Source organism: Leptospira borgpetersenii serovar Javanica (genome assembly GCF_003046425.1).
Taxonomy (GTDB): domain Bacteria; phylum Spirochaetota; class Leptospiria; order Leptospirales; family Leptospiraceae; genus Leptospira; species Leptospira borgpetersenii.
Window position 1 is genome coordinate 175,001 of the sequence record NZ_QAJG01000004.1, and the last position, 45,121, is coordinate 220,121.

General features: G+C 37.8%; 31 protein-coding genes and 1 pseudogene (1 of these 32 only partly in view). 11 read left to right on the forward strand and 21 right to left on the reverse strand.

What is annotated here, in order from left to right; genetic code table 11:
- The 3 genes from CLV95_RS04750 to CLV95_RS04765 all read right to left on the reverse strand — a co-directional run.
- Window positions 1-1,030 carry the 5' portion of an HD-GYP domain-containing protein gene (locus tag CLV95_RS04750; RefSeq protein ID WP_002732554.1) on the reverse strand. The gene continues 464 nt to the left of window position 1, outside the view, so the window shows 1,030 of its 1,494 coding nt (coding positions 1-1,030); the start codon lies at window positions 1,028-1,030; its stop codon lies off the left edge, out of view.
- A gap of 1,222 nt (window positions 1,031-2,252) precedes the next feature.
- The gene (locus tag CLV95_RS04760; protein ID WP_002724492.1) at window positions 2,253-3,722 is read right to left on the reverse strand and encodes an HD-GYP domain-containing protein; all 1,470 of its coding nucleotides are present in this window, start codon (window positions 3,720-3,722) and stop codon (window positions 2,253-2,255) included.
- Window positions 3,723-3,885: 163 nt separating this feature from the next.
- A complete protein-coding gene (locus CLV95_RS04765; RefSeq protein WP_002724498.1) occupies window positions 3,886-4,503 on the reverse strand; it encodes an ACT domain-containing protein in 618 nt (205 codons plus the stop codon).
- A 181-nt stretch (window positions 4,504-4,684) separates the two neighbouring features.
- On the opposite strand from CLV95_RS04765, the gene CLV95_RS04770 reads away from it, so the two are divergent.
- Entirely contained in the window at window positions 4,685-6,526 is a 1,842-nt protein-coding gene (locus CLV95_RS04770) for an ABC transporter ATP-binding protein (protein ID WP_107694874.1), read from the forward strand.
- A gap of 54 nt (window positions 6,527-6,580) precedes the next feature.
- A complete protein-coding gene (locus CLV95_RS04775) occupies window positions 6,581-6,979 on the forward strand; it encodes an SET domain-containing protein (protein ID WP_002724463.1) in 399 nt (132 codons plus the stop codon).
- Here the strand turns inward: CLV95_RS04775 and CLV95_RS04780 are convergent.
- Window positions 6,968-8,194: a DUF3095 domain-containing protein gene (locus CLV95_RS04780; protein ID WP_002732431.1), complete on the reverse strand. Its 1,227-nt coding sequence runs from the start codon at window positions 8,192-8,194 to the stop codon at window positions 6,968-6,970. The genes CLV95_RS04775 and CLV95_RS04780 overlap by 12 nt on opposite strands.
- 867 nt (window positions 8,195-9,061) lie before the next feature.
- Window positions 9,062-11,104 carry a sigma-54-dependent Fis family transcriptional regulator gene (locus CLV95_RS04785; protein ID WP_002732254.1) on the reverse strand — a complete coding sequence of 681 codons (2,043 nt, stop codon included), beginning with the start codon at window positions 11,102-11,104 and terminating at the stop codon, window positions 9,062-9,064.
- A gap of 737 nt (window positions 11,105-11,841) precedes the next feature.
- Between CLV95_RS04785 and tilS the strand changes: the two are divergent.
- Together tilS and yihA are read left to right on the forward strand one after the other, a co-directional pair.
- A pseudogene (tilS, locus tag CLV95_RS04790) lies at window positions 11,842-13,141 on the forward strand (tRNA lysidine(34) synthetase TilS).
- On the forward strand, window positions 13,138-13,803 hold the full coding sequence (gene yihA / locus CLV95_RS04795; RefSeq protein ID WP_002726696.1) for a ribosome biogenesis GTP-binding protein YihA/YsxC: 666 nt from the start codon (window positions 13,138-13,140) through the stop codon (window positions 13,801-13,803). The pseudogene tilS and the gene yihA overlap by 4 nt, the downstream one beginning before the upstream one ends.
- A 4-nt stretch (window positions 13,804-13,807) precedes the next feature.
- Here the strand turns inward: yihA and CLV95_RS04800 are convergent, their stop codons facing one another.
- The 3 genes from CLV95_RS04800 to CLV95_RS04810 form a co-directional block, all read right to left on the reverse strand.
- On the reverse strand, window positions 13,808-14,479 hold the full coding sequence (locus tag CLV95_RS04800; protein WP_002732620.1) for a hypothetical protein: 672 nt from the start codon (window positions 14,477-14,479) through the stop codon (window positions 13,808-13,810).
- Window positions 14,480-14,680: 201 nt separating this feature from the next.
- Window positions 14,681-15,031: a PilZ domain-containing protein gene (locus tag CLV95_RS04805; RefSeq protein ID WP_002732733.1), complete on the reverse strand. Its 351-nt coding sequence runs from the start codon at window positions 15,029-15,031 to the stop codon at window positions 14,681-14,683.
- A 293-nt stretch (window positions 15,032-15,324) separates the two neighbouring features.
- A complete protein-coding gene (locus CLV95_RS04810) occupies window positions 15,325-16,263 on the reverse strand; it encodes an MBL fold metallo-hydrolase (protein WP_002739129.1) in 939 nt (312 codons plus the stop codon).
- A 48-nt stretch (window positions 16,264-16,311) separates the two neighbouring features.
- Here CLV95_RS04810 and trmB point away from each other — a divergent pair, with 48 nt between their 5' ends.
- The gene (gene trmB / locus CLV95_RS04815) at window positions 16,312-16,965 is read left to right on the forward strand and encodes a tRNA (guanine(46)-N(7))-methyltransferase TrmB (protein WP_002732455.1); all 654 of its coding nucleotides are present in this window, start codon (window positions 16,312-16,314) and stop codon (window positions 16,963-16,965) included.
- A gap of 310 nt (window positions 16,966-17,275) precedes the next feature.
- On the opposite strand, the gene CLV95_RS04820 is transcribed toward trmB, so the two are convergent.
- The 5 genes from CLV95_RS04820 to rsgA all read right to left on the reverse strand — a co-directional run bounded on the left by CLV95_RS04820 (window position 17,276) and on the right by rsgA (window position 25,973).
- The gene (locus CLV95_RS04820) at window positions 17,276-20,869 is read right to left on the reverse strand and encodes a tetratricopeptide repeat protein (protein WP_002732563.1); all 3,594 of its coding nucleotides are present in this window, start codon (window positions 20,867-20,869) and stop codon (window positions 17,276-17,278) included.
- On the reverse strand, window positions 20,866-22,491 hold the full coding sequence (locus CLV95_RS04825; RefSeq protein WP_002732631.1) for an LIC10124 family lipoprotein: 1,626 nt from the start codon (window positions 22,489-22,491) through the stop codon (window positions 20,866-20,868). The genes CLV95_RS04820 and CLV95_RS04825 overlap by 4 nt, the downstream gene beginning before the upstream one ends.
- 157 nt (window positions 22,492-22,648) lie before the next feature.
- Window positions 22,649-23,569, reverse strand: coding sequence for a FecR family protein (locus tag CLV95_RS04830; protein WP_002732501.1), 921 nt, complete (start codon window positions 23,567-23,569; stop codon window positions 22,649-22,651).
- A gap of 128 nt (window positions 23,570-23,697) precedes the next feature.
- A complete protein-coding gene (locus tag CLV95_RS04835) occupies window positions 23,698-25,020 on the reverse strand; it encodes a hypothetical protein (protein ID WP_107694876.1) in 1,323 nt (440 codons plus the stop codon).
- Window positions 25,017-25,973 carry a ribosome small subunit-dependent GTPase A gene (gene rsgA, locus CLV95_RS04840; RefSeq protein ID WP_002726719.1) on the reverse strand — a complete coding sequence of 319 codons (957 nt, stop codon included), beginning with the start codon at window positions 25,971-25,973 and terminating at the stop codon, window positions 25,017-25,019. The genes CLV95_RS04835 and rsgA overlap by 4 nt, the downstream gene beginning before the upstream one ends.
- Window positions 25,974-25,992: 19 nt before the next feature.
- Between rsgA and CLV95_RS04845 the strand changes: the two genes are divergently transcribed.
- The 3 genes from CLV95_RS04845 (at window position 25,993) to thiD (ending at window position 29,536) form a co-directional block, all read left to right on the forward strand.
- Window positions 25,993-27,825: an ATP-binding protein gene (locus CLV95_RS04845; RefSeq protein WP_016749358.1), complete on the forward strand. Its 1,833-nt coding sequence runs from the start codon at window positions 25,993-25,995 to the stop codon at window positions 27,823-27,825.
- Window positions 27,826-27,849: 24 nt separating this feature from the next.
- On the forward strand, window positions 27,850-28,257 hold the full coding sequence (locus CLV95_RS04850) for an MGMT family protein (protein ID WP_002730544.1): 408 nt from the start codon (window positions 27,850-27,852) through the stop codon (window positions 28,255-28,257).
- Window positions 28,258-28,723: 466 nt separating this feature from the next.
- Window positions 28,724-29,536 (forward strand): bifunctional hydroxymethylpyrimidine kinase/phosphomethylpyrimidine kinase, encoded by an 813-nt coding sequence (thiD, locus tag CLV95_RS04860; protein ID WP_002726711.1) that lies wholly within the window; start codon window positions 28,724-28,726, stop codon window positions 29,534-29,536.
- 897 nt (window positions 29,537-30,433) lie between these two features.
- Here the strand turns inward: thiD and CLV95_RS04865 are convergent.
- From CLV95_RS04865 to pabB, 6 genes are all read right to left on the reverse strand, one after another.
- Window positions 30,434-31,363 carry a hypothetical protein gene (locus CLV95_RS04865; RefSeq protein WP_002737404.1) on the reverse strand — a complete coding sequence of 310 codons (930 nt, stop codon included), beginning with the start codon at window positions 31,361-31,363 and terminating at the stop codon, window positions 30,434-30,436.
- A gap of 137 nt (window positions 31,364-31,500) precedes the next feature.
- A complete protein-coding gene (locus tag CLV95_RS04870) occupies window positions 31,501-33,552 on the reverse strand; it encodes an AMP-dependent synthetase/ligase (RefSeq protein ID WP_002737388.1) in 2,052 nt (683 codons plus the stop codon).
- Between the two features lie 166 nt (window positions 33,553-33,718).
- Window positions 33,719-34,003: a hypothetical protein gene (locus CLV95_RS04880; protein ID WP_002726694.1), complete on the reverse strand. Its 285-nt coding sequence runs from the start codon at window positions 34,001-34,003 to the stop codon at window positions 33,719-33,721.
- A 70-nt stretch (window positions 34,004-34,073) separates the two neighbouring features.
- The gene (gene aat / locus CLV95_RS04885) at window positions 34,074-34,733 is read right to left on the reverse strand and encodes a leucyl/phenylalanyl-tRNA--protein transferase (RefSeq protein ID WP_002732728.1); all 660 of its coding nucleotides are present in this window, start codon (window positions 34,731-34,733) and stop codon (window positions 34,074-34,076) included.
- A 36-nt stretch (window positions 34,734-34,769) separates the two neighbouring features.
- A complete protein-coding gene (gene thpR / locus CLV95_RS04890) occupies window positions 34,770-35,336 on the reverse strand; it encodes an RNA 2',3'-cyclic phosphodiesterase (RefSeq protein WP_002737403.1) in 567 nt (188 codons plus the stop codon).
- A gap of 48 nt (window positions 35,337-35,384) precedes the next feature.
- Entirely contained in the window at window positions 35,385-37,160 is a 1,776-nt protein-coding gene (gene pabB / locus CLV95_RS04895) for an aminodeoxychorismate synthase component I (protein WP_016749357.1), read from the reverse strand.
- Between the two features lie 27 nt (window positions 37,161-37,187).
- Here pabB and CLV95_RS04900 point away from each other — a divergent pair, with 27 nt between their 5' ends.
- Window positions 37,188-39,362 carry an MASE1 domain-containing protein gene (locus CLV95_RS04900; protein ID WP_002732613.1) on the forward strand — a complete coding sequence of 725 codons (2,175 nt, stop codon included), beginning with the start codon at window positions 37,188-37,190 and terminating at the stop codon, window positions 39,360-39,362.
- A gap of 620 nt (window positions 39,363-39,982) precedes the next feature.
- Here CLV95_RS04900 and CLV95_RS04910 read toward each other — a convergent pair.
- Both CLV95_RS04910 and prfA read right to left on the reverse strand, forming a co-directional pair.
- Window positions 39,983-41,476, reverse strand: a complete 1,494-nt coding sequence (locus CLV95_RS04910) for an aminotransferase class I/II-fold pyridoxal phosphate-dependent enzyme (protein ID WP_002732544.1) — start codon at window positions 41,474-41,476, stop codon at window positions 39,983-39,985.
- Between the two features lie 64 nt (window positions 41,477-41,540).
- Window positions 41,541-42,605: a peptide chain release factor 1 gene (prfA, locus tag CLV95_RS04915; RefSeq protein WP_002732681.1), complete on the reverse strand. Its 1,065-nt coding sequence runs from the start codon at window positions 42,603-42,605 to the stop codon at window positions 41,541-41,543.
- Between the two features lie 40 nt (window positions 42,606-42,645).
- Here prfA and CLV95_RS04920 point away from each other — a divergent pair, with 40 nt between their 5' ends.
- Entirely contained in the window at window positions 42,646-43,251 is a 606-nt protein-coding gene (locus CLV95_RS04920; RefSeq protein ID WP_002728633.1) for a hypothetical protein, read from the forward strand.
- A 243-nt stretch (window positions 43,252-43,494) separates the two neighbouring features.
- A complete protein-coding gene (locus CLV95_RS04925; protein ID WP_002728654.1) occupies window positions 43,495-44,655 on the forward strand; it encodes a hypothetical protein in 1,161 nt (386 codons plus the stop codon).
- Window positions 44,656-45,121 lie beyond the last annotated feature (466 nt).

Here is a 45,121-nt window from a genome sequence, read left to right on the forward strand (position 1 = left end):
GACGCCATTCCTGGTTCGTACTGAGAGAAGCGAATTCCCCGGAGATCGAAATAATTCCAGGATCTTCGTCCGTGTAAGTATTTCCTAGAATGTGATGGATCTGTTTTTGAATGTCTTTGATCAGGATTTGTTTTGATTTATCGTCTTTATACTTTTGAAGATATTCGGTCAGTTTTCGAATAATCATATTTGTCGAAGGATAATTATTATTCAGACCTTCTCCGCGGAAAGTCCTATGACTGTTGAGTACCGCCGATTTAACTTCCGAATTGACCCCGCTTAAATTTCCAATCATAAGATAACTGATGATCGGATGATTTTTGATATAATCAAATTCCTCCGGACGAAGATCGATATGATTCGGAAGTTTCATCCTGGATTTACCGACATCCACCATAAATGAAGCTAGCATAACGTTAAGTTGTTTTGTTTTTTGAATTTCGTTATCGTTTTTACTAAGAGCTTTCATCCCTCTTAATTTCATCGCCATAGCAATGACTGTACGTTTGGTCATCATCTCGGAAGCCGTTCTGACACCAGCTTGTCCCATCACTTCAATCACGTTTACAAGTCCCAGTTCCATATCCGAACTTGCCTTAAAGTCGGCAAGAATATCGTCGATACCTTTCTGAACCAAGCGGATATGATTGTTGGTCAACGGAAAGTGTTTGAGTTCCTCTAAAAGATCAGAAGCTTCTTTGGCAAGGGCTATCGCAAGATTCGGATTTACGAGTTTCGTAAAGGAAACTTCTCTTCCGTGAACCGCATCCGGATTTTTCGGTTTGATAAATTTATCTTTTTCCGAAATAAGAAAATAAATCCCCTGACTTTCAAATTTTTGAAGTCTTGTAACGTCTTCTTCGGATGCATCCGATTTTTTATGGATTAAGATCTGGCCGTTTTTATTATAAAAATCGACCGGTACCTCACTCTGACTGATAAAACTTTTGATAACGTCGGAATTGAATTCGAATTTTTCCAAAAGTTCCTTATTAACCGAATGCGAGCTATGATTCACATTAGAATTCATTTTATCAAATACCCTTAATTCCGTTTCGAAAGAGGTCTGCGTATTTCTTCACAATTCCTACTCAGGAAGAATACAAAATCGGACTGGAAAAAAATTATTTATGAAACGTACATTTTAACAAAAGCCGCAAGAATTCAAAAAATTATTTCCTAAAATCATAGAAGATTTTTATAAAACGGACCATAAGGGGCTAAGGCCATTTTTTCGTTTGAAACCGGTTTCACGATCAATCGACGGTCAGTGAAAGAAACGATTTGAAAACGTTCGTCGTGGTTTTATTCAAGAACATGGAATTCAAGCGCCTGGAATTTTACCCTCGTTTTAAAAATCATAGTATTCTATTCCATAATGATCGATAAAACGGCGCACTCCTGATTTTTATATAATAGAGTTGTTGAAAAATTCCATGATTCAGATTAACAAAATCGCTTCAAACATCCATTTCAATGCAGCAGAAACGGATAGAGAATTAATTTTTCAACAACTCTAATAGAATTCCCATAAAATTCTGTCTTTAAACGAGAATTTGTGTTAAAAAACTAACCGTATATAATATGAGTTCGATATAAGGTTCTGTCCCAAAATTGAGACAGAACTTTGCAGCTTGATCTTTCTGACAAAGTAAACTGGGATTTTGGGACTTGCTGTCAGAAAGTCTGGACGAATCACTCGTAAATTTCATAATTAACGTGAGTTCGGCGTAAGAAAGTTTGGGCGAATAAGAAACTAAAGTGTTACGACTCCCTATGAGTCGTCGCAGCTCGCAAATTTCATAGATAAAATAGCTCGCGGCCTGAAACGCTTTTGTAAAAAGCGTTTCACCTGAATTTTTTAAACTAAAGTGCTGCTCGTTATAGATCACAGCATAATAATCGCTTGCATATTTGTTATGTCGAACTTACGTTAATTACAATACGAATAAATGAATATAATCGATTTTACGATTGGAGTTCTTTTGATGAATGCAATGCCTCATTTTATTTTTGGCATTACAAATACAAAATTTCTAGGGATGTTCGGGTTTAGTCCAACAGGAAATATAATGTATGGAGTCATACAATTTATTATTTGTCTGTCATTATATCATTTAAATCATCATATCTCGAATATTTACCAGAATGGTATATTTTTGGGATGTTCGATTGTTTTAATTCTATACCTTGTTTTTGGGAAAATAGTATTAAAATTATACAATAAGCAAAGTAGTTAAATTACATATCTATTAAACGTTTTCTTTAGGAAGTTCGCCAGTCTGTTTAGACAATTCTTCGTAAAGGCGAGCATCTATATTCGGATCTAGAACGTAAACGATTCTTCTCGGATCTTGATTTTTCTCGAGATTGTAAATCGCTCTCCTTCGATCGAGTTTTAACGAAGAAATATCAAACCCGGAAATCCTCAGTTTTCCCATATTGCTGAAATTCGGTCGGATGGTTCCGATCCTTTCCAGCATAGGACGAATTTGAGTTTTATACATTTCCCGAATAATACAAACCTCGAAAAACACCCTCTGATTAGAATCCTGTGTAACCACGATTACGAAATCTCCTTCTTGAATAAAAGGTTGATTATTGCACAAGGAAAGACCGATGTGATCATAAAAATCCCTCAGAGTCTTTTCATTATATGCAAAAAAACTATTATTCAAAATAAGCTTCATCGCAACCAAAGGATCAAACGCCTCCCTCCATTCCTGTCTTGTGGTTAAGGAAGCAAATTCTCCCGCAATGGAAATAACCCCGATATCTTCTATAGGAAGGTTATTAGTGAGAATATTCCGTATCTGTTTTTGAATATCTCCGACCAAAACGGCCTTCATCGGATCATCCTTATATTTTTCTTTATAAAGATTGAGCTTATGAACGAGAACTTTCGGTTGAGGATAATTATTGTTCATCCCTTCGCCTTTGTGAGGACGGTGATGATTGAGAACCAGAGTTTTGATGTTATCATCTAAATCCGGAAGGTTAGCCACCATAAGATAACTGATAATCGGATGATTTTTGATGTATTCGAATTCTTCCGCCTTCAGATCTTTTTGCATCGGAATTTTCATCTGAGTATAACCCACATCCGCAAGATAAGAAGACATCATCAGATTCATCTGATCCAACTTCTTTTGTTCCATATCCACTTTGGTAAAAACCTTTCCCGCTCTTACCTTCATCGCCATGGAGATCACGGTGCGTTTTGTGAGTATTTCGGAATCCATTGGAACTCCGGCATTACTCATAACCTCAATGATATTGACTAACCCGTTTTCCATATCGGGCGTAGATTTAAAGTCTTCTAATATTCCATCGATAGATTTATTAAGATGCCTTACCTGATTTCCGTGAAGAGGAAATTTTTTCAATTCGGATAAAAAGCCGGAAGCATTTCTTGCAAGTTCGACAGTTAGTTCAGCATTAACTAATTTAGCGAAACTTACTTCCCGACCATTTACGGTATCCGATCCAGAACCTTGTTTTCCACCGGCAATTTTCTCAAATTCGGATTTTAAAAAGTAGATCCCCTGATTTTCAAACCTCAGTAATTTTGTAATGTCTTCTCCGTCGGCATTTTCCTTTTTATGAATAAGAATTTGCCCGTTTCTATTGTAGAAATCAACCGGAATGACGCTGTTAATTTTAAAGTGTTGAATGATTTCTTCTGTAAAATCGAATTTCTGTAAGTCTTTTTGGGCATCCATGAGAATAATCTTAAATAGTAAATTTATCTTTCGAATACAGTAATACTAGCTATGTATATTAAAAAGCGGGTCAAAAATTTCATTGTTAATCCATGAAAAGGCGAGAATAAACTGTTTGCACTGAATATTTTTTATAAGAGACGAAAAAAAAATATTTTATCGATTATTTCCAAGAAGAATTCAAACTCATCTCAAGTATATTCCGGCTCACGCGATCTTCTAATGACGAACCAGCAAAACCTCTTTTTCCTTTTGTATCGGAAAGTATAAAGGTATCCTGAGCCCGATTTCCGGTCCGATCCGTCCGAATCGTCGCGGAATGAATGTTAATCCCGTTTTCTTTGAGCACTCCAGTAACAAAGTAAAGAAGACCTTTTCTATCCGGAGCTTCAAGGGTAAATTTAGTTTTAGTTCCCAATTCTATATCTTCGAATTCCAACTTGGAATCGGGACCAAGGTGATAAGTATTCCTAAGATCGATTTCGCTTGAATGATGAATAATTTCTTCCAGAACGAAATCGTCCGTAAATACGGAAGACATTAGAACCCCCAATTTAGAAGCCTTGATTTTAGAATCCGTTTCATCTGATTTTAATGTAAAAATATCGTAGCTATAAAACTGGCCTTCCTCTTCTATCGTCTTGATGTCGCCGGAAACGATTTCCCAGCCCATAAAAAACATTGCTTTCACCATTTTATGGAGAGTGCCGGGGGCAGTTTCGGAAGTTTTTAAAGTAACCGTATAGAATCCATCGTTCTCTTTATAGTGAAAATGAATCATCCTATAGACCTGGTTACAAATATAATTGTGCGTTTCAAAAAAACGACTCTTTTCCTGACGTATTCTGTCTCTTATCCGGTGAAAAATTCTTGCCTCAGGGTTTCAAAGGAAAACAGTCAAAGAAGAGTGGAAATGAAAGATATTCGCCAAAAATAAAAGGAACGACATTTCCCAAAACGGTATGAAAAGACCTCTTGAATACAATCCGGACCTGATCCAAAAATCGGAACACTTGCCGCTGGAAAAGGAAAAAGGCTCCGCTAAAAAATGGAAAGCTCTGAATCCGAAAAAAGAAAAACTGAACTCGGAAACGGAAGGCGCACCAGGTCTTTTGATTTTCGGACTATTTCGATTCGCCAAAAAATATAAGGGAAGAATTTCAGTCATTATCGGGCTTCTCTGTTTCGAAATCGGATTTTATGCGAGTATCCCTTTTAGTTTTAAATATTTAATCGACGAAGCCCTCATCAACCGAAATCAAAATGCACTTTATTGGATCGGAGCCTATCTTGCGATCGGAACGATTACTTTTACAATTCTTGGAACTGTGAGAGATTATCTTTATAATTGGGCCTCCGCAAGAATTATCCAAGATCTTCGATTGCAAATGTACGAACATTTGGATCGATTGAATTTGGATTTTTTTTCCAACAATAAGTTAGGGGATATTCTTTCCAGGTTTTTCAACGATCTTGCGGCATTAGAACACGCCCTTCTAGCGTTTATTCCTTGGGGACTCGGCCCTCTTTTAGAGGCGATCTTCGGGACTATTTTACTTTTTTTATTGGATTGGAAACTTGCTTTGATCGCATTGCTCATCTGGCCGATTAGTTTTTTAGGGCCGGGATTTTTATCCAGAAAGTCCACGGAAATCAGTTACACAAGAAAATTAGAAGAAGCTCAAGTACTCAGTTTGGTGGAAGAATCCATTTCCGCACAGAATTTGATCCGAGCTTATGATCTAAGCGACTATTTCTTCAACAGATTCAAGAACAGCTGTGAAAAACTATTTCAAGTTTCCCTTAGACTCGGGTTGACGAATTCTTATTTGGAACGTTCCGCAGGTTCGGGAATCCTATTTCTTCAAGGAGTTCTCTTACTTGTAGGAACTATATTCGCATATCATAATGCGCTTAGTATAGGTACTTTAGCGGCTTTTTTACCCCCATTTTTAAATTTAAGTTACTCCTTATTGTACCTTTCCCAATATTTACCTGCGCTGAATCACGCAAGTGGATCGGCAAAACGGATCTTAGAATTATTACGCGCTCCGGTATTTGAATCAGATCCGGAAGAATCCTCGATTCCGGAATTAAAAGAGGCGATCCACTTCGAGAACGTTCATTTCCGATACAAGGGAAGATCAAAAAATCTAAGCGATATCACTCTCACGATTCCCAAAGGAAGTTATACTGCCATCGTAGGAGGTTCGGGAGTTGGTAAAAGTACTTTCATCAAGCTTCTCCTAGGAATGGTACAACCTAACGAAGGAAAAATTCTTTTTGACGGTATGAATCTAAATTCCCTATCCAGGAGTTCAGTTCGATCTTTAATAGGTGTAGTATTTCAAGAAACCTTTCTTTTCAATACTACCATCTTTGAAAACATCCGTATCGGCAAACCGAGCGCGACTCTGGAAGAAGTGGTCGAAGCAGCCAAAAAAGCCGAAATACACGAGATGATTCTCTCGTTACCTATGGGCTACGAAACAAACGCGGGCGATAGAGGGACCAAACTTTCCGGCGGAGAAAGACAAAGAATCGCGATAGCAAGAGCATTTTTAAGGAATCCTCAGATTCTTCTTTTGGACGAAGCGACTTCCTCCTTGGACCCGGTAACGGAAGCAAGAATTATGAAAACCCTTTCTTTGTTAAGAGAAGGAAGAACGGTAATCTCAGTTACTCATAGACTTTCCACAATTCGAGAAGCGGACCAGGTTTTTCAAATGCGCAACGGAAAACTGGAAAGATTTTCCGTCCCCGTCCCCGTCCCCGAGCCCGAACAGCAGGCCATGGTCTTGTAGGAATTCCCTTTTCTTACTTGCAATTTTTTTCCCGGCTAAATTACATTCTTTCCAATGCTATTAGTACCCACATACATCGCCGATTCCTCAATCGGCGGTTTCGGTCTTTTTGCCGGCCGAGACATTCAAAAAGGCGAATTGATTTGGAAATATCATCCTAAGACGGTCTGGGTTTTAACTGATCAAGAACTAAATTCCCTTCCGTTATCCGTTCAAGAAATGTTTCGCATTTATTCCTATCAAACCGCCGGAAAATGGTTCTACTGTTCGGATAATTCCAAATTTATGAATCACAGTGACGATCCGAATACGAAAGAAGATTTTACGAGCGAACAAACAAACCCAATGGGACAAGACATTGCAACGAGATTGATTCTAAAAGGAGAAGAACTCACGTGCAATTATAAACTTTTCGACGACAATTGGAAAATAAAACTCGGTTTAATTTTTTGACGCTTTTATTTGTCCTTTGAGCTGAATTGCGGCGAGAGCATAACCTCCGTCCGCCGAATCGACAAAATGGACTTCCCTCGCGGAACCTTCGTGTAAAGCGCAAGTCATCAAAGCCCTATCGGAAATGTGATATCCGTAAAAGAGTTTTCCTTGTTTATAAAGGTCGTCTAAAAATTCGAGAAAAGATTTTCTGGAATCGGAATCACAAGCAACAACCATCTTTAATGTTCCGTCGTATTTCCTAAAATCGGAAGCAAGTACTTGAGATTTTCTTAATTCTCTCAATTCCATTCCGTTTACTTTCGGACCGAACTTCCACTGTGTGTTGATGGCAAGGTTGAGCATAATCCCTTCGATTTTGATCTTGAGCATTCTTAAAAAATGAAAAATTCCCTTTCTACTTCCAGAATGAATCGTCGCTTCTTTACGAAAATATTTTCCGGACAGATCCACTTTGATTTTTTCTTCCTTAAGAGGATGAATTTCCGCGTCGTTCCCCAGGAGAACGCCAACTTGATCCAAGACAATTTTCAACAATTCTTGATCAGAAGCTACACCCGAAGAATTCATTTTAATGATAAACGAAACCGTTTCTCCCCGATGGCTCGGAATATCCTGCCAACGACAAGTAAAACCCGTAAAATCCGGTTTAATTTTTGCCTTATGAGTTAAAGGGATAATATAAGGGTTCGTCGAATCGTCATTCTTAACGAGATTTTCCGCCATATCCAAAGCGTTTCCCGTTAAGATCGCCTGGTTGTAAAATTCAGAAATTCTTAATTTACAAAGTTTTAATTCTTTACCGCTTTTTTTCAACTCCCCTACGTTTACGATTCCGGCTCTGAGTTTCAAGCCGAAGTTGCTTTTCACCGATTCTCGAATCGAAAATAAGATATCCTTCACTGCAAAAAGAACACTATCCGGAAGCAACAATGTCATACCATCCCCCCCGAATAAAAACGGATAATCCATATCCCCCATGAAGTTGGAGACAGCCATTGCCGTGATACCACCTGCGATGTTTACGTCTTTATAATGTCCATTTCGAATTGCTTCCGTCGAATTCACCACATCCGTGATGATTATATTCCAATCGTCCGGAACGGTAAAATAATTGGAAGGTTCTATAATCTCCGTAAAAGAGGAAAGTGCCGGCAGATATTTATAAAAATTCTGAGTATTCAACGTTGGTTTTCGATCGATGGTTTGAATCATCTTATTTCACCTAATAATAGTTATATTTTATCCCCAAAAAGAATTTCAAAAACTCCCTTATATTGAGGGGACTTTACATTAGAGTTGTTGAAAAATTCCATGATTCAGATTAACAAAACCGCTTCAAACGTCCATTTTAATGCAGCAGAAACGGATAGAGAATTTAATTCTTCAACAACTCTATTCTTAGAAATCAATCCGAATCGGATTCAAAAGTTTTGAAACAAATAGATGTCATATTTGGGAATTTTTGCGCGGATTTCCATCCTAAAATTCAAACTTTCTACTATAAAAAATCGGAAACTAGAACCACCATCACACTTTCGTGTATCATGAAATTCAGTCAAGATTCTCCGAATTCAACATATTAATTTTCAGATACTGACATGCCTAAAATCCAAAAAATCATGATTATTCGGTCGTTCTTTAAAAATATCTCAAAAACACCTTAGAACTTTTAAATCGGCTTTTTATGCACGATAAAGTGTTTTTGAAATGTTTCAAACAAAACGAAGGAATTTCCACAAATTACGTCTCTTACTGACTTCTATAATAAAGTTCCTAAAACTCTACCTTTCAACAGGGATTTGCGCTAAAATTAACAATACTTGTAGGAATCAGTAAGGGATTTTACAACTTTTTAAACCGCCTTTTCATCGTTAAAATAGCAGTAGCCTTACATTTTAAGAATAGATTTACAAAGTTCAGATTCCGATTTGCTTTCAAAAAAATGAATCTTCTTACGTCGAACTTACGTTAAGAGCCGGTCTTTTACAAAAGAAACTTTTAAATAAAACGGAAGAATCAGATTACTATTTTCTTACGAACTTATGATTCGACTCAAAATCAATAATCAATAATCAATAATCAATAATCAATTTTGAGATCCTTAATTTTTTTATCCAAAGTGTTTCGGTTAATCCCTAGAAATTTGGCGACTCTCGTCTTGGTATATTTGAATTTTTTCATCGCGTACTTAATCAGACGGGCTTCCACCTCACCTATTATAACTTCGATTGCTCTTCCATCAAGAGCGTCCAAATGAGAGGAGGAAAATCTGGAATTGGCTATTTCCAAAGACATTTCCGAATCACCCGTTTCAAGGTCGAAATCTTCATTCCCGTAGAGAAGCCGTCCGTTGATCTCCGAGAAGTCTTGGATATCCAACATTTCCAATTGTGAAAGAACAACCGCACGTTCGATAACATTCTCAAGTTCTCGGACATTTCCCGGCCAGTTGTAATTCATCAAAAGCTTATGCGCTTCTCTTGTAAGTCCTGTGATTTTTTTACCGTTTTCTTCCGCATACTTCGCGATGAAGTGATTGATCAAAAGAGGAATGTCATCCGCCCTTTCACGAAGAGGCGGAGTATGCATATTTACCACATTGAGTCTGTAGAAAAGGTCCGGTCTGAATTTTTTCTCTGAGATTAGTTTTTCCAAATCGGCATTAGTTGCAGCGATAATTCTCACGTCGATTTTTTTCGGTTTTATAGAACCGACCGCTTCGATCTCTTTTTCCTGAAGAACTCTCAAAAGTTTAGATTGTAGATTGAGATCCATCTCACCGATCTCATCAAGAAAAATTGTTCCAGTATCGGCCATTTCGAATTTTCCTTTTTTATCCGAAACCGCCCCGGTAAAAGAACCCTTCTTGTGACCGAAAAGTTCGCTTTCTAGTAAGTTTTCCGGAATCGCCGCACAATTAATTTTAATAAACGGTTTATCCGCACGGGAAGAATTGTAATGAATCGCGGATGCGATCATTTCTTTACCAGTCCCGGATTCTCCCGTAATTAAAATGGAAGCTCTCGAATCCGAAACGAGATGAACCATTTCGAAAAGTTTTTCCATCGGTTTGGACTTTCCTATCAAAGAGCCAAACTTATATTTATTCTTTAATTCTCTTTTGAGGAGGACGTTTTCTCTTGAGATCTCTCTTTTTTCTTCGTCGATGAGTTTTTGAATTCGAATTGCTTGGTATATTACAGAAGCGACTACCTGCAAAAAGTCTAAATAAGTTTTTAGATCAATATATTTTTTATGGACAAAATAAACGCTTACAACTCCTAAAACACCGGTGTCGGATTTGATCGGAGCCGCAAGGAAACTAACGTTCTCCGGATTATTTTTAAAATGAGCGGCGTTACCCACTCGATTTAAAAAATTTTCGTCGTTTGCGATCGATTCCACGATGATCGGCTCACCCGTTTCAAAAACTTTCCCGGTAATTCCTTCTCCGGGAAGATAAACCCCTTTTTCCATTTCTTCGGCGGTTAAACCGGAAGCTGCTTCAAGTTTCAAAATCGCTTTTTCCGCTTCGAAAAGAACGATACTTCCCCGCTCTAAGTTTAAGGATTTTTCTAAACGATCCATGATATCTTCGAAAATTTCCTGAAGAACCAATGTGGAAGTAACGGTTCTAGAAATATCGATTAATACCTGCTGTATTTTATTCTTTTGTTCCAGCTGTCTGAAAATTTGTAAGTTTTTAAAAATCTGTGCGGCTTGATTGGCAAGAGTCGAGATAATTTCTAGGTGCTCATCATTAAAAGCGCCTTTCCGACTGGAATCCAAAGAAATAACACCAATCACCACGTCCTCGACGATCATAGGAACCGCCAACTCCGACATAATATCGTCTTTTATGGAAATATAATGCGGATTAGCCGTAACATCGCTGACGATCATACCTTCGCCGGATGCAGCTACAATCCCGGTAATACCTTCTCCAACTTTTAATTTTACCTTGGTTCTAACGGAAGGATTCATGCCCCGAAAAGTCACAATATCCAAAACGCTCTCTTTTTCATTAATTAACATCAAAGAACCCGAACCGACTTCGCAAATCTGAATGCAACGTTCTAGAATTAAGTCTAGAAGTTTATCCGGATCCAAAGTAGAATTCATAGCAGTTGCAACTTCTTGTATAGATCTTAAAGGACTTGGCTTTACATATCCTGACATGCTTAAAATTTTTGCGATTTGACAATTTTAGGGTCAATCCAATTTTCATTTTTCGCTTATTTATGGAGCGATTTTTTCAAAAATGCTAATAAAAATTAATGCCGAATTGGCACAATCTTGGAGTAAATTCGATTTCAAGAGGAAATTCGCATTTGTAATTTTAGTCTCTATGTAAAAAAAATTCGGTTTTGAAGTATTTTAACGTGAATTCGATAGGAAAGTTTGGCGAATCGCTTACAAATTTTATAACTGAAACGCTTTCGTAAAAAGCGTTTTACCTAAATTCTTCAAACTAAAGTGCTGCTCTATCGATCCAGCATAATAATCAGTTTCGCATTTGTTGTGCCGAATTTATATTATTTTAGTAAATAATTCTCATCCCTTATATAACATAGTATCTTTTACAATTTCTATGTTCCATAAGCTGTAACGTGCCTAAATCTAAAATGAATAACGATCTTACATTTTCAATTGAATGACCGCGATACGGACTAAATCGGAATGGATTTAAAATAGCGCCTAGCAATCTTACAAATAAACATAGACAAAGTTTGAAAAATTATCCATTAAAACGAAAGCATCTCTAAAATTCACAAATTAATCGAAAATCAAAAGCGGGTGTACAATATTACTCTTGCAGCAATCCGAAGAAGCCGTTATACCTGCATTAACCAGTTCAGATGAGAGATAAGATCTCCGAATCCACACGAAATATTTTTGATACGGTCTGGAAAAGAATCTTTCCTTTTCACGAGATGATACTATCTCGTCCCGCTGTTCTTTCCTATTCCGGCGGGAAAGATTCTTCCCTTTTGCTTCATTTTTATTTTTGGCTTTGGGTCGAGAAAAAAATTCCAGTGCCTTGCATTTATCACTTAGATCATTCGATTCGATTCAATTTGGAACAGGAAAAAAAAATCCTCGATTATACGGAGAGCACGTTTCCATTCCCGAATTTATTCAAAAAAAAAAATATTCCAGTTTTATCTCGAAAGTTAGGCAAAACACTCGAAGAAACCGGAAGAGCTTTCAGATACAAGGATCTGGAAAAAATTTCGAATCAATACGAAGGTTATATTGTTACGGGCCATCATTCTACAGATTATCTAGAAACCATTCTTCTTAACCTGATTCGAGGAGGTGGTTGGAATTCTTTACGAACCTTAGGTTGGTATGAAAAAAATCGGTTTAGACCTCTTTTTGCTTTTACTGAAGACGAAATCAAAACGATTTCGCAATCCGAATCTTGGCCTATCTTCGAAGACGAATCTAATCAAAGTAACGAATATCTTAGAAATCGAATTCGAAATTATATCTTACCTTTACTGTTACAAGAAGGAGCGGACCCAGATCGAATTTATAAAAACTTTCATCGAATGGAAAAACCTACTTCTAAAATTCTTCTTAAAGAAGCTTCATCTCATAAAACTCCTTCTTTTTTGAAAATTGATGTATGGGTCCTGAACGATCTTTCTGAAAGAGAAAGAAAATTTTTTATAGATCGTTATTTACGGTCTTTAAATCTACACCCGACGACTCGGAATTTTTTTCAAGATCTTATGGATTGTTTGAAAAGGATGAATTCTTTCGGTATTGAGAACAAAGAAGTGTGGTTTTGGAAATCGTCCTCTTACGACCTTTACATGATCCCTAAAAACTCACCCTGTCTAAAAAGATTTAAATTAGAATCGAAAAATATGATACTTAAATGGAATGGAAGCCAAAAAAAAATTTCTCCTGGATTCATTCCAGGTTTATGCTCTCCCGGCGCCAAAATTCGCAAAAATGGGATGAGTATTGAAATTTCCGAAATCTTGCGACAAAAAGAGATTCCGGTTCCAGTTAGAAAAATGCTACCCATACTTTATAGGGAAGGGAAAGTTGATGTGATCTGTCTGAGTCTTTGGGATCCGAGATTAGGGGACATTGTAGCGGACAGGAGTCGAAATTTTATCTGATTTTCAGGAGCTCGGAATATGAACGAGGATCCTCAAAAAAAAGACGAACCATTTTTTAAGGACGTCGAGTTCAAAGCATCCTACGGAGAGGCGAATCAAATTCCTTCCCAAGGGATACCTCAGATTGCATTTGCAGGACGTTCTAATGCAGGTAAATCATCTCTACTCAACGCAATTCTCGAAAGAAAATCTCTCGCAAAAGTTTCCTCAACCCCTGGAAAGACAAAATTACTTAATTTCTTTTTTGTAAATCGTTCTATCTATCTGGTGGATTTACCGGGTTTCGGTTATTCCGCAAATTCCCATAAAGACCACGAAGCAATGATGGATCTTCTCATGGATTACTTGAATCTCGCTAAAGACTTGAAATGTCTGTTTTTAGTCTGCGATTCTCAAAGAGAACTTCCGGAAGAAGAATTAGAATTGATCGGAACCTGCTTTGAAAGAAACATAAAACCGGTTTTGGTTAGAACAAAAATCGACAAACTCAATCAAAGTGATCTTTCCAAACTAAGAAAAAAAATGAAAAATATCCACGAACTTTACCCGATGCTTGAAACGGTCCTTGTTTCAAATAAATCGGGGAAAGGTTTACCCGAACTCAGAAAAATTGTAGACTCATTGATCAGTACAGTTGGTACTCTGGTGGAAGGTAATACGAAAAAAATCGAAGGAATTTCTTAAAAAATCAGGCTTTCGCGTCGAAAATATTTCCGGTTTTAACGGAAGCGTTTGCATTTAATATTCTCAAACTAGTTCGAGCCTGTTTATCTATCAGTTCCTTAAAAGTATTTAAAGTATCTTCCAAGATCATTTTTAGTTTTTCTTGGTTGAGAGCCATCTCGAGCTTCCTCTTCCTCTCCTCCAGCTCTACTTTTCGGACGGAATCAAATCTTTGTTCGTTTTCCACTTTTTTTTTCGCTTCAAAAGTCTGAAGTTCCGATTCAATCTTACGAATCTCCAAAAGAATTTGTTTTTCCTTATCCTCCAATCCACTACTGGAAATGTAGGATTTTTCTTCTTTTTTAGGAACGTTTTCTTTTTTCGAAGATTCGTCCCATGAAGTTTCATTTTTTCGTGTTGTTTCTTCCGACTTTCGAGCAGTAACAGCTTCCGTTTCACCCGCGACAGCCACGAGTTTTCCATTTCGAAATTCATAGTGGATTTTCATATTTAAAGAGCGAATTTCGGCTCGATCTCTCATGGCTTCCGAACGAAATTCGGCAACGTGTCCAAGTTCATGAGAAATGACGTGAAGAACGGATGTGGAAGCAGGGGCGCTTTCCAACTGTCCATGACCAACATAATGCAAAGATTCATCTTTACCGAGTTGAACTTTATTTCCTGGACCGACTTTCATCCTAATATTAGTGTCGGCTTATATACCTACGAATTAAGGGCTAAGTATATAAAATATTTCCAAAATCGACAAAATTCTTTGATAAAAAGAAAAATAGAAATTATAACAAGATTAACTAAACCATCCAAGTATATAAGAATTCCTGCAATTTCTTACCAATTTACTGGATTATGATTTCTTTTAAGGTTTTAAGACAAAACCTCAACCGGCTGAAGCAATCTTATTTAAAATTTCGGCAATTACAAAATCCGGCAAATCGTGAAACACAAGTCCATACTTATACTTTTCCTGAACTAAATCTTTTCGAATAACATCTGCCTCGATTTCAACAGAAAATAAAGGAGACATAAATTTTACACGCTCTCCCAAAAGAATTTCCTCTCGTGAGCTGATCGAGGCTCCGATCATACTCATATCTTCTAGATTCCCCAAAATCTCATTCTTACCGAGAACCATTTTTATTAGATTGTTCTTTCGGAATCGTTTATAAAAACGCTTATCGGTAAAAACATCGATAGCGACTTTTTTCTGTTGCCCCATTTCGATTTGCATAGTGCAATCAAGAATAACTCAAATCGAACGAAATAAAAGAAAATTTTTAAGAAAGTGAAAATCAATAAGCCTAAGAACTTGTCCCAAAACCTCGGGTGTAGGAACTCCTACGAGAATATTCCAACGATAAAATCCGTTAGAAAATCCATAAATCACCGATTTGCGGGAATTCCGCACGCTCTATTACGAACTTATGAAATGATTGCGCTGATTTCTTCTAGTGTTTTGGGACAAGTTCTAAATTCTTTTTAGAAAAACTCTTAAAGGAAAATCAAAACACAAAAGAACGGTTTTTAAAGAGAAAACAAATCGTTTTCTCTTCCTAAAAGAACTTTCATCTTAGTAGAGGCTCTGGATTCCTGATGAAAAATTCTAGAAATATCTTCGTCTCTATGATCTGGCTCGTGATGAGTCAACACCAATCGTTTCGCTCCTAAAATTTCTCCACAACAAATCGCAACCTTACCAGAAGTATGTCCCCAACCTACTTTTTTCTCGGCTTCTTCCGAGCTGTATTGAGCGTCTATGATAAGCATGTCCGTTTCCCCAAAAGACTTCTTGAGCTCAAAGAATTCTTCTAGATCAGGCTCTTGAACTTCAACATCGGTACAAAACAAAAAACTCTTCCCCTGTTCCTCAAACCGAAATCCGGTACAATTTCCCGGATGTCTTAGAAGAAAAGGAGTTACCTTTATGGATCCGATGTTCGTACTTTTATTTCTTTCCAAAAGGTGAAAGGTTTTTTGAGACATCATGCCAGAAAGTGGAACAGGAAAATGCTCCTCGTTTTGTTGCCTTTCTAATCTTTCTTGAAGGTTAGGAATAGTAGAATAAAAATGAATATCTATGCCGGGAAAATAAGCGGGTTTAAAAAACATCCAGCCTTGTATATGATCCCAGTGAGTATGAGTGATCAAAATGTGAATCGAATCTCCTGGTTTTAACCCCTCAGCAAGAAGATCGTTCCCTAATTGTCTCATTCCGGATCCGCAGTCGATGATGTAACGCTCTCCCGACTGAGCTTGTATAAAAACGCAAGTGGTGTTTCCACCGACTGTTCTGGATAAAGAAGGATCTAAAGAATCTAAAAACTCCTCCTCTGAAAACATCCCGTTTCTCCGCTTGATTTCGGAATGAGCCGCCTTCAAAATTTTAAGAATTTTTTCTCTGTATTCCGATTCACTTAATGGTGTTGGGAGAGAACCGCGTACGCCGTATAATTTTATTTTCACTGTATTATATTAGACAAACAAAATGTGTAAAATTCCCTGGCGATAGCCATGTCCCAAGATCTTGAACAAAAACTCTGGTCGATCGCAAGCGGGATTCCTTTCGTTTCGGATTATTTTTTGCAGGCTAGTCCTGCAAGGAAACTGAAAAAAGAAAATTTATTCTCAAAAGTGTTCGAGACATATTTTTTAGAGTTGGGCTCGGGTTGGGGAGAAGTGGCGATTGCCATGGCTCTTCAAAGGCGAAATACAGGCTTCGTATTGATGGAGAAGAAATTTGACCGGATCCGTCATACGATACGCGAAATTGAAAAACATTCCCTTGATAATGTGAAAATTCTTTGCGTTAACTTCAATTGGTTCTTAGCGGATGTGTTTGAGGAAAACCTATTTTCCGAAATTTTACTCAACTTTCCAGATCCCTGGCCTAAAAAAAGGCATCACAAAAAAAGAACTATAAATTCCAAATTTCTAGAATCCCTTAGAGTTCTTCTTCCGGAAAAAGGTAAGTTTTCTTTCGCAACGGATTATGGTCCGTATGCGAGAAAGACAATTCGTCTTTTCAGAGATTCGGAAATTTTCAAACCGGAAACGATGGAATTCAGATTGGAAAGAAAGGAAATTCCTGTTTCTCATTTTGAAAGAAAAAAACGGAAAGAAGGAAAAAGAATTTATTATATCGATCAGATTTTGATTCGAAAATAAACTTTTGCTACATTGGTATTTATGAAAAGCATACACCGAATGTCCATAATAGAGTTTTTGAAAAATTAATTCCCATTTGTTTCATAAAATCGATAATTTATGAACTTCCTAACGGACTTTATTGTTGGAACACTCTCGAAGGAATTTTTGCATTTTTGTTTAACTAAAGCGTCTCCGCTCGATGAATTTTAGTACAAACTCGCATTCTATTCGTTCAATTTAGAAGCCCATGAGCACCAAAGAATAAATGCCCAGCATAAAACCAAATACATTCGATAAAATTAAATTTCAAAACGCACTTATTAATCTTTTAACGATAAACTAAAGAATAAATTTTTCCCTCATCATCCTTCAATGGATAAGACCAAATCGGTTTACCGTCGATCCCATAACGAATCGCCTTCCCAGACTTAAATAGAACGATTCCATCATCTTTCTTACCCGGAAGTATTCCTTCAATGTCGGACGCTTCCACGGTAAATGAACTCACTTTGAGTGAGTTTGATTCGACGCGATACACGGTTTTTCCCGCACGAAACCAAAGGTAAGGAGAACGAACTACGAACTGAGAAGTGGAATCGTTCGGAAGATCGATTGAAGTAGATTTTTCGTTATCAATCGAAACGATTTTTTTCCCAGACAAAAAGAAAATTCCGGTTTCATGGGATCCTAAATATCTAAGTTCTCCGGTTCCTCTTTGAGAAACCGTTTTGACATTCAAATCCTTTAAAGAAGAATCATATATTTGTGTCTGAATTCCGTCTTTCTGAGTAACTGAAAATAAAACACCGGATTTAATCCCGACCCAAAATGAACCTTCAAAAACGATCGAACCGTTTAATTCGAGTTGATCGGAATAGCTGTAAATTTTAGAACTTTTTCCGGACATAACTTCAATCAAAATATTTTCTCCGGAAAGATTCGCTTTTTTTACTTCACCGGCAGGAAGTATTGTTTCTCTTAATATGAGTCCGGTTTTAAGATCCATAATTTCGAGTTTTTTTTCGGAAATTCCGACGAGGCGTTTATCAGCCAGTAAGAACTTATAAGGAGTTTTTGTTTGAATTCTCCAGAGGCGAATTCCTCGATTTTTATCCAAAGTCTCCACGCTGGTTCCATAATTTAATATTACGGAATTATTAATTAACACGGGAACGCCGATTAATTTCCCTCTACTTTGATAAGACTGCAAAATCACGGGAGTATCTTCGTCCGTGATCACTAATCTTTCAGCCTGAGTCGCATGAGGAGAAGCGGGAAACTTTTCAGCAAGTTCTCTTCCTAATTCTAGAATTTCTTTTTTGACGGCAGGGTTTGCGATTTTCGTTTTTTGTTCGGAAAGTATTCGAATCAGACCAAACAGATTTTTTTCGTTTCTCTCCAGATCCAAAGCCTTACGAATCTCTTTTTCGGCCTGTTCCAAATCTCCACGTTTGTAATAGATATAGGAAATCTGGTAGTGAGCGTCCGAAAATTCGGGATTTTTTTGGATGATTTCCTTAAAGATTGCAATCGCCTCATTATAAAGATTGTCGTTGAAAAGTATAATCCCAATGTTATAAGGCGCAAGTTCGTTTGCGGAATCCTGCTGCATCGCGGTTTCAAATCCCTCTTTAGCGAGCTTTTTATTTCCGGAATGATACATGGAAATTCCCTTACCAATTCTAGCAGCCACAAAATCGGTGTTGAGAAGCAGAGATCTGTCAAAAGAATCAATCGAGGCTTCGTATTTTTTTCTTTGAAGATGTATGATTCCCATCTGATAATGACTGTAATAAGAATCCGGTTTTTTAGCGAGAATCTCTTTAAAACCGGATTCGGCCTTGTCTATTTCGCCCTTTCGAAGTAAAAAGGCATTGATCGCTTCCCGAGTCTGGAGATTGCGAGTTCCCGGAGGAGGGCTTTCCAACATGGAAATCCCTTTTTCTTCGTTTCCTAAAGCCAAATGACATTCAGCAATTTTAATATACAGCGTCAACTTTCCAGTTTTCTGAAAAGCCTCTTGATACAGCGGTATCGCTTTTTCATACTGGCGGGTATCGAAAAATTTATTTGCCTTTTGAATAATTGGAATTACAGTCTCGAACTTTTGATTTTCCTGAATTGTCTTTCTCGTTTCCGCAATTTCAGGAATGTCTTTGGTCAGTTTCTCCGCTTTGGAAATCCAGTTCAAAGCGGAATCGTGATTGTTTTTTTCGTTCTCTTCCAGAGAGATCTTATAATACAACATCGCAAGACGAAAATTGACCGCTTCGTTATTCGGAAATTTTTTCTGTAGATTTTTATAAACGTTTTCCGCTTTTTCGTATTCCTTTTTATCTTCGTAAGTCCTTCCCAAAACAATTGCTGCAGAAGGATCGTTACCGGTTAAATTTTCCAATTCTTTCGTGTATTGATTAACCAGGTTTTGATTTTTTTGAGAAGAATAAAGGCGGATTAATCCTTGAAGCGCTGGAATATTTTGCTTATTTATGGAAAGAGCTTTTTTAAAATTTTCCTCGGAAGACTTCGGATCTCCCGAAATGAAATACAACCTTCCAAATGCATTGTAAACGGAAGGTTCCTCCGAAGAAGCTTTTTTTGCTTTTTCGTAAAACACCTTCGCTCCCTTGGTATCCCCTTGTCTAAGGTGTTTATCCCCTTCGTAAATCTGTTCGGAGACATCGATAAACGAGATGATCTGTTTCTTTTCAGATTCAGACTTTAAGAATTCAGCCTCTTTTCTTGCGGCTTTATATCGATTTTCTGCGATCAACAAAAATACTAAATTTGTTATGGGTTCGGCAAATGCTGAATCCAATTCTCGGGCTCTTGTAAAATACACGAGAGCCTTTGCAGGCTCACCTAAGGCTTTCATATTCAAACCCATTTGGTTTTGATAAATCGCATTATTCGGAAATAGAGAGATCGATTTTTCCAAGACAGATACGGATTTTCTATAATTTCCAGTTTTGTAATGTACTGCCGCAATTCCCGAAATCGCTTCTTGATAATCGGACTTAAGTGCGAGAGAACTCTCAAAAGCTTTCAATGCAGCCTCATACTCTCCCGTTAAAATTCGAGCATTTCCGAGAAAGATATAAGGTGTGGGATTTTTAGGATCGTTTTGAATCGCAGTTTGAAAGTGAGAAGCAGCTTCCTTATAATTCTTTTTTCTCATGGCCTGGTTCCCATTTTCCAAAGCCGACGCAACCCTGGTTATGGACGCTGATTTTTTTGCAGACAATAATTCCGGATTGTTTTTTCTCGCTTCTTCGAAATAAATCTCGGCTTCCTCATACTTTTTCAATTGCACCGCAGCGTCTCCTAGTTGCATGTTCAATTGAGCGGGAAATGCGAATTCCTCTGCGGGAATTCTTTTGAGAGTTTCGTAGGATTGTTCAAACTTACCTTGATTTTTTAAGATTACCGCTTTTTTGAAGGAATAATTGTATTTGTCCTTGACCGGCAAGGATTCCAGTTTCCCATAAACTTCTATCGCGTCCTCGTTTTTACCTTCAGCGGTATAAATGATGCCTAACGTGAGTAAAATCTGTTCATTTTCGGGATCGATATCGGTTCCTTTTTTCAAGGAAACGAGAGCATCGCGATTTTTACCGAGTTTGTATTCGGAAACTCCAGCAAGATAGTAACCAGGTGCGGTTGGATACGTATTTACCGCAAGATTAGCTTTTTCCAAAGACTTTTCAAAATTTCCTTTTTGAAAGAAAGAATTTCCTTCATTTAAAATCCTTGAAATTCGTTTTAACTTTTCACGAGTTGCCGAATCTTTCTCCAGAATCGCGTCTTGAGTTTGAGATTTTCTAAAATCCTTACTCAAACAATGGATAGTAAACTGTCCCCAAATTAAAACGAGTACGATAATAGATATGATATTGTTTTTCATGGAATTCAAACCTTTCATTTATATCCTTTATATTCGATCTTGAGATTTCTTAACGGAGAACGTTTTGAAAATTTCTCTCCTCTCGTAAGAATGGAAATCCGCCAAACACCGGAAACATCGAACGTATCCTCCAGTATTTTAGAAGATCCCAAATACAATCGAATCGTTTTCTCCTTCATATCCGTTACGATCCGAAACGGACGTCCGTCTTCTTTGTCTTCCTTTCTAAATCTGTATGTTCCAACATTATCTCCATTGGAAGGAAAGGAATATACGCTAAGTCTTTCCTTTTCATATTCCAAGCTGATCGTTTTTTTCGATGTGTGAAAAGAAATTGCTACAATCCCGGAATCCGATTCGGAGGTGACCGGAATGATTCCTTCCACTTCCATATTTTCAGGAACAAAAGGAGCGGAAAAAACACCATACCAACCGGGGGACAAAGAAGAAACATTCTGAAAATCTAATGTTTTTCCCGAAAAGGCCTGAAACCCTTTTTCACCGGAAAGTTTCCAGAACTCGGGTTCGGAAACCAAGTTGTCGGTTTTATAAGGCAACGCAATTTCAGTGATCTTATCAGCCTCTATGGTCAACTGACCTTCGTAATAAACCAACGGCCCGTTCTCAGTGTCCCGAACCAATTCCAGTTGTACCGCTCCCGGACTAAGATTACTTCTATAAAACGGGGTTTCCCCAGTTTTTAAACCATCTAGCGCCACTTGAAGCGCTTCCGGGAAACTTAAAATTCTCACTCCCCCCAGTGTTCGATCCTCTTTCCATTCTTGATAAATGGAAATCGTTTGACCCGAACGAATTTGTAAGGATTTAATTACGTCTTTTTGTCCCGGGCGAGTGATTTGAATCTGCTGCAAACCTTCCGGCAATGGATAATTTCGAAAGGATGCGATTCCAATCTTCTCACCTTGAAACAAAACCTCCGTATCCGCCGAAGAAGCGCTAAATGAAAGATAACCCTGAATCGATTTTTTAAGAATCGAGTCGATTTCTCCAGAACTCAAAGACTTTTCCCACACGGGAACTAAAGAAGATTTCGGATCGAGTGCAAGAACTCCCGAACTGTGTTTTAGATAATAAACTTGATTGGCTTGCAGTTCGTCCTCAACTTGAGAAGTTTGAAAAGATCCGTCCACAGTTCCATAAACAATATCTTTCACCGGATCTACGATTTTTTGGTTTACGATCCATTTTCCGGAGACCTCGCGAATATCGGTTTTTACCACGGCGTCCACTTCCAGTTTTTTGATCGTCTCCGTAAACTCATCGAACTCTTTGAAGCCGCCACCCGAATCTGCAACTCGAACTTGTTTTCCTTTTACCTTCGCCCAAATTAGCCGGATTTCATCGCTTAAGAAAGCTGCAAGTTTCGAATCCATCTCTCTCGGTATCTTAAAAGGAGCAAGAACAAAGACAGGAGTCGAATGTCCCGTCTTTCGAATTTTATAGTCGGTATCGGAACCCGTTCCAAAAATCGCTTCTTCCTCTTTGAGTGATTTAAATGTCGGTTCCTGCAAAACGGAATTGAAGTTTTCAATTTTTTGAACGGAAGAACAATCAATAAAAATCCATAAGAAAAAAAAGAAGAATGTAAACAATCGTATCGGATCAAAAATAAATTTCATAAGAGTTTATTATTTTCCACCAAGTTGAATAAGAAATCCATTATAAAAAAATCGAGAGGGCGATCATCCGTAATTTTAAATGATTTTTGATTAAAAATAAAAAAACCGGAGAAGATTTTCCCCGGTTTGTAAAAGCGCAGTTTAGGGTTATTTAAGTTTAAAAACTTTCTTTCGGATTTAATTTCAGTTTTTCCTTTTGTACATCTTGTTGTACATATTTGGTTTCATTTACTGCCTTAGCAATTTTCGTAACCTCGTCAGCGTTGTTGCGGTCTGCTTCGCGTTTTTGAAACTCCGCCTTCACTTCCTCTACAGAACCTGACTGGCTCAAGATTTTGAGTTCTTCACTGGAAGATTTAAGTTCTTCCACGAGTTTTCCATATTCGAAAGTTTCGTTTTTATGAAGAACGATCAATTCTTTCATTTCAGTAAGAGAATCGTTTTGAAGCGAACGGATCAATTTATCCGTAAGCTTTTGATTTTTTTCGATTCTAAGTTCTCGGTTTTTGTTCAGGATAACTTCGGAAGATTCTCCCTTTTTAGAAACTGCGATAGTTCCTTCGATCACGGCAAATCGAACAGTACAATTTTCTTTCGCACAATTGATCCTTGATCCCTGCGGGCTTTCTACTGAGGTTAAAAAGGAAGTTCCCCTAACACCTGCAAGTGCAGTCGGCGTGGAAACGGTAAACTCGGTAGTTTTCTGATTTTTCTTTACCATAGTCACGATTTTTCCATAGTTTACTTGAACGTTTGTATCCAACCCGTTTGGGTTCATAAGAGTGGAAATTTCGATATTGGAATTTTTAGACATTTTGACAACACCACTGTCCGAAACCATAATCTCGGCTCCCCCGTTGGATCCGGTCACAATCCGATCGTTAGAAGTAAGAACGGCTCCTAATTCCGCTTTTCTTTCCCCGGAATCGGAAAGAATTTTGACATCTCCAAGAATCCATACAATTCTCGCTACGGCAGTATTAGACTCGGTTTTTACCTGATCGCTACCCGATGATTTGTTAGTACTACAGACCGTTGACAACATGCAAATCACTGTAATGAATAAATAACGTTTCATAGATTCCCCCCAAACTCAAAAAAGCTTACATTTTAAATAACATGTTTCCCCGCGGAAAATTGCAAGGATTTAGAATTAATATATCATACAAATAGATTGATTTCTTGTAAAAAAACTAACGCTTTACGTTAGTTCACTTTTTTTGGTTTTTCCGGTTTTTCCGGCTCTGTGATGATAACATCCAATTCCTCTTCCAATTTGCATTTTGGATAGTTATCGATAGGAAGAATAGTTCCGACCCAACCGAAGGCTTCCTGGGCCGTAATTACATGAATATCCCAACCCATAACGATATTTGGACAGCCCCAAACCTTGTTTTTGCAAAGAACCTGGCTAGATTTCGGTTTGGGATACGCCCAAGCCGAAGGTGGATAAACACATTTCATTTCCACTTCCGCAATCTTTCTCAGTCTCTTAACGTTCACTTCAAACTCTTTGAAGGTGGAAACTAAAGGATTTGCAAGAAGTTCGTCAAAATATTTTTTGGAGGTGTTGTAAGCGATGTAGTAAACCAGTTCCTCCATCACATAGTCTTTATCAGAAGCATTGTGGCTGACGTTCGCGATATAACGGGCTAGTTTTAATGCGTCAGTCAGTAATGTTTGAAATAAATCGAAGGATTTTTCCGGAATCGCGTCTTCTTTTGAACGATCCTCCTTACTATCGCTTTCACCGTCGTTCGAAACGATATCGTCGAAAAAAGTTTCGTCTATACTCTCACTCTCTCCGGCTTTATCAATCGAAATCAGCTTATCTGGATTATCCATCATTCCGAGTGGCATATGATTGGAAATCGCCGCGTACGTAAATCCAATAAGATCAAGTTTTTGTAATATATCCGAGCACTTATGCGCAACTCCGACTTTCTCATTATCATCGAAAGGCAATTTGATGAACCGATCCACTCCGATCCGAGGAACGTCCATGAGAACTCCCGCAGTGAAAGCATATCTTCGAAGAAGTCTGAACTTCATCGTATCGGGAATCATCACAATTCCGAGGGTCAAAAGACCCAATTCACTGATGTATTTGAAGAAACTTACATTTTGTTTGTAAACTTTTAACAGAGTCAAAACTATCTTTTTGGAAAGTAAGGAATTTCGAATAATTCCCTTATAATTATAAACCGCGTTTTCATACATAAACTTCAGAAATTTCATATCCGTATTTCTGAGTTGATCCACGATTTTTATGGATAGAATATTCTGAATCTGCTCCACAAGTTCCTTATTCAATTTTACGTCAAACTTGGGGGTATATTGTCCTTTGATATCCTTTAAACGGGAAAGTGTGGATTCCTTAACCTGCACTTCTTCTTTTACCAAAACATTCCCTGAATTATCTTCAACCGGAGAAAGAAAACGAATCATGGACCCGGTTTCAAATTCCCTGGTAAAATCTATAAGATCGTCAATGGAATCGAATTCCAGACAGGAGTGAGTTACTTTCATTTTGAAATTCTATCTCTCCGCGTAACCCTATGTGGATTACCAAGACTTGCAAGCATCGACTCTAAACTTTTCCTTCTTTCCAATGTCATCGATTCGGTTTCCAAAGCGAATAACATTGCACAACCGGAAGATAGTTTACAACAATTTGATTCTTCACAATGCTTTTTTTGACTGGAGAGTTCGGGAAAACTTTCCAGAATTTCCTCTTTTTTTAAATGGAGAATTCCCCATTCTTTTATTCCCGGAGAATCGATCAAAGTAGTTCCATTTTCCAAAACAAGCAAAAGGGAATTTGTAGTCGTATGTTTCCCCTTATCTTTGGAAACGCTGATGTCGGAAGTTTTTTGAATCTGAGTCCGAGTCAATAGATTGATCAAAGTAGACTTACCAACTCCTGAATTTCCGACTAGAAATGTCATTTTTCTCCGCAGATATTTCTGTAATTCGGAGATTCCTTGACCGGTTGTGCAGGAAATTCCAAGTACAGGATATCCTAAATTCCGATAGATTTTCATACGACTTTCTGCCTCGTCTTCGGAAATAAGATCCAACTTTGTAAATAAAATCAAAGGCTGTGTACCTGAGGCAAAAACCGCCGCCAAACATCGATCCAAAAAACCATCCTTGGTCTCTGGAGACTTTAAAGAAATAAGAACCGCCGTCTGATCCGCGTTAGCGCATAAAACCTGAGTATCACCTTCTCGACTCTTACGAGTTAAGAACGATTTTCTTTCCAATCTTTCACAAATCACCCAATCTTTACCAACCGAAGGCTCCGCAAGAATTTGATCTCCGACAACGAACGGATGTCTTTCTTCAGCGGAAACAGTTCTCAATCTTCCACGAAGAAATGCTCTTACAACCCCTCTTTCAGGAGAATAAATTTCATAGTAGGCTCCGTAAACGCGGGAAATGATAAAAAACTCTTTGACTGAAGAATCCGACTCTAACATGATTTCTACGCACTGTTGTATGTCGACCCGAAGACTCAACGCCTTAGGGCCAATCGTATATTTAATTCTCTTGATAGTCTGTTTTCAGTTTATCTCCGTGCTAACTTTGCAGTCATTCCATTTCTTTTTTTTAGAATCTCAGAACCTGATTCTTATTCTTTTTTCCGGCGCGGTTTTAGGGATTATCGTTTATATTTTTTCCGTTCGAATCTTAAGACGAACTTCGGGTAGATTTTTAAGGAGAATTTTTCCGTTTCTCCAATTTTCCAACAACGAAATCGTTAAATACCTTTCCATTTTAGATCAATTTAAAAGTGATCTGATCGCAACGAACCTAACCAGGCTTGTTTGCGAAAAAATTTTGAAATTCATCCAAACCATAATTCCGACAAAAAAAGCTACTATCTTTCTTTGGAAAGAGGAAATGGGTAAATTTGCCCCTTTTCCCGATTTGGGAGAAATTCAATTTTTTATTTTTGATCCGTTTCTACTTTGGATCGCCGAAAACGATAGAATTTATAACTTTAAAGAATTTGCAACCGATCTTAGTTTGAGCAGGATCCGAACCTCCGCCGAGAACTTTTTCACAAAAACCGGAGCTGAACTCGTGGTTCCCTTAATCATCAACAAAAGTCTTTTGGGAATGATTGTTCTAGGTGAAAGAAAAAATCGGAAAAATTACACTTCCTCCGAAATGGACAAACTTAATGAAATACGTTCCGTTTCCGTAATGGCTCTTTCCAATGCGATTTTCTACGAACGTTTGATCGAGCTAACCGAAACTTTGGAAGAAAAAGTCAGAACCCGTACCCGGGAATTAGAAAACGCTCAATCACAATTGATTATGTCCGAAAAGATGGCTTCTCTCGGTATAATGGTGGCCGGAATCGCACACGAGATAAACACTCCAGCAGGTGTAATCAACGGAGCAGCCGATAATTTAGATCAAAATATGAATTATCTGATTCAAAATATTTTCGACATCGTCCTTTTGGCGAAACATAGAAAGCTCAGGAAAAATTTTAAACTTGCTTTGTTCCATCTCCTTCGCGACAAAAAACGTTCCGAACTTGATTCAAAAGAGAAATTCCGTTTAAAGAACAAACTCAAAGAAGAAATGAAAAGTATGAACTTTAATCCCTCTCTTAATTCGGAACTTTCAAATTTTATCATAGAAAACCAAATTGGAGAGGAAAGGAAATACATATATAATGTTATTCTAAAAAACGACGATCGAGGATATCTGATGCTTAAAAACGCGAGTCATATCAATCGAAACATTAAAAATATCCGATATGCGATTCGTAACATCGTTAGAATTGTAAAAGCATTGAAGTCTTATTCCCATTTAGACCAATCCAAAACCTTATCGTCGGCTAATATCACAGAAGGTATAGAAGACACGTTGGTCATTCTTCATAACCAAATAAAATATGGAATCAAAGTAGTTCGAAACTTTCAGGAAATTCCTTCCGTAATTTGTAATCCGGATGAGTTAAATCAAGTCTGGACGAACCTGATTCAAAACGCGATTCAAGCTTTAAAAGGAAAAGGGAAAATCGAAATTTCGGTTTTCCCACAAAACGGTTTTGTCGTCGTCGAAATCGAAGACGACGGTCCTGGAATTCCCCTTAAGATTCAGGACAGAATTTGGGATCCGTTTTTCACGACCAAAGATCAAGGAGAAGGAACCGGTCTTGGTCTAGGGATCGCAAAAGGAATTGTGGAAAAACACAAAGGTAAAATCACTTTGACCTCGAATCCCGGAAAAACGACCTTTCGAATAGAATTACCTATCAATCCAGAAGTTGTCCCCTCGGAAAATATACAATCAAACTCATTCCGAAAATGAAATATAGAGATAAGATGGCATAATGTGAATCATTACAAAGACAATTCCGAAACTTCATTCTTTAAGGAAGTTTACAGTTTGATTAAAAAAGTTCCCAAAGGCAAAGTGACTTCATACGGCAGAATAGCAGCGCTTTTAGGAAAACCCAGGGCCGCTCGTGCGGTCGGCTATGCGTTAAACGCACTCCCCAAAGGTCAGGAACAAAAAGTCCCCTGGCAAAGGGTAATCAACAGTCAGGGAAAAATTTCCTTCCGAGGAGATACAAGCCGCTCCATCCTACAAAAAAAAATGCTCGAAGACGAAGGAGTCAAGTTCGATTCTACAGAAACGATCGACTTGAAAGTGTTCGGTTGGCCGGATACGATTCCGGAAAAATTTGCTCATAAAAAAAGAAAAAACTTGTTCGGGAACCGAGTTCGATTAAAAAGATAATAGATCGTTTTGTCGTATTAAAAACAGAATGTAGCGAAGATGCGGGGATTACTATAGAAACGATCTATCAAAAAAGTATTCAAAATCCGTAAACTAACTAAACAAGAAGTAATCTATGGAAATTACTACTTTTTTAAAATTTTTAGAAAGTTCGCAATAAAACGTAGAAATTTCCACATTCAGAGAACCAATGACGGTGTCGCGGCAATGCCGCTCCCACGGAAGACAATTTTAGGACAGACTTTAAATAGAATATATTTAAAACTTGTCCCAAAACCTCGATGTAGGAACTCCTACGGGAGCGTTCCAACAATAGGTCTCTTTGTAAACCGATAAACTGTCTAAGGAACATGATCTGCGGGAATTCTCACGCTCTATTGCGAGCTTATGAAATGATTGTGCTGATCTCTTTTCAGGTTTTGGGACAAGTTCTTATAAAAAAATCACATGGTATAAAAATCTATCAATGGCTCAAAAAATTAAACCGGTCACTTTGACCATCGCAGGTTCCGATTCAGGAGGGGGTGCCGGAATTCAAGCAGATTTAAAAACATTCACCGCATTGGACACATTCGGAACCTCCGCAGTCACTTGTCTTACTTCGCAGAACCCTTCAGGTATTACGGGAATTTTAGAAGTGAATGCAGATTTTTTAGAAAAACAAATCTTAGCTGTCTTAGACTATTTCCCTGTAAAATCAATCAAGACTGGAATGTTGTTTTCTACGGCCATCATAGAAAAAACGAGTTATCTTCTTTCAAATAGAAAGAATACCGAAAAAAACTTTTCACTCGTGATTGATCCCGTGATGGTTTCTACAAGGGGTTCTAAACTTTTACAAGAATCGGCGATTGACATTTTGCTAACAAAGTTGATCCCTCTTGCAGATTTAATTACCCCCAATTTGGACGAAGCGGAAATTCTCACCGGAAAAAAAATCAGTAAAAGTCGAGAAATGCCGGATTTTGCAAAAGCAATATTCGAAAAATTTAAAGTTCCTGTTCTTTTAAAGGGGGGTCATTTACAAAACGAAGAAGTCGCACTCGATATTCTGTTCGACGGGAAAAGTATCTCCAAATTTGAAAAACCGTTCGTAAACGGATTTTATCCGCACGGAACCGGATGTACATATTCTTCAGCAATTACTTCTTATTTAGCGAGAGGTGAGAAATTGGCCGAAGCCATTCGACTTGCGAAAGAATACTTACACGCGGCAATTGAACAATCTTACGCCGCGGGAAAAGATAAGACGTTAAATCATACCCCGGTACTTCACTAGAATTTGACCTTAAAAAGCTTGTTTGCCCCAAGCTTTCCAAGATTAAATTCATTTTCATTAAACCGCAAAACCTTGCAATCTACATCTAATAAACGCTCAATGAAATGATGATTTTAAACCATCAAATTTAAAACTTTTCCTGAAAGTTTTAAATTTATACGCCATAAAATCGTTTTGTAAAGGGCTTTAACAAAAAAACTTATCCCAAAACCCGTCGAGCGCTAATAAAGTGATCACTCTGTCGGTCGCTTAAAAATCTCATTCCCTGAATTTGAGGTATAACGCTCTCTATCCCACAATTACTACTTGGATCTTGTCGTAATTCCGACAATCCTCTGTGAAACAGGCTCGACCCTGCAGAGCGACCCATAGGAAGCGATGCATTGAGTTTTTTTGGGTGGAGGGGAAACTCAGCCGCATTGCTCCCTAAGGGTCGCAAAACGAGGCGGTGGGAAGATTTGGGAGATTTTTCTTTATCACAAAATCATACTTTTTGCAAGTAAAAAGTCTCGTTCTTGTCGGAATACTTGGAAAAATATACGTTTTAGATTCTTACTACTTCAATTCAACTTGTGGGGTCGCTCTGCAGGCATAGATCCGGTCCGTAAATGAATCCAAATCAGCCACGGCAAACCAATGTGTGGTGGATTAACAAGATCGACCGTGAAGGAAACAAAGTATCTCGCTCTTTATGAATCGCTCGATAAGCTTAAACTTTATGGTCTTATGTAAAAAAATTACGGAAGGCTTGATACAAGAATCATAGGAAAGTAGCACTGAGTTCAGGAAAATTCAATTGAAACGCTTTTCTACGAAAACGTTTCAATTATAGAGTTTGCGAACGATTCTCCCAAACTTTCTTACATCAAACTCACGTTACCAAAAGTTTTAGTAATTTCAAGCCCGCATTGCAAAAAGTATAGTCGATACTATGATCCAAAATAAGAATAATCCGTAACACAATTGTAGAGATCTATTCGGATTAAAAAGTTCTCTTATAATCATACCTAAGATGCTAGAAGAGAAAAGTCCATATCCTATTGATATTCCTAAATGAAGATTATCGAAAAAACCAGGTATTACAAGACTGAGGAAGAGTAGAATATTAAATATGGGAATAAGTTTAGAGTTTAAACTTTTAAGCTGTGGTGAAATTTCTCTCTCTTTTTCGATTGGCAAATTTCTATTTTCATTTAAAAGATTTTCCCAAATAATAGAAAGAGTTCCTCTAACATTTTTGTTGGGATTTGCATATTTTTTTTTTCGTGTCGCTTTTAGATCCCTTGCAATATCTGTGATTATTTCCATACCAGGAATTTGTCCGATAATAAATAGGAAAGTTGAAATTACCATTAAGACAAGAGCTCTAATTTTTAGCATGGATACATTGTAAGTCCATATGACTTTGTTATTTGAAGTATCGTATAAGATTGCAACTTGGTAATTGATTTTATATTCCCCATCATCTCGGGGACCACCATGGAAAACGAGTACTCTATTTTTATTTGTGATAAACCGAATAACGGGCTCAGACGGTGGTTTGGAAATTGTGTCTGACGTTTTTGCGTCGTATTTCGGATATTCAACGTCGATCACTTTGCCTTGATATAGATTAGAGCCAGGGTGCGTAAGCATTTTGTATTCTTGATGATATTGAAATGCAAAAACAAAGCCGATCAAAGCAGGTATAAACGTTCCGATTACGAAACCCATTTCGAATCGAGTTAAAATTCCTATTAAAATTCCCAAAGTGGGACCGCTTAAGAAAATAAAAACCCAAAACAATAAAAACGGATTTTCATTTTCGCCCGGAAAGATTATATCCATAGAGCTTTAAAACTTAAAGAAGTTGCAACAAGTCAATACTTTTTGAAGCTTCAAGAGTTCTTTGGTAGGATAAAAAAAACGAAAGGCTCGAAGTAGTTAAAGACTTCGAACCTTTTGTTTTTTGCGGCAGAGAAATTTTAGTCCTTATCGTAGATTTTTTTAATTTCTTTGCTGTATTTTTCAGTGATTACGTGGCGTTTCATCTTCAGAAGGTTTGTTAATTCGTCACCTACTTCGAAAGGTTTTTTGGCGAGAATTACATGTTGAACTTGCTCGAAAGATTTAAAACCCGTTTTTGTACTGTTATAGTTACGAACTTCTTTTTTGTAGAATTCGATTACCTTAGGATTTTTGATCAACTCGTCGATTTTGGAAGAATCAATTCCATTTTCTTTACACCAAAAAGTTAAGTGTTCCATATCGGGAACAATGATTGCCCCGAGAACCTTTTTATCCTGGCCAATTACCATAGATTGTTTGATGAAAGGAGACTCGTCCATTTTGTTCTCAATCGGAACCGGCTCGACGTTTTCCCCACCTAACAATACTACGGTGTCTTTGGCTCTTCCAGTCAACGTAAGAGTTTTTTTGAAGTTGATGAATCCTATATCTCCGGTATTCATCCAACCGTCCACAATGGTTTTTTTAGTGACTTCCGGATCTTTGTAATAACCTTTCATCACTTGAGGTCCTTTTACAAAAACGATTCCTTTTTGCCCTAACTTACCTGCGAGAACTTCGAATTTATCGTTAATATGTGTTAATATATTACCGTTTTCATCTTTGATCATTAGTTCGGACTTAGGAACCAAAAAACCCACGGAGCCGATGATCGGTTTTGCGAAAGGCCTAACTGAAATTACGGGACTTGTTTCGGTCATACCGTATCCTTCCAAAACGAGCATTCCGATATCATTGAAGAAATTATCTACGTGCGATTGTAAGGCTCCACCGCCGGATAACGATCCTTTCAATCTTCCACCGGTCGCAGCGCGGATTTTAGAAAGAACGATCGCGTCCAAAGTTTTTGCATTGAAGATCAATCCCAAACCGGCGATTGTAAAGAAAAACCAGCCGGGAAGGCGAACTCCATAAGTGGGAAGAGCTAAATAGGCCAAAATGGCAATAGCACTTAACGTAAAAGGCCCCGTTAGCAAAAGAACAATTAGAGATTTAGTTCCAATTGCAATGGACTTCAGGATACTTCTATTCTCATAATCCACTTCCAATCCGTTCAAAAATCTTCTGGAAGCGTTGTAGTGTTTCGAAAAAAAGTAAGCGAGTTTAAACAAGAATTTCCTGAGTGGAGGTGTTTGTTTCGGATCGTTTACTTTATTGTAGATGTTGGTATAAACGTTTTCCCAAACACGGGGAGCAGAACCCATAAAAGAGGGTTTTGCTTTCGTCAGATCGTTTTTGAGATCGGACACTTTCGTATAATACGTTTGAATACCTCTTGAAATGGCCCCATATTCGTTTACCCTTTCAAATATATGCCAAATCGGCAATATGGAAAGCATGCTGTTCGTAGGCTTGGTATCCGTCAGAAGCATCGGTACCACATGAATCATTTGGTGCACCATGTTGGAATGCATGAGCATAACACCTTTCGGCATTCCTGTGGTTCCGGAAGTATAAATGAGGGTAAAAAGATCCTCCGGTTTGATGTCTTCGATTCTTTTTTCCGCTTTTCTGCTTCCTTTCGCTCTGAGTGCTTTTCCTTCCTCGACTAGATCGTAAATTTTATGAATGTTTTTTCCTTTTGCGGTGGAGGACTTATCCATGATAACGATTGTTTCCACTTTAGGAAGTTTTGATTTAACCTTGTTGAACTTTTCAAACATCTTATCGTTTTCGATGAAAACGATCTTCGCTTCTGAGTGTTGAATGATGTATTCTAACTCGGATTCGGTGACGTCAACTCCTCTAGGAACGTTAGCTGCGCCACAAAATTGGACGGCATAGTCCGTGATCATCCACTCAAGCCTATTATCCGCCAATACACCTACGTGTTCTCTTGCTTTCAATCCCATTTGGATGAGGGCTTCCGCAAGTGCGATTCCTATGTCGTATAACTGTTTATAAGAAGTAGGATAAAATTCCTTATCTTCTCCTTTGCTCCAAAATACAGGTCGATCTCCATATTGCTCGGTGGATTGTATGAACATATCCGCGAGATTTTTATACATTTTCAATTCCTCTTCAGTTGAGATTTTACCGGAATGATTTCCAATTAAAAGGCTGGGTTAAACTATGAGGAAAATTGAGAGAGTCAATCAAATTTTAGAAATGGTTTGAAGGGTGCGGTGCAAAAAGAAAATCCGTCTATCTTAGAAAAGATAGACGGAGGAAGAATTATTGCTCTTCACCGGCAGGTGCAGAAGATTCGGAAGCAGGGGCGTCTTCTTCTTTTTTATTTTCTGCTTTTTCTTTCTTAGACTTTTTCGATTTTCTCGCCTTTTTAGCTTTTTTTGACTTTTTAGTTTTTTTTCCTTTTTTTTCGGATTTAGTTTCTTTTGGGCTTTCAGTTTGCTCACTCGGGGTTTCTGTAGTAGGTTCTTCTGCGATCAGTCCTGAGAATCCGGTTAAAGCTATCGCGACGATCAAAAGTTGTACAAGAATTTTCTTAAAAAGGGTCATTGGTAAATTTCCTATTGAATAGAATGATTGGAGAAGTCCAACACCCTTAGCAAAAATGTAAATACGTTTTTTAGAAAACCGTACGTAGAGGGTTCCATTTTTTACCGGAAGCAACGGCAGATTCCAAACGTCTAAGATATTCTTTTTTTGGAATTTGGTAAGCCCCCAAACATAGGGTAACAATGTTTAGTTGCTGGGTATCGAACAATGTGAATTGATCTTTTTTTAGGGCTTCAAATAAATGAAAGAGTCCGATTTTCCCGAAATCTGAAATGAAAGAAAACATGGACTCGCCTGCAAAAAAATTTCCAATTGCAACTCCATAGACCCCACCCCCCAAATTTCCGTTTTCATCCCAAACTTCTATGGAATGAGCATAACCTAATTTGTGAAATTCGGTGTAACTTTTGATGAAAAGATCCGTGATCCAGGTTTCTTCACCGGGACGGTATGCACAACAGCGCATAACTTGTTCAAAGGCTCGGTTGAAAGTGATCGTATAGCGCTTTTGATTGATTTTTCTTTTCAACCGTTTTGAAATATGAAGTTTATTGAGATCGAAAATTCCTCTCGGGTCCAAACAATACCAAAGAATTGGCTGATCCGACCAAGGAAAAATTCCATTTTTATAGGCGTATAAAAGTCGTTCCGGAGAAAGATCCCCACCCACTGCGACAATCTCGCGATCCCAAATATGAGGGTTTCGAAAAAAATCAGAAAAATCTTTCAAGCTTATTCCCTATCATTTTACAACTTTTCGTGTCTTTTATGATTCGGGCCTCTTATTATTTTTGTAAGACGGTAAAAGCGAAAAAGATTCTTCAATGAAATAGACCGGCCCGTTTGAAAAAGTTTTGGATGAATAGATATGAAATTCGGAAACTCTAAAATACGAAGAGGTAAAACCGGCAAATTCTTCTAAATACGCTAGTATTCTTGTCCCATTCGCATTTTTAAAACGACCGATCGTAAGATGAGGATGATATTCTTGTCGATCCGGAAAAAGACCAAGTCTACGAACGCCGGAATCTAAAGTTTTTTGAAGTTGTAAAAGTTCCGGGGAAAAATTTAAAGCCGTGAAAAGAATCGAAGGGGATTTTTGTTTTCCAAAAGTTCCTACGGATTTTAGGTTTAAATCAAATTCCGGAAAGGAAATCTGTGAACAAAATTCGGATAAAGTGTCTACCTGTTCGTTGGATTGTTCGCCTAAAAAAACTAAAGTAATATGGAAATTTTCTTTTAAAACCCATCGTACATCGGGAAGACCGTAACAAATTGAGGTTAGTTCTTCTTTCACTTCTTCCGGAATTGAGATTCCAAGAAAAGTTCTCATGTTTGAAAGTTTAGGACTCTTTTTGGTTTTCGCAACTAGATTTCTACGTTATTCTTTTTTAGGTTTGTGAACTTCTTTCACTCTCAAGATTCCTCGGAGAGAGTTACATAGAAATATCGAGTTTGATCGTTGTAAGTCGTCCAAAGAAAGAGTTTTCTCGTAAAACCCGTTTCGTTTTAAAAGGCGATTTCGAAAAATGCCGGGAAGAACTCCTGAAGAAATCGGAGGAGTAAAATACGAATCTCCGATTTTTACGAAGATATTACTGATACTTCCTTCGGTGATTTCCTTTTTTTCGTTTAAGTATAAAGTGTCGATATAACCTGCGTCTCTGGAACGTTTTCCTTCTCGATCGTATATTTCCCTCAAATTTGTTTTATGCTTTCTAAACTCCGAGGAAGAATCGATTTCAATTTCACTGATTTGTAAAATACCTTCTTTCCGAAATTTCGAGAGTTTGTGCGACTCGAAATGAAATTTTCCAAGAGGATTTAGGCTGATTTTGATTCGGTATGAGCTCGGGCCGGGAGAAATTGAGGCAATTTGTTTTAGAGAAGTGTCCCATTCTTTTTTTGAGAAGGGGAATTGAAAAATCTTGGCGGATTTTTTGATTCTTTCCAGATGTTCTTTTAGAAAGTAGAATATTCCATTTTTGTAAAGTATTGTTTCGAAAAGGAAAAATCCTTGCGGCGCTTCTGTGAAAAATTTCGCTTTTTCTAGAATTTCAAGCCATTCTTTTTCGGGATCGGAATCCCACGTGATTCCGGAACCGATTCCGATATTCCCTTTTCCCTTTTTTAATTCCAAAGTTCGGATTCCGATCGAAAAAACCGCGTTTTGATCGGGTTCAATGACTCCGATCGCGCCTGTATAAATTCCTCTTGACTTTTCCAATTGTTGGATCAATTGCATTGCTCCAAATTTCGGAGCGCCGGTAATGGATCCACCCGGAAAAAGTTCTCTGAAAATATCCTTCCATTCGACCCAATCTGAGAGTTCGGATCGAATCGTACTCGTCATTTGAAGGATCGTTTTGTACTTTTCTATGGAAAACAAGGCTGGAACTTGAACACTTCCTTTTTTACTGATTTTCCCAAGATCGTTCCGCATCAAATCCGTAATCATCAGATTTTCCGCTTTTTCTTTTTCGGAATTCAGAAGAATTTGAATGTTTTTCTCATCTTCTTTTTCGGATTTACCTCTTTGATACGTTCCTTTCATCGGTTTGGTAACGAGCGTTGTTCCTTTTTTCTCAAAGAAAAGTTCCGGTGAGAAGGAAAGTATATCTATATCGCGGAATCGAATCCAGGAACCGTAAGCAACCGGTTGCCTTTGGGATAGTACTTTATAAAATGATAATGTATCTCCTTCGAAATCGAAAAAAATTTTATCTGTATAATTGATCTGATAAATTTCTCCTTGATAAAGTTTAGTTCGGATGGTATCCAAACTTTGAATATAATTCTCATGATTCGGCATCGAAGAAATATAAAAGCCGTAATTTTGTGAAAGTCCCGTTTGAATTTCTGGGAGCTTTTCGGGTTTTTGGAAAACTGCAAAATATAAAATTGGTAAACCTGTCTCAGTTTTTTTCCAATTCATATTGAAGAAAAAATAACCTACTTCATAAGAAATAAAACCCGCTACGTAATACCCTTGTTTTAAACAATCGTTTATTTCGTTCAAAGAAGTTGACAATGTATCGAAACAATATGCCTCGATCGTTTTAATGGGATTGCGGAAGATAATTTTTCCGAAAGGATGGAATCCTTCGTCGAAAATCATAAAGGGCTGGCCAGAGAATATGAGTTCTTCGATTATCATAAAACAAACTTAATTGGATTAATGATTTTGTCTCTTCGTTTCAAAAGAATTATAAGAACCTCGGGAATTGTTTTTATTTCCGGGTTTATCTATTACTTTTCCACACAAATTGGAAGAGACGACTTGATTTATCCGGGCTATACTTCTCCGATTTGGCTTGCTTCGGGAGTCGCACTTGGTCTTACTTTGCTTTTGGGAAACTGTGCAATTTTCGGGATTTTTTTAGCTTCTTTCCTTTCTAGTTCAGGAATGGATTTATCATCTGGAGTATGGATCGACATCGGGAAAAATTTATATCTTAGTTTTCTGATCGGTCTTTTTTCCGCGCTTCAAAGTTATATAGGCAAGGTCGTTCTTTCCGGTAGAATTCCCAAATACAGAATCTCAGATCGTACTCAGTTCGTATTTCTTTTTATTTTTCTCGAAGCGATTGTATGTATCATCAGCTCAATGGGTTCTGTGGCTTCGATGTATTTTTTAGGAAAGATTGAGTTTTCCTTAATTCGCCAAAGCTGGTTGACTTGGTGGATTAGAGACACACTCGGAGTTTATATCGGAACTCCGTTTATTCTTTTTTGGTTTCAAGGTTATTATAAAATACCTCGATGGAAAGAATTTTTAGAATCCACGGTGTTGTTTCTTTTGATCGTATTCTTTTCTCTTGCTTCTTTTGGTTTTATTACGTCGATTTCTTCCTTCGGTTATCCGTTAGCCTATGTTTTAGTTCCGTTGATTCTGTGGTCCGCATTTCGATTGGGAGAAAGGGCCAGTAGTTTGGCTGTCGTTCTTTCTTCTATTATTGCAATTTTGGGAATGGTTTTGGAATCCCCACAGTTCTACGGGGAATCCACGAATGCGTCTAATATTCTCCTTCAATTCTTTGTTGCAGTATTGTCGATCACAAGTCTGCTCATTGCGAGCATGGTGAACGAAAGAAAGGAAGCGGAAAATCAGCTTAGAATTTCCCATCAAAGTTTGGAAGAAAAGGTTGAAGAAAGGACTCACGAACTTTTGCGTTCCAACGAAATTCTTCGGGAAGAAATTCAAGAGAAAAATGAGGCAAGAGCGGCTCTTGAAAAAAGTCAGATTCGATACATGGGATTGTTTGAACATCTTCCCGTTGCGATCATTGAGGCGGATTATTCCCAACTTAAACAAATTTTAGATAGTCTTCCTTTTGATATTCAAGGAGATGCTTTTTCAGATTACGCAGAAACTCATCCTGATTTCGTTCGGCTTTGTTTTGACTCTATACAAGTGATCGGTGTCAATCAAGAAACAGTAAACTTATTAAGAGTCGAATCCGCGGATGCGGTTTATAAAAATTGGAAACTTTTTTTTAGTCAGGATAACTTCAAGGTTTTCAGGAGAGTTTTGCGGAAGATTCGTGAAAAATCTTATTTTTACGAAGTCGAAGTCGATTTTAGGGTTTACGACAATACGAGGCTGAATATCAAAATTCGTTGGTCTGTTCCACCGGGATTTGAATCTTCTCTTTCGAGCGTGATTGTGACTCTTCTTGATTTTACGGAGATCAAGTCCGCGGAAAGGAAATTGCAGCTTTCTCTGGATGAAAAAGAGGTTATGTTAAAAGAAATTCATCACAGAGTGAAAAACAATCTTCAAGTAATTTCCTCATTACTATCCATGCAGTCTGATTATGTTCAGGATAAACAGAGCCTTTCCGTTTTTATAGAAAGCCAAAATCGACTCAGAACAATGTCTATGATTCACGAGGAACTATATCAATCGGAGAATTTGGGGAAAATTCAATATTCCGTTTATATCGAAAAACTTTTGAATCAACTTTTCCAAGTTTATGGAAAATCCGATTCGGTTGTATTGGTAACCGTATTGGAATCTTTGGATATCACTATCAATCGTGCGATTCCGATCGGATTGATTATCAACGAATTAGTTTCAAATTCTCTAAAATATGCTTTTCCGGAAGGAGAATCGATTACAAGAAAACCGGAGCTAAGGATTACACTTTCCAAATTGGATGAAAATTTGGAAATGCGAATCGAGGACAACGGGATCGGTATGCCTTTCGGTTTTGATTTGGAAGATTCCAACTCTCTAGGACTAAAACTTGTAAATATACTCGTGAGACAACTGGGCGGTAAAATCGATTTTTCATCCGATTCCAAAAGGGGAACACAGTTTAAAATTCATATTCCTCTTGCGGTCAATTTAATTTAAAAGATTTTCCGGTTTGCAAAAAAGAATCGTATGTAAAGCCCCAAAATCAGGCTATTTGATAAACGAAATGAGAAGTAAAAAAGCCTAAACGCTGACGAATTTAAACATTGGAGTTGTTGAAAAATTCCATAACTCAGATTAATAAAACTGCTTCAATCGATCGTTTTCATGAAACAGAAATGGATGGAAAATTAATTTTTGGGCAACTCTATTGTTGTAAAAAAACGGTTCAATCGGTAGCGTACCGCACTTCCTTAAAACTACCGAAAGTATTATATAATTCGAATTTAAAAGTTTTATTGATTCTTTCTGCTGAAGCATTTTCTTAATAATGATTCTCTTCAGTCATATCGATTCTGTAACCCGCGTTGAGTAGAATGTCCGTGATTAAATAAGAACTTGTCCCAAACCTTGAAAGAAATCAGTTACAACCATTCAGTAAATTTGTAGAGGAGTCCCGCATTCAGAGGATTGATGACAGGATCGCGGTAATGCCGCTTCTAGAGAAAGCAGTTTTGAGACGTACTTTAAGTATTCTTAAATTTATAACTTATTTTATACGTTTCTTTTGCTGCCTTCTAAAGTCGGTGCGAAGTTCGAAATTTGCTCCGAGCAAAAACTTAAGTTTTGAGGGCTTTCTTGTATTCTTGAATCAGAAGATCCGGGCTTTCGATACCAACAGAGATTCGAATCAAGTTTGGATCCAGTCCATTTTCTTTTAGGAATTTTCTTCCTTCCTCCTGAGTTACTAATTCGTAATGAGCCAGATAAACATATAACATATTGAGAGTAAACTCAGTTCCGAAACTTGGTCCTTTCAATAGAGCCAGTCGATCATAAAACTTTTCTAATGGAATCGAAAGTTCAATCGATAAAACTCCCGCCTGTATGCCCGAAAGTCTCGTGATCTTTTCGAAATTTTTGGAAGAACCCGTCCAGAATACGTTTCTAATACCCGGCTGTTGTGAAAAATATTCTGCGAGTGTTTTAACATTCGCACTGATCTTAAGAACTCTTTCCTCGTATCCTTGGATTTCGTAGGCGAGCCTTTCGCAATCTCTGAGATACGGCGCTTCGATTGATTCTTTACACATCGAAAAAATTTCGGAAAACCAATGTGAGTCTTTGTTTAAAATGACGGATCCCATTATGAGATCTCCGTTTCCGCAGGCGAACTTGGTTAAACTTTCCACGACGACGTCCACGTAAGGAAGAACGTTGATCACCGCCGAACCCGCGACGGAAATATCCGCAATCAATGGAATTCGATATTGATCCACGATGGATTTTAATTTTTCATAGTTAGGAACTAAAAGAAGGGGATTTGTGGGACACTCGGTGATGATCCCCGCAACTTGTTCCGAGTTTTGTCTTAGGAATTGTTCTAAATTTTCCAGATCCATCGCGTTATGGATCACGTAGGAGTCTTTCGTATATTTTTCTAAAATTCTAATATTATCCACATAAAGCCAACCCAATCTAATCCAGATCGTTTTTCCTTTGTTTCTTTGGATACGATCTAAGGCTTCAAAAGCGGAATAGACTCCGTTCATACCTGAAACGGAAAGAAGAATTTCAGGATTTAGATCTCCATAGAAAGAAGATAACGTGGATAGAATTTTTTGAACCGGATTTTCTTTCTCGACTTTCTCTCTGAAAATTTCCCGTAGAATTCCTTTCTTTAAAAGGAAATCCTCCGCCATTCTGGAAGATGCAAGACATCCGGTATGTTGAATAAAAGAAAGAATTTCTTTTTCTAAATTTTTCAAGTTCGGAATCACTAAGGTTACGATTCCTTCATCTTCGAAAATTTCATGTTTTTGAATCGAGAATTTTTGAACGATTGTATTTGCCGCTTTTCGGGAAGATACGATGAACTGAGGAGTATCTATTTTTTTCGTTTCTCGATTGTAGTCTAAAATTCTCGCGATATAGGAATGCGCGACAAATCTAGGATAACCCGATTTCAATCTAGAAAGGGTTTCTGTTCTTTTTTCTTCGTAACCGATCACGTCCGACAATTGGGGAAGACTTACAGAAACTGCGTGAATATTCTCAAAGGGAATTCTTTCCCCGCAAAGTGTTCGATGAGGTTCGTTGATTTCTTGTAACATTTCTATTGATTCTACTCCGGGATCGATCGTCGATTTTTCAACCCCTAAATTCGACCGAAAACTCTCAATGGACTTGTGTTTCTGAAATTTTTCGGGCTCTGTCTTCTTCGGTTAAAGCTCCGATCAGTTCTTCCAGATCCCCTTCCATGATCGCGGAAAGGTTATGACTTGTGAATCCGATTCTGTGATCAGTGCACCTTCCTTGAGGAAAGTTGTAGGTTCTTACTCGTTCGGAGCGATCTCCGCTTCCTATCATTTGTTTCTTGATCGCATCCGAAGCCTGTTTTTTATCTTCGGTCTGTTTCTCGAGAATTCTCGCGCTTAAAATCCTCAGTGCCTTAGCTTTGTTTTTATGCTGGGATTTTTCATCCTGACAAGCAACCACAACTCCGGTTGGAATATGGGTGATTCGAACTGCAGAGTCGGTTGTGTTTACGTGCTGACCGCCTGCTCCGGAGGAACGATATACATCAATCCGAAGATCGTTTTCATTGATTTCGATTTCTTCTTCATCCGCTTCGGGAAGAACCGCGACAGTCACCGCGCTTGTATGGATTCTTCCTCCGGATTCGGTACTTGGAATTCTTTGAACCCGATGTGTACCACCTTCAAATTTGAAAAGGTCATAAGCCCGTTCGTCTTCCAATGCGAAAATAATTTCTTTCAATCCGCCGATTCCGGTGGGAGCAGAATCGATGATTTCACTCTTGATTTTTTGTTTATCTGCAAATTTAGAATACATTCTAAAAAGATCCGCCACAAATAAACCGGCCTCTTCTCCACCGGTTCCAGCCCTAATTTCCACAAGGATGTTTTTTCCTGAATTCGGATCGGGAGTTAAAAGTAGAATTTCGAGTTCTTTTTCCAATTCCTCCAATTTCTCGCTCGCTCGACGAATTTCTTCTTTGAGCATAGAATGCATTTCCTCGTCCTTTTCGGACGGAATCAATTCTTCCGCATCTTTTTTATCTTTGTAAATTTTGAGATATTCCTCCACTTTGAGATAAAGAGAGGTTAGTCTGGATCTTTCCTTGTAAAGGCTCTTAAGTGAAGATGGGTCTTTAGCCGAATTTAACTCTTCGCTGATTCGAAGGTATTTTTCTTGTATTTTTTCAAGTCTGTCTATCATTGAATGAACTCGACCTTTCCTTTATAAATCAACGCACTCTATGGAAAACCATATTTCCGTCGCAGAAGTTTTTTCTGAACGATTTCTATCCTTACTGACTGATCTCCGGAATTATCGAAGTCCGTTCGGTAAAACCGTGGGCGATCCATCCGATCTGATTCAAGAATGTATTCAAAAAGCTTCGATCCGAACCGGAGTGATCAGTTTTGGACTTTCGATTCCAAAAAGAAATTTCGGATATCTTACCCTATTACCCGAAATGATTCTATTTTATAGAATTCAAGGCCATCTCGTCAAAGATATAGCCGCGCTCTACGGAAAAGAATCTCAAGTATCGCCGGAAATCATGAGCTATTGCATTTTTCCGGATAAAAATCACGCTTTGATTCGATCCATCGTGAGAGACGTGGGCAGTAGGATACTTGTTAGACCGGCTTCGTTGGAAGTCTTTCGTTCGATTGGATTTCATCTCGGATGGAGATTCTTTCGTAAGAATGGAAATTCCCATTCGAAATATGCTTGGCTTCCTTATATCGGTGCGATTCTAAACGGAGGAATTTCATTCTTGGATATGAAAACCACCGGAAGAAAGGCCTCCGAGCTTTTTCAAAAGGAATTGGAATTTACGGATCGATTTAAAGAATAGGTCTGAAAGAAGTTTTTAAAATTTACCTCAAAAATACTTACAGCGCGTCCTAAAACCCGTCAAGCGACCTTTAGGGAGCGAACGCGGCTTTAGGTTTCTACTTTGTCAGAAAATCAAGCTGCAAGGTTCTGTCCAGTCCCGGTTTTTTCTTACGGAAAAAACTGGGACTGGACAGGTTCTTATATAATGCCGTTTAACGTATTCGGCGTAAATAAAGAATTTTCGGGATAAGCTATATATATTATGAAATTTGAATTTATTTTAAAAAATAAAATCGCGTTAGGTTTTTTGTCTAAAAAAAATGCGGTCTTAATTTTGTTTACAATCTCTTGTTTCAATTTCTGCAAAAGCAGTCACGAAACTTTCGTCGAAGAGATCCAAGAACTCGTCGAACAGGAAAAATATGAAAAAGCTTCCGAAAGGCTCAAGGAAAAACTTCAATCTCCGAAAGAAAGGGACGAACTTCTTTCAAAGGAAGTTCCGGATTCGGCTCGAATTATAGAATTTTCCAATGATCGCCTGAAACTCGTTTGGACCGAGGATCAGAAAATTTTTTTTCAGGACCTTTCGGCAGGGGAAAATAATTCCAGAAGTTTGGATCAGATTCCTTCCAATCTTTCTCTTTCTCAAAACGCGAATTACGCTTTGGTGGAATATACGATGCAGGCTTCCGGAGGTTGCAGATATGTTGCAATTTCTTTAAAAGATTCGAGTCTTTTTTATGAATCCGGCGCTCAAGTTTCTTGTAGGAACCGAGGATCCATCCTACCCGATGGTTCAAAAATTTATTACTTTGTGGATGATAATCTTTACGAGGAAAAAACCATAGAACCTAGAAAGCCGGTTCTGCTTTTAAAGAAGGAAAAAATTATATCCCCTTTTCCTAATTTAAAAACGCGTTTTCTCATGTACCCTTCCGGAAATTCTTTTTTGATTTTTTCGGGAAACGCGGGAGCATATAATTTGTATTGGTTTCATCCTTCTCAAAAAACGGTTGAGAAGATCGATAAAGATATTCTCAGTCCGATTTTATACTACGGTAATGGAGAGAGCGCTTACTACATCGGCGGAGAGATTGGAAAATTACATCTTAGAAGAATTAATTTTTCATCCAAGGGTAAACCGGTTATTACAAAACTTTTTACCGTGAGCCGAAAAGAAATTAATCCCTGGAAATTGTCCAAAAAGAACGAGTTCTTATCCGGTTATTCTGGAAAAGTTCATCTCTGGGGGCCTGCAAAGAAAAGTCAAAATCTTCCGGTTCTTTGTGAACGTGTTTTTTTAACGGGTGACGATCGAATCGTTTGTGAGACGGAACTCGGAAATCTGTTCCTCAGCAAATTGGATTTTCAACCGGAGGACTGGAGTATTTGGAAGCTTTACGAAGAAGTCCGTAGTAAGTAAATGAGTTTAAAAACGTATAAATATCCGCAAAATATCACTTTATAGAACTTCATTTTATTTGTGTTGTCTTACATTTTGTTTTTTATATTCATAGTAAACTTTTTTTGTACTCACCTTAAGGAAATCTCTATAAAACCAAGAAATAACAGAACGTTATAAAGAATTCCTATGCGAAATTCCTGTTTTACGACATTCAAGAATTTTAAAATCTGTTTTATAGAAGTTCCCTTAATTTAACGCGAATTCGATATAAAAAAGTTTGGGCAAATCGCTCCTAAATTTCATAATTGAAACGCTTTCGTAAAAAGCGCTTCAACTGAGTTTTTCAAACGAAAGCGCTGCTCAACTCCTATCGAGCGATCCATAAAAAGCCATAACGTTACCCACAAATTAAGAAGGCTTTTGGGATCATAAGGATCAAAAACTGATATTTTTCAAGTGTTCCGACAAGAATGAGGCTTTTTAC

What these genes read in the sequence shown, in the direction of transcription:
- CLV95_RS04765 (WP_002724498.1), bottom strand. Translation starts at nt 4,503, where the DNA reads ATGATTCATTTTCACTATAAAGAGAACGATGGATTCTATACGGTTACT.
- thiD (WP_002726711.1), top strand. Translation starts at nt 28,724, where the DNA reads ATGGCTCAAAAAATTAAACCGGTCACTTTGACCATCGCAGGTTCCGAT.
- rsgA (WP_002726719.1), bottom strand. Translation starts at nt 25,973, where the DNA reads ATGTTAGAGTCGGATTCTTCAGTCAAAGAGTTTTTTATCATTTCCCGC.
- CLV95_RS04770 (WP_107694874.1), top strand. Translation starts at nt 4,685, where the DNA reads ATGAAAAGACCTCTTGAATACAATCCGGACCTGATCCAAAAATCGGAA.
- prfA (WP_002732681.1), bottom strand. Translation starts at nt 42,605, where the DNA reads ATGATAGACAGACTTGAAAAAATACAAGAAAAATACCTTCGAATCAGC.
- CLV95_RS04775 (WP_002724463.1), top strand. Translation starts at nt 6,581, where the DNA reads ATGCTATTAGTACCCACATACATCGCCGATTCCTCAATCGGCGGTTTC.
- CLV95_RS04825 (WP_002732631.1), bottom strand. Translation starts at nt 22,491, where the DNA reads ATGAAATTTATTTTTGATCCGATACGATTGTTTACATTCTTCTTTTTT.
- CLV95_RS04865 (WP_002737404.1), bottom strand. Translation starts at nt 31,363, where the DNA reads ATGGATATAATCTTTCCGGGCGAAAATGAAAATCCGTTTTTATTGTTT.
- CLV95_RS04925 (WP_002728654.1), top strand. Translation starts at nt 43,495, where the DNA reads ATGAAATTTGAATTTATTTTAAAAAATAAAATCGCGTTAGGTTTTTTG.
- CLV95_RS04800 (WP_002732620.1), bottom strand. Translation starts at nt 14,479, where the DNA reads ATGAAAGTCGGTCCAGGAAATAAAGTTCAACTCGGTAAAGATGAATCT.
- CLV95_RS04835 (WP_107694876.1), bottom strand. Translation starts at nt 25,020, where the DNA reads ATGAAAGTAACTCACTCCTGTCTGGAATTCGATTCCATTGACGATCTT.
- CLV95_RS04830 (WP_002732501.1), bottom strand. Translation starts at nt 23,569, where the DNA reads ATGAAACGTTATTTATTCATTACAGTGATTTGCATGTTGTCAACGGTC.
- CLV95_RS04845 (WP_016749358.1), top strand. Translation starts at nt 25,993, where the DNA reads ATGTCGACCCGAAGACTCAACGCCTTAGGGCCAATCGTATATTTAATT.
- CLV95_RS04780 (WP_002732431.1), bottom strand. Translation starts at nt 8,194, where the DNA reads ATGATTCAAACCATCGATCGAAAACCAACGTTGAATACTCAGAATTTT.
- CLV95_RS04785 (WP_002732254.1), bottom strand. Translation starts at nt 11,104, where the DNA reads ATGAATTCTACTTTGGATCCGGATAAACTTCTAGACTTAATTCTAGAA.
- yihA (WP_002726696.1), top strand. Translation starts at nt 13,138, where the DNA reads ATGAACGAGGATCCTCAAAAAAAAGACGAACCATTTTTTAAGGACGTC.
- CLV95_RS04760 (WP_002724492.1), bottom strand. Translation starts at nt 3,722, where the DNA reads ATGGATGCCCAAAAAGACTTACAGAAATTCGATTTTACAGAAGAAATC.
- CLV95_RS04870 (WP_002737388.1), bottom strand. Translation starts at nt 33,552, where the DNA reads ATGTATAAAAATCTCGCGGATATGTTCATACAATCCACCGAGCAATAT.
- CLV95_RS04880 (WP_002726694.1), bottom strand. Translation starts at nt 34,003, where the DNA reads ATGACCCTTTTTAAGAAAATTCTTGTACAACTTTTGATCGTCGCGATA.
- CLV95_RS04910 (WP_002732544.1), bottom strand. Translation starts at nt 41,476, where the DNA reads ATGTTACAAGAAATCAACGAACCTCATCGAACACTTTGCGGGGAAAGA.
- thpR (WP_002737403.1), bottom strand. Translation starts at nt 35,336, where the DNA reads ATGAGAACTTTTCTTGGAATCTCAATTCCGGAAGAAGTGAAAGAAGAA.
- trmB (WP_002732455.1), top strand. Translation starts at nt 16,312, where the DNA reads ATGTCCCAAGATCTTGAACAAAAACTCTGGTCGATCGCAAGCGGGATT.
- CLV95_RS04820 (WP_002732563.1), bottom strand. Translation starts at nt 20,869, where the DNA reads ATGAAAGGTTTGAATTCCATGAAAAACAATATCATATCTATTATCGTA.
- CLV95_RS04805 (WP_002732733.1), bottom strand. Translation starts at nt 15,031, where the DNA reads ATGCAAATCGAAATGGGGCAACAGAAAAAAGTCGCTATCGATGTTTTT.
- pabB (WP_016749357.1), bottom strand. Translation starts at nt 37,160, where the DNA reads ATGATAATCGAAGAACTCATATTCTCTGGCCAGCCCTTTATGATTTTC.
- CLV95_RS04920 (WP_002728633.1), top strand. Translation starts at nt 42,646, where the DNA reads ATGGAAAACCATATTTCCGTCGCAGAAGTTTTTTCTGAACGATTTCTA.